62 protein-coding genes (2 of these 62 only partly in view) are annotated in these 57,671 nt (G+C 33.5%); 24 read left to right on the forward strand and 38 right to left on the reverse strand.

What is annotated here, in order from left to right; translation table 11 throughout:
* Together J0383_RS16625 and J0383_RS16630 are read left to right on the forward strand one after the other, a co-directional pair.
* Nucleotides 1–28, forward strand: partial view of an SDR family oxidoreductase gene (locus J0383_RS16625; protein WP_207295099.1) — the 3' end only. It extends 725 nt beyond the left edge of the window; 28 of the gene's 753 nt are visible here — the last part of the coding sequence; its start codon lies off the left edge, out of view; the stop codon is at nt 26–28.
* A 72-nt stretch (nt 29–100) separates the two neighbouring features.
* Nucleotides 101–682, forward strand: coding sequence for a TetR/AcrR family transcriptional regulator (locus J0383_RS16630; protein ID WP_207295100.1), 582 nt, complete (start codon nt 101–103; stop codon nt 680–682).
* A gap of 86 nt (nt 683–768) precedes the next feature.
* On the opposite strand, the gene J0383_RS16635 is transcribed toward J0383_RS16630, so the two are convergent.
* The 9 genes from J0383_RS16635 to J0383_RS16675 all read right to left on the reverse strand — a co-directional run bounded on the left by J0383_RS16635 (nt 769) and on the right by J0383_RS16675 (nt 7,227).
* A complete protein-coding gene (locus J0383_RS16635; protein ID WP_207295101.1) occupies nt 769–1,827 on the reverse strand; it encodes a nucleoid-associated protein in 1,059 nt (352 codons plus the stop codon).
* Between the two features lie 45 nt (nt 1,828–1,872).
* Nucleotides 1,873–2,232, reverse strand: coding sequence for a four helix bundle protein (locus J0383_RS16640; RefSeq protein ID WP_111426596.1), 360 nt, complete (start codon nt 2,230–2,232; stop codon nt 1,873–1,875).
* A 111-nt stretch (nt 2,233–2,343) separates the two neighbouring features.
* Nucleotides 2,344–2,886: an IS1096 element passenger TnpR family protein gene (locus J0383_RS16645; RefSeq protein WP_207295102.1), complete on the reverse strand. Its 543-nt coding sequence runs from the start codon at nt 2,884–2,886 to the stop codon at nt 2,344–2,346.
* Between the two features lie 221 nt (nt 2,887–3,107).
* Complete coding sequence (locus tag J0383_RS16650) at nt 3,108–3,701, reverse strand: HPP family protein (protein ID WP_207295103.1); 594 nt, start codon at nt 3,699–3,701, stop codon at nt 3,108–3,110.
* 2 nt (nt 3,702–3,703) lie between these two features.
* The gene (locus J0383_RS16655) at nt 3,704–4,981 is read right to left on the reverse strand and encodes a chloride channel protein (RefSeq protein WP_207298717.1); all 1,278 of its coding nucleotides are present in this window, start codon (nt 4,979–4,981) and stop codon (nt 3,704–3,706) included.
* 234 nt (nt 4,982–5,215) lie between these two features.
* Entirely contained in the window at nt 5,216–5,605 is a 390-nt protein-coding gene (gene gloA2, locus J0383_RS16660; RefSeq protein ID WP_207295104.1) for an SMU1112c/YaeR family gloxylase I-like metalloprotein, read from the reverse strand.
* On the reverse strand, nt 5,605–6,180 hold the full coding sequence (locus tag J0383_RS16665) for a sugar O-acetyltransferase (RefSeq protein WP_207295105.1): 576 nt from the start codon (nt 6,178–6,180) through the stop codon (nt 5,605–5,607). The genes gloA2 and J0383_RS16665 overlap by 1 nt, the downstream gene beginning before the upstream one ends.
* 8 nt (nt 6,181–6,188) lie before the next feature.
* Nucleotides 6,189–6,647 (reverse strand): YciI family protein, encoded by a 459-nt coding sequence (locus tag J0383_RS16670; protein WP_207295106.1) that lies wholly within the window; start codon nt 6,645–6,647, stop codon nt 6,189–6,191.
* Between the two features lie 121 nt (nt 6,648–6,768).
* Nucleotides 6,769–7,227 carry a DinB family protein gene (locus J0383_RS16675; RefSeq protein WP_207295107.1) on the reverse strand — a complete coding sequence of 153 codons (459 nt, stop codon included), beginning with the start codon at nt 7,225–7,227 and terminating at the stop codon, nt 6,769–6,771.
* A gap of 140 nt (nt 7,228–7,367) precedes the next feature.
* On the opposite strand from J0383_RS16675, the gene J0383_RS16680 reads away from it, so the two are divergent.
* From J0383_RS16680 to J0383_RS16720, 9 genes are all read left to right on the forward strand, one after another.
* Nucleotides 7,368–9,527, forward strand: coding sequence for a TonB-dependent receptor (locus J0383_RS16680; protein WP_207295108.1), 2,160 nt, complete (start codon nt 7,368–7,370; stop codon nt 9,525–9,527).
* Nucleotides 9,528–9,838: 311 nt separating this feature from the next.
* Nucleotides 9,839–10,246 carry a DUF2141 domain-containing protein gene (locus J0383_RS16685; protein WP_207295109.1) on the forward strand — a complete coding sequence of 136 codons (408 nt, stop codon included), beginning with the start codon at nt 9,839–9,841 and terminating at the stop codon, nt 10,244–10,246.
* 46 nt (nt 10,247–10,292) lie between these two features.
* Nucleotides 10,293–10,913 carry a hypothetical protein gene (locus tag J0383_RS16690; protein ID WP_207295110.1) on the forward strand — a complete coding sequence of 207 codons (621 nt, stop codon included), beginning with the start codon at nt 10,293–10,295 and terminating at the stop codon, nt 10,911–10,913.
* Nucleotides 10,914–10,930: 17 nt separating this feature from the next.
* Nucleotides 10,931–12,268, forward strand: coding sequence for a 2TM domain-containing protein (locus J0383_RS16695; protein ID WP_207295111.1), 1,338 nt, complete (start codon nt 10,931–10,933; stop codon nt 12,266–12,268).
* Nucleotides 12,268–12,573, forward strand: a complete 306-nt coding sequence (locus J0383_RS16700) for a 2TM domain-containing protein (RefSeq protein ID WP_207295112.1) — start codon at nt 12,268–12,270, stop codon at nt 12,571–12,573. The genes J0383_RS16695 and J0383_RS16700 overlap by 1 nt, the downstream gene beginning before the upstream one ends.
* 1 nt (nt 12,574) lies before the next feature.
* Nucleotides 12,575–12,904: a 2TM domain-containing protein gene (locus J0383_RS16705; RefSeq protein WP_207295113.1), complete on the forward strand. Its 330-nt coding sequence runs from the start codon at nt 12,575–12,577 to the stop codon at nt 12,902–12,904.
* A gap of 2 nt (nt 12,905–12,906) precedes the next feature.
* Complete coding sequence (locus tag J0383_RS16710; protein ID WP_239023088.1) at nt 12,907–13,212, forward strand: 2TM domain-containing protein; 306 nt, start codon at nt 12,907–12,909, stop codon at nt 13,210–13,212.
* Nucleotides 13,213–13,234: 22 nt separating this feature from the next.
* On the forward strand, nt 13,235–13,603 hold the full coding sequence (locus tag J0383_RS16715; protein WP_207295115.1) for a 2TM domain-containing protein: 369 nt from the start codon (nt 13,235–13,237) through the stop codon (nt 13,601–13,603).
* Between the two features lie 38 nt (nt 13,604–13,641).
* Entirely contained in the window at nt 13,642–14,409 is a 768-nt protein-coding gene (locus J0383_RS16720; RefSeq protein WP_207295116.1) for a LytR/AlgR family response regulator transcription factor, read from the forward strand.
* Between the two features lie 173 nt (nt 14,410–14,582).
* Here the strand turns inward: J0383_RS16720 and J0383_RS16725 are convergent, their stop codons facing one another.
* The 3 genes from J0383_RS16725 to J0383_RS16735 all read right to left on the reverse strand — a co-directional run bounded on the left by J0383_RS16725 (nt 14,583) and on the right by J0383_RS16735 (nt 17,795).
* Nucleotides 14,583–15,608, reverse strand: a complete 1,026-nt coding sequence (locus tag J0383_RS16725; RefSeq protein ID WP_207295117.1) for a COX15/CtaA family protein — start codon at nt 15,606–15,608, stop codon at nt 14,583–14,585.
* Between the two features lie 367 nt (nt 15,609–15,975).
* Nucleotides 15,976–17,406, reverse strand: coding sequence for a CCA tRNA nucleotidyltransferase (locus J0383_RS16730; RefSeq protein ID WP_207295118.1), 1,431 nt, complete (start codon nt 17,404–17,406; stop codon nt 15,976–15,978).
* Nucleotides 17,407–17,420: 14 nt separating this feature from the next.
* Nucleotides 17,421–17,795, reverse strand: coding sequence for a GxxExxY protein (locus J0383_RS16735; RefSeq protein ID WP_207295119.1), 375 nt, complete (start codon nt 17,793–17,795; stop codon nt 17,421–17,423).
* Nucleotides 17,796–18,398: 603 nt separating this feature from the next.
* Between J0383_RS16735 and yaaA the strand changes: the two genes are divergently transcribed.
* The gene (gene yaaA, locus J0383_RS16740; protein WP_207295120.1) at nt 18,399–19,157 is read left to right on the forward strand and encodes a peroxide stress protein YaaA; all 759 of its coding nucleotides are present in this window, start codon (nt 18,399–18,401) and stop codon (nt 19,155–19,157) included.
* 195 nt (nt 19,158–19,352) lie between these two features.
* Here the strand turns inward: yaaA and J0383_RS16745 are convergent, their stop codons facing one another.
* From J0383_RS16745 to J0383_RS16850, 22 genes are all read right to left on the reverse strand, one after another.
* The gene (locus J0383_RS16745; protein ID WP_207295121.1) at nt 19,353–20,939 is read right to left on the reverse strand and encodes a DHA2 family efflux MFS transporter permease subunit; all 1,587 of its coding nucleotides are present in this window, start codon (nt 20,937–20,939) and stop codon (nt 19,353–19,355) included.
* Between the two features lie 5 nt (nt 20,940–20,944).
* Nucleotides 20,945–22,024 carry an HlyD family secretion protein gene (locus J0383_RS16750; RefSeq protein ID WP_207295122.1) on the reverse strand — a complete coding sequence of 360 codons (1,080 nt, stop codon included), beginning with the start codon at nt 22,022–22,024 and terminating at the stop codon, nt 20,945–20,947.
* 12 nt (nt 22,025–22,036) lie between these two features.
* Nucleotides 22,037–23,362 carry a TolC family protein gene (locus J0383_RS16755; RefSeq protein WP_207295123.1) on the reverse strand — a complete coding sequence of 442 codons (1,326 nt, stop codon included), beginning with the start codon at nt 23,360–23,362 and terminating at the stop codon, nt 22,037–22,039.
* Nucleotides 23,352–23,981 carry a TetR/AcrR family transcriptional regulator gene (locus tag J0383_RS16760; protein ID WP_207295124.1) on the reverse strand — a complete coding sequence of 210 codons (630 nt, stop codon included), beginning with the start codon at nt 23,979–23,981 and terminating at the stop codon, nt 23,352–23,354. The genes J0383_RS16755 and J0383_RS16760 overlap by 11 nt, the downstream gene beginning before the upstream one ends.
* Nucleotides 23,982–24,155: 174 nt before the next feature.
* Nucleotides 24,156–24,917 carry a tryptophan synthase subunit alpha gene (trpA, locus tag J0383_RS16765; RefSeq protein ID WP_207295125.1) on the reverse strand — a complete coding sequence of 254 codons (762 nt, stop codon included), beginning with the start codon at nt 24,915–24,917 and terminating at the stop codon, nt 24,156–24,158.
* A gap of 104 nt (nt 24,918–25,021) precedes the next feature.
* Nucleotides 25,022–25,759 carry a carbon-nitrogen hydrolase family protein gene (locus tag J0383_RS16770; protein WP_207295126.1) on the reverse strand — a complete coding sequence of 246 codons (738 nt, stop codon included), beginning with the start codon at nt 25,757–25,759 and terminating at the stop codon, nt 25,022–25,024.
* A 1-nt stretch (nt 25,760) separates the two neighbouring features.
* Nucleotides 25,761–26,081, reverse strand: coding sequence for a gamma-glutamylcyclotransferase family protein (locus J0383_RS16775; protein WP_207295127.1), 321 nt, complete (start codon nt 26,079–26,081; stop codon nt 25,761–25,763).
* Between the two features lie 125 nt (nt 26,082–26,206).
* Entirely contained in the window at nt 26,207–27,388 is a 1,182-nt protein-coding gene (trpB, locus tag J0383_RS16780; RefSeq protein ID WP_207295128.1) for a tryptophan synthase subunit beta, read from the reverse strand.
* Between the two features lie 11 nt (nt 27,389–27,399).
* A complete protein-coding gene (locus J0383_RS16785; RefSeq protein ID WP_207295129.1) occupies nt 27,400–28,032 on the reverse strand; it encodes a phosphoribosylanthranilate isomerase in 633 nt (210 codons plus the stop codon).
* 152 nt (nt 28,033–28,184) lie between these two features.
* On the reverse strand, nt 28,185–28,970 hold the full coding sequence (gene trpC, locus J0383_RS16790) for an indole-3-glycerol phosphate synthase TrpC (protein ID WP_207295130.1): 786 nt from the start codon (nt 28,968–28,970) through the stop codon (nt 28,185–28,187).
* Between the two features lie 85 nt (nt 28,971–29,055).
* The gene (gene trpD, locus J0383_RS16795) at nt 29,056–30,048 is read right to left on the reverse strand and encodes an anthranilate phosphoribosyltransferase (protein ID WP_207295131.1); all 993 of its coding nucleotides are present in this window, start codon (nt 30,046–30,048) and stop codon (nt 29,056–29,058) included.
* 116 nt (nt 30,049–30,164) lie between these two features.
* Nucleotides 30,165–30,731 (reverse strand): anthranilate synthase component II, encoded by a 567-nt coding sequence (locus tag J0383_RS16800; protein ID WP_207295132.1) that lies wholly within the window; start codon nt 30,729–30,731, stop codon nt 30,165–30,167.
* Nucleotides 30,732–30,814: 83 nt separating this feature from the next.
* Nucleotides 30,815–31,258 (reverse strand): hypothetical protein, encoded by a 444-nt coding sequence (locus J0383_RS16805; protein ID WP_207295133.1) that lies wholly within the window; start codon nt 31,256–31,258, stop codon nt 30,815–30,817.
* 75 nt (nt 31,259–31,333) lie between these two features.
* A complete protein-coding gene (locus tag J0383_RS16810; protein WP_207295134.1) occupies nt 31,334–32,734 on the reverse strand; it encodes an anthranilate synthase component I family protein in 1,401 nt (466 codons plus the stop codon).
* A gap of 300 nt (nt 32,735–33,034) precedes the next feature.
* Nucleotides 33,035–34,312, reverse strand: a complete 1,278-nt coding sequence (locus tag J0383_RS16815; RefSeq protein ID WP_207295135.1) for a hypothetical protein — start codon at nt 34,310–34,312, stop codon at nt 33,035–33,037.
* A gap of 203 nt (nt 34,313–34,515) precedes the next feature.
* On the reverse strand, nt 34,516–35,082 hold the full coding sequence (locus tag J0383_RS16820) for a YceI family protein (protein ID WP_207295136.1): 567 nt from the start codon (nt 35,080–35,082) through the stop codon (nt 34,516–34,518).
* Between the two features lie 33 nt (nt 35,083–35,115).
* A complete protein-coding gene (locus tag J0383_RS16825) occupies nt 35,116–35,748 on the reverse strand; it encodes an NAD(P)H-dependent oxidoreductase (protein WP_207295137.1) in 633 nt (210 codons plus the stop codon).
* A 4-nt stretch (nt 35,749–35,752) separates the two neighbouring features.
* Complete coding sequence (locus J0383_RS16830; protein ID WP_207295138.1) at nt 35,753–36,214, reverse strand: MarR family winged helix-turn-helix transcriptional regulator; 462 nt, start codon at nt 36,212–36,214, stop codon at nt 35,753–35,755.
* A gap of 310 nt (nt 36,215–36,524) precedes the next feature.
* Nucleotides 36,525–38,102 carry a glycerol-3-phosphate dehydrogenase/oxidase gene (locus J0383_RS16835; protein WP_207295139.1) on the reverse strand — a complete coding sequence of 526 codons (1,578 nt, stop codon included), beginning with the start codon at nt 38,100–38,102 and terminating at the stop codon, nt 36,525–36,527.
* A 288-nt stretch (nt 38,103–38,390) separates the two neighbouring features.
* Nucleotides 38,391–38,867 carry a DUF6691 family protein gene (locus J0383_RS16840; protein ID WP_207295140.1) on the reverse strand — a complete coding sequence of 159 codons (477 nt, stop codon included), beginning with the start codon at nt 38,865–38,867 and terminating at the stop codon, nt 38,391–38,393.
* 10 nt (nt 38,868–38,877) lie between these two features.
* Nucleotides 38,878–39,441: a YeeE/YedE family protein gene (locus J0383_RS16845; protein ID WP_207295141.1), complete on the reverse strand. Its 564-nt coding sequence runs from the start codon at nt 39,439–39,441 to the stop codon at nt 38,878–38,880.
* An 89-nt stretch (nt 39,442–39,530) separates the two neighbouring features.
* The gene (locus tag J0383_RS16850) at nt 39,531–40,946 is read right to left on the reverse strand and encodes an MBL fold metallo-hydrolase (RefSeq protein WP_207295142.1); all 1,416 of its coding nucleotides are present in this window, start codon (nt 40,944–40,946) and stop codon (nt 39,531–39,533) included.
* A 263-nt stretch (nt 40,947–41,209) separates the two neighbouring features.
* Here J0383_RS16850 and J0383_RS16855 point away from each other — a divergent pair, with 263 nt between their 5' ends.
* The 4 genes from J0383_RS16855 (at nt 41,210) to J0383_RS16870 (ending at nt 45,270) form a co-directional block, all read left to right on the forward strand.
* Nucleotides 41,210–41,800 (forward strand): HD domain-containing protein, encoded by a 591-nt coding sequence (locus J0383_RS16855; RefSeq protein ID WP_207298718.1) that lies wholly within the window; start codon nt 41,210–41,212, stop codon nt 41,798–41,800.
* Nucleotides 41,801–42,055: 255 nt separating this feature from the next.
* Nucleotides 42,056–43,402: a cytochrome ubiquinol oxidase subunit I gene (locus J0383_RS16860; RefSeq protein ID WP_207295143.1), complete on the forward strand. Its 1,347-nt coding sequence runs from the start codon at nt 42,056–42,058 to the stop codon at nt 43,400–43,402.
* A gap of 2 nt (nt 43,403–43,404) precedes the next feature.
* Nucleotides 43,405–44,481 carry a cytochrome d ubiquinol oxidase subunit II gene (cydB, locus tag J0383_RS16865; protein ID WP_207295144.1) on the forward strand — a complete coding sequence of 359 codons (1,077 nt, stop codon included), beginning with the start codon at nt 43,405–43,407 and terminating at the stop codon, nt 44,479–44,481.
* 375 nt (nt 44,482–44,856) lie between these two features.
* On the forward strand, nt 44,857–45,270 hold the full coding sequence (locus tag J0383_RS16870) for a helix-turn-helix transcriptional regulator (RefSeq protein WP_207295145.1): 414 nt from the start codon (nt 44,857–44,859) through the stop codon (nt 45,268–45,270).
* A gap of 284 nt (nt 45,271–45,554) precedes the next feature.
* Here the strand turns inward: J0383_RS16870 and J0383_RS16875 are convergent, their stop codons facing one another.
* The 4 genes from J0383_RS16875 to J0383_RS16890 form a co-directional block, all read right to left on the reverse strand.
* A complete protein-coding gene (locus J0383_RS16875; protein ID WP_207295146.1) occupies nt 45,555–45,899 on the reverse strand; it encodes a hypothetical protein in 345 nt (114 codons plus the stop codon).
* An 8-nt stretch (nt 45,900–45,907) separates the two neighbouring features.
* A complete protein-coding gene (locus J0383_RS16880; protein ID WP_207295147.1) occupies nt 45,908–46,384 on the reverse strand; it encodes a Panacea domain-containing protein in 477 nt (158 codons plus the stop codon).
* Nucleotides 46,385–46,622: 238 nt separating this feature from the next.
* The gene (locus J0383_RS16885) at nt 46,623–47,408 is read right to left on the reverse strand and encodes a sulfite exporter TauE/SafE family protein (protein WP_207295148.1); all 786 of its coding nucleotides are present in this window, start codon (nt 47,406–47,408) and stop codon (nt 46,623–46,625) included.
* 746 nt (nt 47,409–48,154) lie between these two features.
* Complete coding sequence (locus tag J0383_RS16890) at nt 48,155–48,781, reverse strand: Crp/Fnr family transcriptional regulator (protein ID WP_207295149.1); 627 nt, start codon at nt 48,779–48,781, stop codon at nt 48,155–48,157.
* A gap of 348 nt (nt 48,782–49,129) precedes the next feature.
* On the opposite strand from J0383_RS16890, the gene J0383_RS16895 reads away from it, so the two are divergent.
* The 8 genes from J0383_RS16895 to J0383_RS16930 form a co-directional block, all read left to right on the forward strand.
* Complete coding sequence (locus tag J0383_RS16895) at nt 49,130–49,441, forward strand: rhodanese-like domain-containing protein (RefSeq protein ID WP_207295150.1); 312 nt, start codon at nt 49,130–49,132, stop codon at nt 49,439–49,441.
* Between the two features lie 73 nt (nt 49,442–49,514).
* A complete protein-coding gene (locus J0383_RS16900) occupies nt 49,515–51,095 on the forward strand; it encodes an NADP-dependent glyceraldehyde-3-phosphate dehydrogenase (protein WP_207295151.1) in 1,581 nt (526 codons plus the stop codon).
* A 180-nt stretch (nt 51,096–51,275) separates the two neighbouring features.
* Entirely contained in the window at nt 51,276–53,144 is a 1,869-nt protein-coding gene (locus tag J0383_RS16905) for a M1 family metallopeptidase (RefSeq protein ID WP_207295152.1), read from the forward strand.
* 141 nt (nt 53,145–53,285) lie between these two features.
* Nucleotides 53,286–53,903, forward strand: coding sequence for a hypothetical protein (locus tag J0383_RS16910; protein WP_207295153.1), 618 nt, complete (start codon nt 53,286–53,288; stop codon nt 53,901–53,903).
* 61 nt (nt 53,904–53,964) lie between these two features.
* A complete protein-coding gene (locus tag J0383_RS16915; RefSeq protein WP_207295154.1) occupies nt 53,965–54,369 on the forward strand; it encodes a GNAT family N-acetyltransferase in 405 nt (134 codons plus the stop codon).
* A gap of 181 nt (nt 54,370–54,550) precedes the next feature.
* Nucleotides 54,551–54,931 (forward strand): hypothetical protein, encoded by a 381-nt coding sequence (locus tag J0383_RS16920; protein WP_207295155.1) that lies wholly within the window; start codon nt 54,551–54,553, stop codon nt 54,929–54,931.
* A gap of 181 nt (nt 54,932–55,112) precedes the next feature.
* Nucleotides 55,113–56,195: an efflux RND transporter periplasmic adaptor subunit gene (locus tag J0383_RS16925; RefSeq protein WP_207295156.1), complete on the forward strand. Its 1,083-nt coding sequence runs from the start codon at nt 55,113–55,115 to the stop codon at nt 56,193–56,195.
* A 110-nt stretch (nt 56,196–56,305) separates the two neighbouring features.
* A protein-coding gene (locus J0383_RS16930) for an efflux RND transporter permease subunit (RefSeq protein ID WP_207295157.1) crosses the window boundary here: on the forward strand, nt 56,306–57,671 show its beginning. It continues 1,802 nt past the right edge of the window; the window shows 1,366 of its 3,168 coding nt (coding positions 1–1,366); it begins with the start codon at nt 56,306–56,308; the stop codon falls past the right edge of the window.

Raw genomic sequence — 57,671 nt, forward strand, 5'->3', positions numbered from 1 at the left:
TGGACTTACTGTAAATGCTGTTGTATAATTTTTTTGACTAATTCAGGAACGATTGTTCCGTATTTTTGTATCTTTGTGAAAGTAATTTAATTTGAATATCATGGCTAGAACGAAAGAATTTAATGAAGATCAGGCTTTAGATAAAGCAATTGAGATTTTTTGGCACAAAGGTTACAACGGAACTTCGGCTCAGGATTTAGTAAATCATTTAGGATTAAGCCGTTCTAGTTTGTATGATACTTTTGGAGACAAGCAAAAGCTTTTTGTAAAGTCATTGAAACGATATCAGCATCAAAACCATGAGATACTTAAAGAATTTTTGGGAAATGCTGAAAACATAAAAACGGCTTTTACCGAAATTTTCAAGCAAGCTGTTGTAGAAAGTCTTCAAGACCGAATTACAAAAGGTTGTTTTATGGTAAATTCTGCTGTTGAATTAGCGATGCACGATTCTGAAATTGGAAAGATTGTTCTTGACAATCAGAAAACAGTTGAAGATATTTTTTATCAAGCCATAAAAAAAGGACAGGAGTCTGGACAAATTTCCAATAAAATGGAAGCTCGATCTTTAGCTCGTTTTATCTTTAATAATTATTCGGGAATCCGCGTTTTGGCTAGATCAGGCGAGAGAGACAAACAAGTTTACGATGATATTTTAAAATCGATTTTCGCTTTGTTTTAGAAAATCAATTGTAATAAAAAACGGCAGTTACAGTTGTAACTGCCGTTTTCTGTTTTAGTAAGTAAGTAATAGAAAATGAAAACTTCTTAGCTTTTTTCTTCTTTATTGAAATACACTAAGTAGTAATACATTTGTTTTTCTTCATCCCAGCCTTTTTCAACAAATTTTTCTGCACTTTCAGGATTGATGAAATCCATTTTAATCTGAATGTGAGTATCCAGATTAATTACGTTTTTAATCGATTTTCTAGCGTCGGAAACTGCTGCGTTGGCAATAGGGAATGAGGTAACATCTTCGATGCTGTATTTTTCTCCTTTATCAACTTTATAGTTTTTAAATTCAGGGATCAAATCAGGATTGTCTAGTACTTCATTCAAGAAATTCTGCTCTTCAAACTGATCATTTTTAGCGAAATAATTCACAGATCGGTTCATAAACATTACTTCCTCTTTCTTGTCTTCAGCTGGCAAAACCACGTCTTTTGCGAAGTTTTGACAGAATTTTAAATATTTTTTAGTGATGAAATTTTCATCTTCAAAAGCATCAACAGATAAAAAGTGCTCTAACCAGTAACGCGCGTCGTAACGGTTGCTGTCTACAGTTAAGATTTTATATCCTTCTTCTTTTTTATAGTTGAAAATCAAACATCCTTTATCAAGTTTACTCAAGTTGATTCCTTGTTGTAAAATCATTTCAAGGTTGCTTCCGTTTTCTTCAAACTGTAAAAAGTCTGCTTGTAATTCGCTTTTAAAAATTCCAATTGCATCCACAACATTGTTATCAATACTAAGATTGGTCAAATAGGTTACATAAACCTCTCCGTTTTTAATGTGCGGGTGATTTGACTGCTCGTATAAATGCTTCGTAATTTGTTTAGAAACCTCATGAACATTAGTCGGATTCGTGAAAATCTCAGTTGCAAATTTAAACATGTCGTTGTAATCCAAGTCCACTTCGTGTGCAAACTGATAATAGTTTTCTTCTTTTTCTCTAAAAGGCTTAAAAAAGAATTCTTTTATCAAAGGAACAATCTCATCATTTAAGTTAAATGGCTGCTCTGATAAAAAAATAGCTTCATTACGGCTTTTGTTTCCTACGCGGTGTATTGACAGCGTGTCGATGTGGGTGTTGAATAAATTTATCATTTATTTTAAGGTTTAGAGGTGCAGAGGTTCAAAGGAACAAAGGTTTTATTTCCTGTCTTTTATTCTTCTAATAAAAGAACTTAACATTCGTTCTAATTCTCTACTTTCTCCATTTATTTTACTGAATTGGTACTCGGTTATATATTTTAGATTGAATGAAATTTCAAGCTGAGTCTGCATTTCAAATAAGGATGAAATTGAAATATTTAAAAATCTCAAATAATCACTATTTCCATCTCTGCCATATCCTTCAGCAATATTACTTGGTATTGATATAGAGCATCTTCGAATTTGTGAAGATAGTCCATAAATTTCTTCTTTTGGAAATGAATTTGTTAATTGATAAATTTCAGTTACCAGATTCATAGATTTTTGCCAGATCAAAAGGTCGCGAAATGTTTTCATTTTATATTTTAAGAATTAAAATATAAAAATAAAGAAAAATATTACATTTAAAATCGTCAGATTTTAAAGAAACCTCTGAACCTTTGTACCTATGCCTCTTTGAACCTCAAGTTAATTCCAATTCTCCTCAAACCCATAATCTTCGAAGCTGTCGTCGCCTTCAAACATATCAAGATCGTCTTCGTCTAGGTCGTCTTCAAATTCTCCGTAGATATCGTTGTGCATATCATCTGCTTCGAAGTTTTTTTCTGTTGCTTCATCTGGCATTTCACCATGAGAAAATAAAGTTTCTGGATAAGTTGCTCCAACAGCTTCTTCTTCGATCGCGGCTAATTCAACCAAGAATGTCCACATGCTTATGAAATCGTAAACGTAGATAATTTTTGTATTTTCTTTATCTAAAATACTAGATAACGGATAATCGTTCATGGTTCTTATTTCGCCAGGAACATCTCCTGTATCAAAAAGAGGAATTTCATCTTCTTGATTCCAAGTTTCATCACAAGTATAAAATGAAGCCACTTCTGATCCGTCAAAACCAAAAGCATTGAAGATTGCATTGTGTAAATCCTCAAGAGTATCGTCTTCAAGAATTGCAATGTCTCTGAAAATATCTTCTTCGGCGTCTAGAATTACTCTAAATTTATAAACCATAATCTTTGTTTTTATTGAGAGGTCAAAGGTAAAATATAAAAAATGAAATACGAATTACGAATCGTGATTTGTTGAAAAGATTTTAATGTGTTGTTTTTCTGTGTTTTAATTTTATTATGATCCTGCAAGGTTTTTTAAACCTTGTAGGTCTCTGGATAGTTCAATAAAGTAATACCTACGAGGTTTTGGAAACCTTGCAGGAAAGAATTTGAAACTGAAAATTATTTCCTAGCCAATCTTTTTCGAATTTTATGATAATGTTTGTGATAATTGCTTGGATAACTTCTGCTTGAAGTCATATTATTAAAAATCAAAGCGGTTAAAAATAAGATTAAAACGCCAATAAGGACAGGCGAAATCACATACATATAACCTAACGCTTTTATTTGGGCAGAACCTGTAACTGCAATTAGAGCCGTGGCACCTCCGGGCGGATGCAATGTTTTAGTAATCTGCATGAATATAATGGAAAGAGAAACAGCAAGCGGAGCAGAAATATACACAATATCTGGCACTAGTTTGTTTACACTGACTCCTATAAAAGCTGAAATAAGATGACCGCCAATTAAATTTCTGGGTTGTGAAAATGGACTTTGTATAATGCCATAAATCAAAACACTCGAAGCGCCAAAAGAGCCAATTAAATAAACGACATCACTACCTGTAAATTGTGAAGATTCGAGATAGGCTAATATCCCAATTCCGACGAAAGAACCTAAAAACGACCAAAAGTGTTCTTTAGAATCAATTAAAGTTTCCTTGTAAAGGATATAACGTGTTTTGCGGTAGCTTCTTTTTATTTTTTCAGTTGGCATAATTATTTGATTAGACTTGGCGAGTAACTGTATACAGTGTAAGGATAAATGGTTTTTGCGGTGTATTTTGAAATTAAACAAACGGCTAGAATTGGTACAAACAAAGTATAATCGTTTGTTAAGCCACATACTAAAAATATAGCAGTAAAAGGTGCATGAATACTGGCGCTTAATACGGCTGCCATTCCGAGAATCATAAAGTTAACGGGAATTACATTTACATAAAAAAAGCTGTTTAAAACCGAAGCCAGCAATAATCCTAAAAAAGCTCCAATAAATAGACTGGGCGCAAAAACACCCCCATCACCTCCAGAAGCTAATGTAACTGAGGTTACAATGGGTTTTAAAATTAAAATTGCAATAAATGTTAATGCTAAAGTTAGCGTTAATCGTATTTGAGAAGTTTCGAAGATTTCTTTAATCGCATGATATCCTTCGCCATATAACTGTGGGAAGAAGAATAATGAAATACTTAAAACGATAGAACCAATTAGTATTTTATAATAATGTCTTTCAATTTTAGAAAACTGTGATTTGAAAAATAGCACACAACGGGTTAGGTAAACTGAGTTTATTCCAGCTAAAATTCCCAAAAGAATGAAGTACGGAATTGCTTTCAAATGCCATGTTGTGATTGAAACGGCAAATAAAGGTTCTTCTTTTAAAATAGTCAGCAAGCCAAAAGCAATTGCAACTGCTATTACATTAGAAATCATAAAAGCTCGTGTTACTTTTCTTGAAATCACTTCAAAAGCAAACAAAATCCCGGCGATTGGACTGCTGAAAAGTGCGGTAACTCCCGCTGCAACTCCCGCACAAATCAATTCGGTTTTGTATTGGCGGAAAACATTTTCTTTTTCGTGAGCAACCGAACCAATTGTTGCCGTAGCGACAACTGTAGAAACCTCGATTCCTGTTGAACCTCCAAAAATTACGGTTAATAATCCGTTTATAAAGTGAGATGGAATTTTATAAGAAGGAAGATTTTTAGATTTTGATGCCGTACTTTCAAAAACTTCTTTGATGCCTTTGTTTTCTTTTTTCTTAAAAAGATATTGTCTTAAGAAATAAATTACGGATAATCCAAAAACAGGAAAAAGAATATAAAATAATGGATTTACCGATACTTCATGAAAGAAGATTTCTTCGTAATATTCAGTTATTTTTTTTAGTGAAATTCCGAGAAAGGCAGAAAGAAAGCCAATTAAGATAGAAACAATAACTAATTTTCGGAATTTGATTAATTGATGATTTTTTTTGATTTGCGCCGTTTTATTCATCACTATGTATTTCAAAATCGCGTTTTTTGCGGATTACAAAATTAAGTATGAAATTCGGTTTTTTCTAGGAAAAGTTCATTTTAGTGTGTTAAAACTAGTATAAATAGGAAAAATCTTTCGTGTATTTTACTTGGCAAAGTGATGAGAAATTGCTCGCAAAGTCGCGAAGACGCAAAGTTTTTTAAATAAATTCTTTGCGACTCTGCGACTTTGCGAGATTAAAAAATGACTTAATTATCTTTCGTAAAACTCTATTGGAAGCAAATCAGGATCGGCAATAAAAGTGAAACGCTTTTCAGTAGTTTCATCAATTCTAATCGGTTCAGATTCGATATTTTTTGAAGTTAGAAAAGCAACCGTTTCATTTAGATTTATGACTTCAAATGCCAGATGACGCAAACCAACAGCTTCTGGACGTGAAGGCCTTTGAGGAGGATTTGGAAAAGAAAACAACTCGACAACATACGTACCGTTTAAAGCCAGATCTAACTTATACGACTGGCGTTCTTCCCGATAGATTTCGCGGATAATCGTTAAACCTAAAATCTGAGTATAGAAATGTTTCGATTTTTCGTAATCAGAACATAAAATGGCAATATGATGGACTTTATTAAGAGTAAGCATTATTTTTGGTTTTCAGGTTCCTGATTTAATTTTCGAATTACTTTTGCGGGATTTCCAACTGCCAGCGAATTATCTGGAATATCTTTTGTAACAACAGATCCCGCTCCAATAACACAGCCTTTTCCAATAGTTACGCCAGGACAGATAACGGAATTTCCGCCAATCCAGCAATCGTCTCCAATCGTAACAGGATACGCATTTTCCAAAGATTTTCTCAATTCAGCGTCAAGCGGATGTGAAGCGGTGTAAATTTGAACATTTGGAGCAATAAATACATTTGAACCAATATTTACAGGAGCGCAATCTAAAACGACACAGTTTACATTGAAATAAACGTTTTCTCCGCAGAAAATATTATAGCCGTAATCACAATGAAACGGAGGTTCGATGTAAAATCCAGGACCTGTATTTGGGATTAGTTCTTTTAAAATTTCTTTAGCTTTTTTGGTAACTCTGTATTCTTTTACATTAAGGCTGTGAAGAAGATTTTTAGCGTTTCGGCGCCCTTTTACTAATTCCGGATCAAAAGCATTGTAGTATTCTCCGGAAATCATTTTTTCTTTTTCTGTTTTCATATTAGGTATTACATTTTCGTCTTGGCGATCTTATCGTGTATTTTTGTGATTTCCTGCAAAGCTGCAGAAGAATACCAAGGCGTTAATTCGGCTTCGAGTAAATTGGCTTTTATTGCCGGATCAGTGGCAACAAGAGATTTGGCTTCGTCTATAGTTTCGACATTAAAAATATAAATGCCACGGTAGTTTCGGTCATTTTTTATAAATGGTCCAGCCACAACTAGTTTTCCTTCTTTGGCTAATTTATTAATATTCGCCATGTGGCCTTCAAAGAGTTTTTGGGTTTCTTCTTTTGATGCTGTTGTGTTGGTTCCTGATTTTAAAAGGCAGAAAACATATTTTTTCATTCCGTATTCATCCGCATGAAGTGATTTGGCTAAAGTTTCATCATATTTTGTCTCGGTTTCTTGAGAAAAACCGATTGTACTAAAAAGTAAAAATGCTAGAATAAAAATTGAGAGTTTCATAGGAATGTTTTTATTTTAAACACATAGAGACATATTTTTCGAAGCGTACTAAAGGCATTTCATTTGCATACATTCACATAGAGTCATGTCTAAAATCTATATTTCTATGTGTTTCGATTAACTAAAGCAGTTTCTTTAAAATAACAATCTGTCCTAAATGATACACATCATGCTGAATAATTCCATGAATATGCTCATAATAGGTATGACCATTATTGACATAGATTTTTGCTAAATCGGCATCATCAAAATCTTCAAAAAAAGTATTCCACGCCTCTTGTGATTTTGCCAGTGTTTGAAGTGACTGCTCCCAAGCGGCTTCTGATGGATCTAAAACAGGAACAAAATAATTATGATCTGGTGTAATAATCGTTTCACCCTGCATACGCTGTAAAATGTTTCTTCTCCATTGTATAAGGTGGTTTACAATTTCCCATATTGTATTTAATTTTGGATCTATTTTTTTATAGGCCTGTTCTGCGCTTACATTTTGTAAAGTGTCTGCCAGAGTGACCTCCAGCCAAGGATTTCCATTATAAATAGATTGATATAGGTTTGAAATTCTTTTGTTTTCTGACATGAGTTCTGGTTTTTTTTAATTCCTAGCTAAGATACAAATAAAGTAATCTACAACTCATCCTTAAAATTCTACAATTGGGTTATTATATATTTTTTAACAGGAAATGTTAAAATACATTTGCTTCATCAAAAACCAATATCATGAAAACCAGAATTACTTTTATTTTATTATTACTAAGCACTTTTACTTTTTCTCAAAATATTATTTCAGGAAAAGTAGTAGATCAGAAAGGAAAACCAGTTGCCGGTGCCAATATTTATCTCGACGGAACTTACGACGGAGCAACAAGTTCTGAAACAGGAGAGTTTTCTTTTGAAACTACAGAAACAGGAAATAAATTTTTAGTAGTCAGCTTTTTGCTTTTCGAAACTTTTAAACAAGAAATTGATGTTGCCAATTATAAAAACCAAACGGTTAAATTAAGAGAAAATATTAACGCGCTGGATGCAGTGGTTATTACAGCCGGAACTTTAGAATCTGGAGACAAAGCAAGAGTTTCAGTTTTAAAACCTTTAGATATTGTAACAACTGCAGGTTCTGCCGGAAATATAGTGGCGGCTTTACAAACATTGCCAGGAACACAAACTGTTGGTGAAGACGGACGTTTGTTTGTACGTGGAGGTGAAGCGAGCGAAACACAGACTTTTGTGGACGGAATTCGTGTAGCACAGCCTTACGGAGCGACAACTAACAATCTGCCAACGAGAAGCCGTTTTTCTCCTTTCTTATTCAGCGGAATTGCATTTTCCACTGGAGGTTACTCTGCCGAATATGGTGAAGCTTTATCAAGTGTTTTGCTTTTAAATACTCAGGATGAGGCAGATCATGAAAAAACAGATATTGGATTAATGACAGTTGGATTGAGTTTGGGAAATACTCAGAAATTCAAAAAAAGTTCTTTGAGTGTTAATATGATGTATGTGAATCTGGCGCCTTATCAGGCAGTAATTCCTCAAAATGTAAAATGGAATAGTCCTTATCAATCGCTTGGAGGTGAAACCGTTTACCGATATAATTTCACAAACGGAATCTTTAAATTATATGCTTCTTTCGATTCAGAAAGATTCGATTTGAACCAGAAAAATATCAACTTCGAAAATCCAATTAGAACTGATTTAAACAACAATAACTTCTATTTAAACTCTTCTTACAAAGGAACTTTTGGAACAGGCTGGCAGTTAACTTCAGGAATTAGTTATGGTTACAGCAAAAACAAAATCAAATATGATATTAATGATGTTGACAGCAATGAAAATGCGGCTCAGTTAAAATTAAAATTGCAGAAAAAAATCTCAAATCATTTCAAAGTTTCTTTTGGTACTGATTATTTCATTACAAGATTCAATGAAAACTTCAATGATAATACTTCTATTGATGTGGCAAATGGTTACGATTCTAACATTTTCGCCGCTTATACAGAAGCAGATATTTTATTCTCTAAAAATCTGGCGATGAAAGTAGGTTTTAGATATTCGAACAATAGTTTGTTAAACGAAAATAATATTGCACCTAGAGCTTCTATTGCTTACAAAGTTTCGAAAAGCAGTCAGTTCTCATTTGCTTACGGAGATTTTTCTCAAACGCCTGTAGTGGATTATATTAAATTTTCAAAATACCATCAGTTTGAAAGTGAAAAAGCACAGCATTATATTTTAAATTACCAGTTTACACAGCCAGGTCAGACGTTTAGAGCCGAAGCATATTATAAAGATTACAGTAATTTGGTTCAATACAATACAAGAGATATTCAGTACAATTCAGTTTTCAATAACAACGGTTCAGGTTACGCAAAAGGATTGGATATTTTTTGGAGAGACAGCAATTTGTACAAAAACTTAGAATACTGGATTTCATATTCATATATAGATTCACAAAGACAATATAAAAACTTCCCAAATATGGCAACTCCAAGTTTTGTGGCCAATCATAATCTGTCTGTTGTAACGAAATATTTCATTACAGATTGGAAATCACAAATCGGATTCACAAATAGTTTCAGCACAGGACGTCCGTACAACGATCCAAACCAGACACAATTTATGAACGGAAAAACAAAATCATATAATAACTTGAGTTTCAACTGGGCGTATTTACTAACCACACAAAAAATCCTTTATTTCTCAGTTTCAAATGTTTTAGGGACAAAAAATATTTTTGGATACGATTATGCTAAAAATCCAGATCCAAGTGGTGTATATCAAAGACAAGCCGTTGTTCCAACAGCAGATAGATTCTTCTTCATAGGTTTCTTCTGGACAATCAGCCAGAATAAGAGTGAGAATCAGTTGAAGAACTTGTAATTCAGGTACAAAGAGGCAAAGACCCAAAGGGACAAAGCTTTAAAAGTTTAAGAGAGAAAACCTTTGTCACTTTGTAACTCTGAACCTTTGTAACTCAAAAAGAAACAATTCAGTAACCAAAATCAACAACTCAGCAGCATTTAATTTTAAAAGAGTAAAAACCACTATACTTTTGAAGTGTAAAATAAAAGGAACAAAGAAGCAAAGTGAAGGTTCAAAGTTTTAGAATCTTAAAAATTAGAAAAAAGCCTTTGTCACTTTGCAACTCCAAACCTTTGAATCTTAAAAAAAGAACCTTAAAAAAAGAAATCATGACCAAAATTATTACCATAACTATTTTATTTATCTGCAGCTTAATGTCTGCTCAAAATGTGAAATTAACAGTTACTGTTTCAGGTTTGAAAAGTAACACAGGAACGGTTAAAGTTGGATTGTATAATTCAGACGGAACGTTTCTTAAAACAACATATAAAAGTCTTGCTTCCGAAATTAAAAATAACAAAGCAGTGGTGACATTTGATAATCTTCCTGCTGGAGAATACGCCATTTCAACGTATCATGATGAGAACAACAACGGGAAACTAGACAAAAATATGATGGGAATTCCGTCTGAAGATTATGCTGCTTCCAATAATGCAAAAGGATTTATGGGGCCGCCTTCCTATAAAGATGCTAAATTTGATATCAATAAAGATTCAAAAATTGAAATTACATTATAATAAAAATAACTAATCTCTATAAACAAACCATTAAATAACTTGTAAAATGAAAAAAATCATCACTTTAATCGCATTATTTGTAGTAGTAATAGCTTCGGCTCAAACGCAATTTGAACAAGGAATGACAAAGGCTTTCGGACTTTGGAAAGAAGGAAAAAATGCAGAAGCTTCGGCATTATTTGAAAGAATTGCAGCAGCAGAAAAAAACAGTTACTTGCCAAATTACTATGTTGCTCTAATCAATACTACAGCTGTTTTTACAGAAAAAGACAAAACTAAAATCGATCTATTGTTAACTAAAGCACAGGACGCATTAGACATTGAGTTTATTAAAGACCAAAATAATGCCGAATTGTACGTGTTACAAGCTTTAATTTATACAGGATATGTAGTAGCTGACCCAATGACAAACGGAATGAAGTATTCTAGTAAAGTGATGGAAGCTTACGCAAAAGCAAAAGCGATTGATCCAAATAACCCAAGAGCTGTATTTGGAGAAGCTGATTATCAGTTAGGAGGAGCAAAATGGACAGGTGTTGACACAAAACCTTTGTGTGCGCAAGTTGATAAATCTATTGAACTTTTTGCTACTTTTAAACCAGAAACTCCTTTTTCTCCAAAATGGGGATTAGACAGAGCTTTGGAAATCCAAAAAACTTGTAAATAATTTAATTCAAAGAAGTAATGACTTTAAAACCAAATCTACTTAAAGCATTGTTAGTAGGCGGAATCGTTTTTCTATTCTCCTTCCTGATTCGTTTTGCTTCATTTGGAATGGCAATTTTCAATAATAATTTGTACATATTTTTCTTGTACTGTATGCTTTACAGCGTTGTCCTTTATATTGTAAATGCTTCTCTATTTGTATACTTAGATAAGGTTTTTAAAGACAACAGATTTTCTAATAAAAGAATTTTTATAGGTTTTGTAAGCTCCTTTTTTGTTTCGATTTTCTTTGTTTTTCTACTTCGTGTTTTTACGAATGTAGTAATTGAAAGACGTCCGATATTAAGTTTTCTGGCAAATGAAGAAGCTTCAACATACATTGAAAATGCAGTCATTGCTTTTATTATTCTCCTAGTATTTCATGCCTTACATTTTTACAAAGCTTATCAGGAGAATAAAGTTATACAACAAAAGATTATTGCGGGAACGGCAAATGCCAAATTCGAAAGTTTAAAAAATCAGATCGACCCGCATTTTCTTTTTAATAGTTTGAATGTTTTAAGTTCTTTGATCGAAGAAAATCCCGACAATGCGCAGCGATTTACAACATCGTTATCTAAAATCTACAGATATGTTCTGGAACAAAAAGATAAAGAATTAGTTTCTGTAGAAGATGAATTATCGTTTGCTAAAACCTACATGAACCTTCTAAAAATGCGTTTCGAAAATAGTTTGTTTTACGAACTGCCAACAGAAAACATCAATCCAGACGCGAAAGTAGTGCCATTGTCTTTACAGCTTTTGCTCGAAAATACGGTGAAACACAATGTAGTAAGCGAACAAAAACCATTGCACATTCGAATTTTTATAGACAAAGATTATTTAGCAATACAAAATGATCTTCAGAAAAAAGAAGTTCTTCAAGATAGACAAGGTGTTGGACTTCAGAATATTGTAAATCGATACGGAATTATAACTGATAGAAAAGTGAAAATTGAACAAGATGAAAAGAATTTCACAGTTAGGATTCCAATTTTAACTAAACAAATAACTGTCATGGATATAAGTACAGAATACAACGACGAAGCTAAAGCATATTACAGAGCTAAAAAAAGAGTGGAAGAGTTGAAAGGATTTTATGGAAATTTAATTTCATATTGCTGCGTGATTCCGTGTTTGGTTTTTATCAATTTACAATTCTCACCTGGATTTCAGTGGTTTTGGTTTTCAGCTTTAGGCTGGGGATTTGGAGTTGCGATGCATGCATTTAAGGTGTTTGGTTACAGCTCTGACTGGGAAGAAAGAAAAATTAGAGAAATTTTAGAAAAAGAGAATAATCAAAAAACTTGGAAATAATGACTGATAAAAATCATCTTGAGGGAGAACGATATTATCAAGCTCAAAAAAGAGTGAAAGAAATTAGAGAGTTTTATGAACATTTAACGGTTTACATTCTTGTAAATCCTATCGTAATTGTGGTAAACATTATGACTTCACCAGGATATTTATGGTTTGTATGGTGTTTGATGGGCTGGGGAATAGCGATTGTTTTACATGGATTGAAGGTTTTTAGCTTTCCGCCTTTTTTCAATAAAAAATGGGAAGAAAGAAAAATTAGAGAAATTCTGGAAAAAGAAAAAAATCAAAAAACTTGGGAATAATATGGAAACAAATTCTAATAATAACCCGGAAGAATACGAATTACAGCAATTGGCCAGCAAAAAGGTAGTTAAGTTAAAATCGTTTTATAAACATACATTTCTGTACCTGATTGCTTTAACACTTTACCTTTTAAAAGAATATACAGAACTGCCGCTGCATTTCATTCCTATTAATTTTTTAAATGATGTAGTAATCATTATTTGGTCGGCCGTATATGTTGGATCAGCTATAGATATGTTTGTCTCTTTCAGAATCTTTGGACATGAATGGGAAGAACGTAAATTGAGAAGTCTTTTAGAAAAGAAAAATAAAAAACAAAAATGGGAATAATTATGGAAATGAATTTTAATGAAGAAGACAGATACATTCAGGCTCGCAAAAAAGTCGAAAGTATAAAAGGATTTTACGGAAATCTAGTTGCTTATATTTTAGTAAATGCAATTTTGATTTTTATAAATCTGTATACTTCACCCAAATATTTATGGTTTTTCTGGCCATTAATGTGGTGGGGAGTTGGAGTAGTTCTTCATGGATTAAAAGTTTTTGAAGTATTTCCTGTTCTTGGAAAAGGCTGGGAAGAAAGAAAAATCAAAGAATTCATGGAAAAGGAAAAAGAGAACAAAAACAAATGGAAATAATTTAGATAAAAAAAATAAAAATATGGGACGTTTTAGAAGACGCATGTACGAAGAGTATGCACAAGGGTTCAGCTCAGATGAAGGCTATAACAATGCCTACAAAAAAGTAAAACGATTAAAGGGATTTTATTCACATTTAAGAGTTTACATTATAGTAAACTTGATTATTATTGTTGCCAACATAAATAAAGATATTTTTACAGAAGGAATTCACGCCAGCGCATTGTCAGATTGGAGAACGTATTCGACTGCATTTTTCTGGGGAATTGGTTTAGCAGCTCACGCCTTATCGGTTTTTGGAAGAGACCTTTTCTTCAGCTCTGACTGGGAGCAGAAAAAGATCCAAAAATATATGGAGAAAGAAGCTGCAAATACAAATAAATGGGAGTAATTTTGATTTCGTATTTTTCAAATTTTACAATATAGTAAATGATCACATTAATTATAGAAGACGAAAAACCAGCAGCGAGATTGCTGCAAAGAAAGCTTGAAAAGTTAGAGGTAACCGTAGAAACGATGCTTCATTCGGTTGAAGAATCAGTAGAATGGTTTTCAAATAACCAGCATCCGGATTTGATTTTTTTGGACATTCAGCTGTCAGATGGTTTATCGTTTGAGATTTTTGAAAAAATAGATATTAAAAGCGCTATTATCTTTACAACGGCATACGATGAGTATGCCTTAAAAGCTTTTAAACTTAACAGTATAGATTACCTTCTTAAACCAATTGATGAAGATGATCTTGAAGCTGCAGTTTCAAAATTCAAATCCCGACTTCCAAAAGCTCCAGCTGAAACATCAAACCTGCAGTTGGATTTTGAGCAGATTCGCCAGATGTTGTCAAATCCTTTCGAGAAAACGTATAAAAAGCGTTTTACAGTTAAAATTGGACAGCATTTAAAAGTCATCAATACAGAAGAAATCGAATGTTTTTTTAGTGAAAATAAAGGAACTTACATTCATACTTTCGAAAACCGCGATTATTTAATTGATTCAACGCTGGAAATTTTAGAGCAGGAATTAGACAAGAAGGATTTCTTTCGCGTAAGCAGAAAATTTATTGTTCCGTTAAAAGCAATTAAAGAAATTCAGGTGTATACTAATTCTCGTTTAAAAGTGATTTTACCAAGTTATAAAGATGATGAGGTTATTGTAAGCCGAGAAAAAGTGCAGGATTTTAAGAGTTGGTTGGGGTAGTTTTTTTGTGAGATGTGAGAAGAAAGAAGAAAGAAAATGTTGTTTCCGTGGAAAGAGCCATAGGCTCGATACATATTGTAGGGCCGGATTTCAATCCGGGTTCGTTTTATATAAAAGCATAGCAATAAAAAAAGAGCCATTTGGCTCTTTTTTTATGTTTTAATATTTGATTTTTATTTGCTCAAACGGTGTAAAGTATACGTCATCGCACTTAAAAGGAAAAATGCCATAATTTGGTGGATTAACCCTAAAGCCAATGGAACGCTGTACAATAAAGTGAAAACGCCTAGCGCAAACTGAATGAAAACAAAAGCTACAAGAGTTTTAATTCCGTTTGATTGTGTATTGGTAAGTGTGTATTTTTTGCTTTTGAAGAAAAGAAAAAGAATCATCGCAACCACTACATAAGCAAAAGTTCTGTGTACAAATTGAACACCGCTTTTTCCTTCAATTAAATTTTTAATTAAAGAAGACTGCTCAATAAAAACCGATTCGTGAATAAATTCTCCATCGCTCATCAAAGGCCAGTGATTGTGAATTAATCCAGCATTTAAACCTGCGACAAATCCACCGTAAATAATCTGAATTAATAAAGCTGCCAAAGCATATCTTGCTATTGTGCGAAGTGGTAAAATTTTATTGATATTTCTTTCAGGGTAAATTAAATCCAAAGCCACCCAAAGTGTGTAAGCGAAAGTGATAAACGCAAAAGTTAAATGTAATGAAAGTCTAAAGTGGCTTACATCTGGATTGTCAATTAATCCGCTTTTTACCATAAACCATCCTAAGAAACCTTGGAAAGCTCCCATTGCTAGAAGCACAATGCATTTTTTAATGGTTGGAGTATCTAATTTTTTTCTAACTAAAAAGTAAACGAAAGGCACAAAGAAAACCAAACCGATAATACGCCCGATAAAACGGTGAAACCATTCCCAGAAATAAATGAATTTATAATCTGATAATTGAAAATCGTTGTGAATATTGATTTTCTGATATTCAGGGAATTTTTTGTATTCGTCAAAAGCGGCCTGCCATTTGGCTTCTGTTAAAGGAGGGAAGGTGTCGGTTACCAAATGCCAGTCGGTCATTGATAAACCTGAATTGGTTAAACGAGTAATTCCACCCACGACAACCATTAAAAATAATAAAACACAACCCGATAGTAACCAAATGATTACTGATTTATTTTCTTTTTTCATTCTTTTCCGATTAATTCGATTTCGTTGATTTTGTTTTTGGTTTTTCTTTCTCTTCTCTTTATATAAAGCTTTAATGATGTAAAGTTTACTATGATATTGGTAGATAAGATAACTATCATAAAGATTATTCTGTATAGATAGCTTTCTATATCAACTTTTATTTTAAAATAATCAATTAAGACTATATTTTGAAATAGTGCAGCTATAATCATTATAACGGATACGGAAACAATACTGATTAAAAAAAAGAAGATTATATGTTTGTAGTGATTATTATCGGTTCTATTAATTTTTCTAATAAAAACAATATTAGTTACTAAAACTATTACTATTAGAATTATTAAAAAAATAGCACCTAAAATGTCCATTAATTTTTAGGTTTTAAGTTTAATTTCTCAGCTCTTTTAATCACAAAATCATAAGCCGCTTGATATTCATTCGGAATATCGCCTTCTAAAATGGCTTCTTTTACCGCTTCTTTCAAAATACCAATTTCGCGTGAAGGTTTTAAATCAAACATTTGCATAATTTCTTCTCCTGTAATTGGCGGCTGGAAATTACGAACGTGATCGCGTTCTTCAACTTCAACAATTTTTCTGCGGACAACTTCAAAGTTTTTATGGTATTTTTTGAATTTCGCTGGATTTTTGGTTGTGATATCCGCCTCACATAAAGTCATTAAATCTTCTACATCTTCACCCGCATCAAAAACCAAACGACGAACGGCACTGTCTGTCACAATATCTTGTGCTAACACAATCGGACGAGAACTCATGATAACCATTTTCTGAACGAATTTCATTTTATGGTTCAAAGGCATGTGCAAACGTTCAAATATTTTCTTAGCCATTTTTCCCCCAAGAAATTCATGTCCGTGAAAAGTCCATCCTTGTTTTTTGTTGAAACGTTTTGTTGGCGCTTTTCCAATATCATGCAATAAAGCCGACCAGCGCAACCAAACATCATCTGTATTTGGACAAATATTATCTACAACTTCCAGCGTATGATAAAAATTGTTTTTATGGGTATGACCTTCGATTTCTTCCACCTGATTCAAGGCGGTTAATTCAGGTAAAATTAAATCTAAAAGACCCGTTTTGTATAAAAGTAAAAATCCAGTTGAAGGTTTATCGGTTAGAAGTATTTTGTTTAATTCATCAACAATTCTTTCACCAGAAATAATTTTGATACGATCCGCATTTTTTGTGATGGCATTTAGTGAATCTTCTTCAATTTCAAAATTCAGCTGAGTCGCAAAACGAATAGCGCGAAGCATTCTCAATGGATCATCAGAATATGTAATATCTGGATCTAAAGGCGTTTTGATTGTTTTATTCTCTAAATCTGTTAATCCGTTAAAAGGATCTAAAAGATCTCCGAAATTATTTTCGTTTAAGGATAAAGCCAATGCATTAATGGTAAAATCACGACGGTTTTGATCGTCTTGAAGTGTTCCGTTTTCAACAATCGGGTTACGGCTGTCACGATTGTACGATTCTTTTCGCGCGCCTACAAATTCAATATCGGTATCTTCAAAGCGAAGCATCGCTGTTCCGTAAGTTTTAAATACTTGAACTTTTGGTTTGTTTGGAAGCAAATTAGAAACTTTAAGTGCTAATTCAATTCCGCTCCCAACTGCCACAACGTCGATGTCTTTTTTCGAACCTCGGTTTAAAAGTAAATCACGAACAAATCCGCCGATCACATACGAGTCAACGTTTAATTCTTGAGAAGCTTTCGAAATGATATCGAAGATTTTGTTTTGTAAAGCAGATTTATAGTTTGTTTGTATAGCCACGAATTCACTAATTTTTATAAAATAATACGTTTATGTTCAAGTGAGGAAGAATTAAAGTTTGCTAAAATCGCTAACTTATTTTTAGAAACTTTTAGATAATTAAGACATTGTGAAATGTACTTTGGATGTAAAAAATCACTTGATTTTATTTCAAGTATAATTTGATCAAACAAAACAAAATCAGCATAAAACTTGTGATTTAATATAATGTCTTTATAATTTACCAAATATTCTTTTTCTCTTTCAAATGGAATATTGGCTTTTTTGAACTCATATTCTAAAGCATCTTTATATACGATTTCAGAAAACCCTCCACCTAAATTTCTATGAACATCAAATAAAATTCCCATTATCTGATAGCTTTCTTGCTGATACAATATTTTTGTCATGATCTAAATTTTTCCGCCACGAATTCACGAATTTTTCTAATTAATTTAAAAAGTTAATTCGTGAATTTGTGGCTATTATTTAGAATACAACTTTCAATTTTTGTATTGAAAATGTTTTTGGAATTTTATGGTTGCAAATTTACAACATAGAAAATGCCTTTTATAATCTATTGTTCACTTTTTTGAATAAATTCACAATTTTTCATTTGAATTTTATGAAAATAAAAAACAGTGGTGGGTACTATACGAATTAATCTAAATTTTCCGCCACGAATTCACGAATTATTTTAATTAATTAAAAAAAAATGTGATATTGAATTACCCGAATTCATTCGAAACTAAACTCAGAGATTTAAAAAAATAAATTCTTGAATTTTTTCATGATCTAGATTTTCCGCCACGAATTCACAAATTAATTTTAATCATTTCGAATAAATTAGTGCAATGAATTACGGAATTCATTTGAAACTAAACTCATAGATTGTAAAAAATAAATTAGTGAATTCGTGGCGGAAAAAAATATACACATATAAAACAAATCAATTGCGATAATCCATTTTTAGGAATTCAATTTGTATTTTTGAATCATACAAAAACTTACAAATGAAAATTGTTATATCTCCAGCGAAATCATTGAATTTCGAAAAAGAATTACCAACATCTCAATATACAGAACCATCTTTTTTAAAAGAAGCGCGAGTGGTTCATAAAGTGGTTAAACAAAAAAAGCCAGCTGAATTATCAGAATTAATGTCAATCTCAGACAAACTAGCCGATTTAAACTGGAAAAGAAATCAGGATTGGAAAACGCCTTTTACTCCTGAAAATGCCCGTCCGGCGGTTTATACTTTTGATGGGGATGTTTATACAGGATTAGATGCTTATACTATTCCGTTAGAAAAATTAGATGTTCTACAAGATAAACTTAGAATCTTATCTGGTCTTTACGGACTTTTAAAACCACTTGATTTAATGCAGGCGTACCGTTTAGAAATGGGAACTAAAATGCCAGTTGGAGAATCTAAAAATCTTCACGATTTCTGGAAACCAACTGTTACGAAAGCTTTAAATAAAGAATTAAAAAAAGGGGATTTGTTTGTGAACTTGGCAAGTAACGAATATTTTTCTGCGGTTGATGTTAAAGCTTTAAAAGTGCCTGTAATTACTCCAGATTTCAAAGATTACAAAGATGGAAAACTAAAAATGATCAGCTTCTTTGCGAAAAAGGCGAGAGGAATGATGGTTCGTTATATTATCGATACAAATGCTGAAACTATTGATGATTTAAAAGGTTTCAATTATGAAGGATATCAATTTGATGCGAATCTTTCAAAAGGAAATCATTTAGTTTTTACAAGATAGTTTTTTTAAGATGCTGAGGTTCTAAGTTACTGAGGTTCTAAGTTTTTTTAAAGAGTCGGAGACTCGAAATATATTGTAGGCAGGGATTTCTAATCCCTGTGATATATCCAGATAAAATAAAAACGATCATAAAAAACAACGCCGAATTCAATCAAGAATTCGGCGTTTATGCGTATTATAAAATTATTATTATCATTAATGCATTGCGTCGGCTGCACTAATTTTGTTCTTCCCTTTTTTGATAAAGAGAATAATCGGTATGCAACATAAAAACATGATTCCTAGATACATGAAAATATCCATATAAGCCATTACGGTACTTTGCTTCATTACAGAAAGTTCTATAAGCTGATATGCTTTTTTCAAAGCAACATCGGCACTATAACCTTTTGCCATGAAGGCACGCTGCATGCCTGCAATACGTTGCTGTACGTCGAATTTGGCAGGATCTAAATTATTAATTAAATCAACTCGGTGCGACTGGCTGAAACGTGTGATGAAAGTGGTAATAATGGCAATACCAAATGACCCGCCTAGTTGACGCATCATTCCGCTAAAAGCCGCACCTTCACCAATTTGCTTTCCTTTTAAGGTTGAAAGAGTAAGGGTTGTAATAGGTACGAAAAGCAATCCTAAACCAATACCTCTTAAAATTAAAGGCCAATACATATGTTCTACGCCAGTATCTGGAGTCATTCTAGTGTACATCATAAAAGTAAAGAAGAAGAAAATTAAAAATCCTACTCCTACCATATATGCTTGTGGCACACCTTTCTGAATCATATTACCTACAAACGGCATCATAAACGCAGTTGTAATGGATCCTGGAATTAATAATAGACCAGCATCAGTTGCAGTCCATCCTAAAATAGACTGTGTGTAAATTGGGATAATTAATGTTGATCCGTATAAACCAAAACCAAGAATGAAAGACATTAAAGTTCCGATTCTTAAATTTCCGTCTTTTAGAACACTTAGATTTACGATTGGGTGTTTATAAGTAAGCTCTCTCCAGATAAACAACAACAATCCAAAAACAGTAACAACACTTAGGGTTACGATTAAAGAATCGTTAAACCAATCGTCCTGTTGCCCGTGTTCCAAAACGAATTGTAAAGAACCAATAAAGGTGCTCAACAAAATAATTCCCCACCAGTCAACCTGATTTGCTTTTAGTTTCTCACCGTATTTTGGACTTCTAACGAAAGTTAAAGCCAAAACTGTAGCGATAATTCCAAGTGGAATATTAATATAGAAAATATAAGGCCAAGAATAATTGTCTACTAAATATCCTCCCAAAGGCGGACCTAAAGTTGGACCTACAATTACACCCATTCCATAAATTGCCTGTGCCATACCACGTTTTGCAACGGGATAACTTTCTGTAATAATGGTTTGGGCTGTTACTAATAACGCTCCACCACCCATACCTTGTACGAATCGGAAAGCTACCAGCTCCCATATATTTGAGGCATTACCACACAAGAAGGAACAAACGGTGAATATTATGATCGAAGCCACAAAATAATTACGTCGTCCAAATTGCTGTGACAGCCAGCTTGTCATCGGAATTACAATAACATTCGCAATGGCGTATGCTGTAATTACCCATGCCACATCGGTCAAGGTTGCCCCAAGACTTCCGCGCATGTCTGTAAGCGCTACGTTTACAATCGTGGTATCAACAATTTCCAGCAGTGCACAAAGTACTGCCGTAATCGTAATGACAACACGTCTGAAACCGTATTCTACTAAATCGTCGTCTTGTACTGCTGTTGCCATTTATTTTATTTCAAATGTACATCTACATCAACATTCATTCCTGGGCGTAATAATTTTACTTTTTCAGGATCATTTGATTGGTCGATACTAATTTTTACTGGTAATCTTTGAATTGTTTTCACGAAGTTTCCTGTAGCATTGTCAGGAGGTAATAATGAAAAACGAGATCCTGTTGCAGGTGAAAAAGATGTTACGGTACCTTTAAATTCATAGTTTGGATATGCATCAACTTTTAAACTTACTTTTTGTCCCACAACCATTTTGTTCAATTGTGTTTCTTTAAAGTTTGCTACAACCCAAGCTTCGCTATTGTTAATGATATAGAATAAAGATTGTCCTGGCTGAACCAATTGTCCTGGCTGAATATCTACTTTAGAAACTTGACCATCAATTGCAGCAGTAACAACAGTATAAGAAAGGTTTAAGTGAGCAACATCAAGCATTGTTTTTGCTTTTTTAATGTTTGCTGCTGCAACTTCTGTTTGTTTATCAGATACTTTAGATTTTGACTGTATAACTGATTTTTGGTAAGAACTTGCTCTTTGTTGTTGTTCTAAAACACGCACTTGGTTTTCAGCTTCATCTTTTGCAGCCTGAGCTTGCTCAAATTGTTGCTTTGTAATAGTATGTGTTTTATATAAGTTATTGTAACGGTTAAAATCGTTTGTAAGCTGTCTCAATCTGATTTTCGCACTTTCGATAGAACCTGTAGCAGATCTCATTTGAGCATCAGAAACTGAAATACTCGCATTTGCACTTCCAATATCGGCTTTTGCAGCTTCAAATTGACCTTCAGCTCCTAGTAAAGCAGCATTTGCCTCATCGATTTTTAACTGATAATCTCTCTTATCGATTGTAAATAAAGTATCACCTTTTTTTACATAGTCATTATCTTTCACATACACTTTGCTGATATATCCTGACACTCTCGGGATAATAGGGTTCATTCTTTTTTCTATTTGAGCATCATCTGTTTCTTCGTGAGCTTGAGAGTGAAGATATTTAGATATTCCGTAAGTTCCGCCTCCTAAAATCAGAACTGCAAGTATGATGATGAATTTTTTATTTGTTTTTTTCTTTTCCATGAGAGCTGTCGATTATATTTTTGAAAGATTGAATGATTGTGATAATTGTCCTGATACCGAAAGTAATTCGTAATATTTTTGAATGATTGTTGCTTTTGCCACTGCAGTGTTGATTTTTGCACTTAATTGCTCAACGTCTGCTTCCACCAAATCATTGGTATCTGCTAAACCATTGTCAAATTTGTCTTTTACAAGTCTATAATTTTCAGATGCTTGCTGAAGTGCTTCTTCGTAAACAACGCTTTGATTGATCGCTAAGTCATAATCTTCAATAGATTTTTGAACTTCTACTTTAATACGGTCGGTCATAATAGCTTCAGTATTTTTAACTTCCAAAGCTTTGCTTTCTGCTTCTTTTACGTGCGAACTATTTTTTAGAATTCCAGATAAATCATACGATAAACCTATACCGAAATTCATGGCATATTTTACTGTAATAATGTCTTTAAGATCTAAAGCCGTATATCCACCAAGTAATGAAAGAGTAGGATAATAGCCTGATTTTGCAATTTTAACATTAGCTTCTGAAGCTTTTTGTTGTAAACGAATCGCTTCTAAATCTTTTCTGTTTTCAAGTGCTATTGCATCAGACGTTGGTGCATTAGTTGTTTTTAAATTGAAGAAATCTTCTTCATTAACTTGAATTTTTACAGATGGCTCTAATTTAAGTAATGTCGTTAGATAAAAGTTAATGTTATTGATATTATTATTAGCTTCATCAATAGATAATTGTGTTTTTGAAACTAACAATTGCGCTTTCAATAAATCATTTCTCGGAATAATTCCGTTTTTTTCTAATTCAGTAAAATCCGTAACACGTTGTTTCGCACTTTTTTGGTTTTCGTTTAAAACATCTAAAGTTTTCTGTGCTTTATATAAAGCCGTGTAATACGTAATTACTCTTAAAGCGACATCTTCTTTTGTTTTGGCAGCGTTTACACTTTCTGCTTCGTACAAACTTTCAGAAGCATTTATGCTGTTTTGGATTTTAAATCCTGCAAAGATTGGAAGGCTTAAATTTGCCATACCTAACATTGCCTGATCCGGAGATGGCATTGGTTCAGAACTTGACTGACCACCATTGTGCATATCAATAGAAGCCTTTGTTAATCGCTGGTACTGACCTGAAATTTTTAAGTCCGGATATTGGTTGTTTTTAACCGATTGAAGTTCATATTTTTTTGAGTTCACCTTAGTGTTGGCAAGCGTAACCTCGTTACTCTTTTCCCAAGCCATTTTTACGGCTTCATCTAAGGTTAAACTTGTTTTCTCTTGTGCTTCTAGTGAAGATATTCCGATAAAGAAAACTCCAAAGAGCATTAATTGACTAATTTTCATAAACAAGTAGCGCTTTTATAGTTTGTTGAATGTGCTTTGTAAGATTGTTTTTAATGTAATTGTTAAACATTTCTTCGGTTTTTAAATCCAGTAATTCTTCGAAGAATGAGCGATTCATATGAAAGTGAAAAAAGGTTCCAATAATCGTGGGCGTGATCAGCGGAATGTTAAGATCTTTTCTAAAAACTCCCTGATCTTGACCTTGCTTAATAATACTTTCGACTGATTTTAAATTTCCTTTTTTAAGTTCGGTGAAAGCTTGAAGGCTTTTTTCTCTTTTTTTATTGTAAAGTTCAAAATGTAAAACCCTGTAAATCCCTTTGTTGAGACAAATTCTGTTAACGTAAATTTCGATTAATTTATTGACTTTCTCAAGAGGTTCGATGTTTTCCTGTAATAAATTTTCGAGTTGTAATTTTAAATCAGAAGTCTTATGAAGAATTAAAGCTTCCAGTAGTCTTTCTTTTGAACCAAAGTAATAAGACACCATGGCAATATTAATTTTTGCCTCTTTGGATATATCCCGTATCGATGTCCCTTCAAATCCTTTCTCAGAAAATAGTCTTTCTGCAACTTCAAGAATCTGAATTTTTTTATCGTTTAATTCGATGTTTGACATAGCGTGTTTTCTAATCGGGTACAAAATTAAACAGTTGTTTAATTTAAACACTTGTTTAATTTTGTTTTAACAAAATATTAACATAAAACGGTTTCGGTGTTTTGAAACAAAAAAGCTGAAATACTTGGTATTTCAGCTCTTAAGAATTTATTAGTTTAAATTACAAATGATGTATTATCGAATCTCTCCAACAAACTCAGCAATTTTCCCGCTCCCGTTTTCGCTTAAATGTTTGATAAAAGCACTTCCAATAATAGCGCCTTTTGCATATTTTGTTGCCTGACTGAAAGTTTCTTTATTTGAAATTCCAAATCCAACAATTTGTGGGTTTTTCAAATTCAGATTTGATATTCTCTCAAAATATTCTTCTTGAACATTTCCAAAACCGCTTTGAGATCCCGTAACACTTGCAGAACTTACCATATAAATAAACCCGTTTGAAACGCTGTCTATAAAACGAATTCTTTCGTCTGAGGTTTGAGGCGTAATCAAAAACACATTTATTAAACCATATTTTTCAAAAATCGCTTTGTATTCGTCTGCGTAAACATCCACTGGAAGATCTGGAATAATCAAACCGTCGATTCCAATTTCAGCACATTTTTGGCAGAATGCTTCCACGCCGTATTGTAACATTGGATTGAAATATCCCATGATAATCAACGGAATTTTTACGCTTTCGCGGATGTTTTGCAGCTGATCGAATAGGATTTGAGTGGTCATTCCGTTATGAAGTGCCTGTGTAGAACTCGCTTGAATTGTTGGACCGTCTGCCAAAGGATCACTGAAAGGAAGTCCGATTTCAATTAAGTCTACTCCGTTTTTTTCTAAATCTTGAATAATCTGCACTGTATCGTTTAAATTTGGATATCCGGCAGAAAAATAAATAGAAAGTATCTTTTTATCTTCTTGTAATTTCTGAGTTATTCTGTTCATTTTACTATCTTTTTATTCCTGCAAGGTTTTCAAAACCTTGTAGGTCTTTTATTTTACTTGATTTTAATTATGCCTACAAGGTTTTGAAAACCTTGCAGGAATTTTTATGTTGTAATGATTTTACTCGTCCAATCATCACCTTGTTTTTCAACAAGTAATAATCCAGAGTCAGAATCATTCATTTGAGCAATTAATTCTCCTTTATTGTTCCAAAAAGCACTTTGTCCCGCTGAAGGTGAGCCCCAAGATTCTCCACTGAAATTAGACATCAATACACTCATTTTGTGTTTCGCAGCATAATTTTGCAAACCTCTATAAGCACTCGGAATTCCGTTTGGTGAAAAGAAAATACTAGCGATATAAATATCAGTTTCTCTTTTTCGTGCATGTTCTGGATGAAGCGGATTGTCAATGTCGGCACAAATGGCAAAAGAAATATTCTGATCTTCTATACGAATCATTGGATTATAATCGAATGTCGAATCGAAAAATTCATCTTCGCCTTCATGTAAAAACTGCTTTGTATAAATTGAAACCGAATTATCTGGCGATATAATGAACTGCCCGATAAACATTTTTGATTCCATTTGAATTGGCGCTCCAGCAATAATGATGATTTTATTTTTAACAGCTAATTCTTTTAAATGATCTAAACGCGTATCTTCTTTTTGAAAAACTAATGGTGCAGCATTTTTTCTTTCATATCCTGTAATCGACATTTCTGGAAATACAATTAAATCTGCTCCATTTTGTACAGCCAATTCAATAAGACGATAATGATCTAATAAATTAGCTTCGATATTTTCGCGAGTTGGTTTTGTCTGTGCAGCTGCTAAAATCATATTATTTATTTTCTGTATAAACCCAAGCCATTCTTCCAGATTGAAGTTTAACTTGAACTCTTTTGTATGAGTTAGATTCGAACTGATCTACTTTTAACAATTCTGGATTTGAAACTTCAAAAGCAACACCATGTATAATGTCTTCCAGATTTTCACTTGGTACAGCCACAACATAATCTGCCATTCCAAATTCTTCTTCTATTTGTAAACTTTTAAGTTTGAAACCCAGTATTTGATCTGGAGTACCACTTAAAACTTTATTAAAAATCTGCATTTGAATTTGTTTCGATCTTAATGTTCCGTAAGAGAATAATAGTTCCATAATTATGATTTTCTCGTTATTTTTTGCGTTAGGGATGGGCGCGGCATCCTTTTTATTTTTTCTTTAAAAATAAAAAGATATAGCAGACAGCCCGACCGTAGGGAACGCCCAAATTACGATTTTTATTACAATTTAAAATAGTCTATATAATTATCTAAATCTTTATCGCCGCGACCCGAAAGACTGATTACAACAACGTCTGTAGGTTTAAATTTCTTTTGATCTAAAACGGCAAAAGCGTGTGCACTTTCAATAGCAGGAATAATTCCTTCTAATTTTGTTAGTTGTAAACCAGCATTCATCGCATCATCATCGGTAACAGAGAAAAATTCGCCACGTCCGCTCTGAGCTAAATGTGCGTGCAAAGGTCCAACTCCTGGATAATCTAAACCTGCCGAAATAGAGTAAGGTTCTGTAATTTGTCCATCTGAAGTTTGCATTAAAAGCGTTTTACAACCGTGAATAACACCAACTTTACCTAATTTGCTAGTTGCTGCGCTGTGTCCGCTGTCTACACCTTTTCCAGCTGCTTCCACTGCAATGATTCCCACTTCTGGTTCGTGTAAAAAGTGGTAATACGTTCCTGCGGCATTACTTCCTCCGCCAATGCAAGCAACAACATAATCTGGGTTTTCACGTCCTTCTTTTTCTTTTAACTGCCATTTAATTTCCTCAGAAATAATGCTTTGAAAACGTGTTACCATATCTGGATAAGGATGAGGTCCAATTGCAGATCCGATAATATAATGAGTATCGACCGGATTGTTGATCCAGTCACGAATGGCTTCGTTTGTAGCGTCTTTTAAAGTTCTTGAACCTGAAAGTGCCGGACGAACTTCTGCACCTAACATTTTCATACGTGCCACATTTGGTGCTTGGCGTGCAATATCAATTTCGCCCATGTATACAATGCATTCAATTCCCATTAAAGCACAAACAGTTGCTGTTGCCACACCGTGCTGTCCAGCGCCAGTTTCGGCAATAATTCTTTTTTTGCCTAGACGTTTTGCCAACAAGATTTGCCCAATTGTATTGTTTACTTTGTGTGCTCCAGTATGGTTTAAGTCTTCTCTTTTTAAATATACTTTGGTGTTGTATTTCTCCGATAAACGTTTGGCAAAATACAACGGACTAGGGCGTCCAACATAATCTTTCAACAATTGGTTGAACTCTGCTTTAAAATCAGGTTCGTCCATTATGCTTAAATATTTCTGGCGTAATTCTTCTACATTTGGATAAAGCATTTCAGGGATATAAGCTCCTCCAAATTCTCCGTAATATCCTTTTTCGTTGACGTTAAAACTCATTTTTTTAAAGTTTAAATGTTTACAATTTCAAATTTGCGTTTAAAATTGCTTAATAGGTTTTTATTTTTCAGCCCTGGTTCGATTTCAAATTTACTATTTACATCGACAGCATAAATAGGCAAATTGGTTTTTGAAATTTCTTCAATGGCTTTTAATTCTTTCATTCCAATTCCGCCGCTTAAAAAGAAAGGCTTTTTCGAATTGTATTTTTTTAAGATGCTCCAGTCGAAAGTTGTTCCGTTTCCGCCTGGTAATTTTCCTTTTGTGTCGAAAAGAAAATAATCGCAGACATTTTCAAAAGCTTTAATAATTTCAAAATCAAAATTTTCGTCAGCCGAAAATACTTTAATAATTTCGATTTTCATTGGCAGTTTTTCTTTTAATGCTGTACAAAATTCAACCGATTCTTCTCCATGCAGTTGAACAGCTTGCAAGTTGTATTTTTCTACTTTTTCTAGAATTTCTTCCTGACTTTGATTGACAAAAACACCCACTTTTTTGATGGTTTTTATCAGTTCGGGTACATTCCCGTTGCAATATCTAGCGGATTTTTCCCAGAAAATAAATCCCATATAATCGGGTAGGAGCGCGCCTACTTCGAGGATATTTTCTGGATATTTCATGCCGCATATTTTGAGTTTCATTTTCGTTGTGTGTTTTTATCGCAAAGTGCGCTAAGGTTTTTTGTCTTTGAGTGTGCTTAAAAACGCAAAGTTCGCAAAGCTTTGTGTTGATTTTTTTTCGCCACGAATTCACGGATGATATGAAAATTAAATTTATGAATTCGTGGCTAATTTTATTCGCCTAAATTTTTTATAAATTCTGTTGCTGCTACGCCAGCGTTATCGGTTTTCATGAAGTTTTCTCCAATTAAGAAACCTTTGTATCCGTAAGGTTTTAATTCTTGAATAGCTTCAATTGAAGAAATGCCGCTTTCCGAAACTTTTACAAAATCATTCGGAATTTGTGAAGCCAATTCTTTACTGAAATCTAAACTTACTTCGAATGTTTTTAAGTTTCTATTATTTACCCCAATCATGTCTAAAGTCGGCATGATTGATTTTTCTAATTCTTCTTGATTATGAACTTCTAAAAGAACTTCTAAACCTAATTTTTTAGCAAATTCAGATAAAGATTTGATTTCTTCGCGAGTTAAAACGGCTGCGATTAACAAAATCAAATCGGCTCCGTGTGCTTTTGCTTCTAAAATCTGATATTCGTCTACAATAAATTCTTTTCGCAAAAGCGGAATATTTACTGAAGCTCTAGCTAAAAGTAAGTCGTCTAAAGATCCGCCGAAATATTTTCCATCAGTTAAAACGGAAATTCCGCATGCACCAGCATTTTCGTAACCTTTTACCACTTCTTCAACGGTAAAATTATTGTTGATGATTGATTTTGAAGGAGAACGGCGTTTGTGTTCTGCGATAATTCCAGAGTTGCTTTCTTTTAATTTCTGACTAAGTGAAATAGTCTGTTTTCCAAAAAATACAGAAGCTTCCAATTGAGAAACCGGAATAATCGATTTCTTCAAAATCACTTCTTGTTTTTTGTCTATGATTATTTTATCTAAGATGTTCATTGTTGTGTTGTTTCATGTTTCACGTTTCAGATTTCAAGTTAGAACGTTCAAAACAACTTGAAATCTGAAACCTGAAACTAAAAAATTATTTACTTAATTCTTTCAATTTTTTCAATACTTTCAGTCCTTTTCCAGATAATAAACTTTCTTTTGCCAGTTCAAATCCTTCTTGCGGCGTGCATTTGTTTACCGTTGCGATTGCCATTGCAGCATTGGCACAGACTACATTATTTTGAGCTTCGTTTCCTTTTCCCGAAATAATATTCGTGAAAATTTCAGCCGATTCTTCGATGGTTTTTCCGCCTTCAATTTCAGTTTGAGATAAAAGACGAACTCCAAAATCTTCTGGTTTTATCATGCCTTCCATGTGGCTCGTGATAATTTTTGTTGGTCCTGTTAAAGAAATTTCGTCATATCCGTCAAGCGAATGTAAGATTGTGAAATTGGTATCGGTATTTTGGTATAAATACGCATACATTCTCGCTAATTCTAAATTGAAAACTCCAACCAATTGATTTTGCGGAAATGCTGGATTTACCATTGGTCCTAACATATTAAAGAAGGTTTTTACTGCCAATTCTTTTCTTATTGGTCCTACATTTTTCATTGCTGGGTGAAATAAGGGAGCGTGTAAAACACAAATTCCAGCCTGATCGATACATTTTTCTAAAAATGCTGGATCGTTGCTAAATTTAATTCCCATTTTTTCCATTACGTTGCTTGATCCAGAAATAGAAGAAACGCCGTAATTTCCATGTTTTGCGACTTTTATTCCCGCTCCTGCTGATACAAAAGAAGCTAAAGTCGAAATGTTGAAAGTATCTTTTCCGTCACCACCCGTTCCGCATAAATCGATGGTATTGTAAGCTGATAAATCTACTCGGATACAAAGCTCTAATAATGCTTCGCGAAATCCAGAAAGTTCATCAATAGTAATGCTTCGCATCATATATACAGTCAAAAATGCTGAAATCTGACTTGGATTATATTGACCGCTTGAAATATTAATCAATACGTTTTTTGCTTCTTCTTTGGTAAGCACTTCGTGGTTGATTAATTTGTTTAATATAGTTTTCATTTTTTTAAAGATTCTAAGTTGCTAAGGTTCTGAGATGCTAAGTTTTTTGTTTTATTTGTTTCAAGTTTCAGGTTTCACGTTCCAGTAACTTGAAACTTTAAACCTGAAACAAAAAATTAACTCTTAATCCAATTCTCTAAAATCCTTTTTCCATTTGGTGTCAAAACACTTTCCGGGTGAAACTGAACGCCCCTTACATCGTAATTTTTGTGACGTAAAGACATGATTTGTCCATTCTCATCAACTGAAGTTGCTTCTAAATCTTCTGGTAAATTAGCGTCAACAACCCACGAATGGTATCTTCCAACCTCAAACTCGTTTCCTAAACCTTCAAACAAAATTTCATCTGAAACTACTGTTTTTACATTTGTAGAAACGCCGTGATATACTTTGTCAAGGTTTGAAAGTGTTCCGCCGAAAACTTCCCCAATGGCCTGCTGTCCTAAGCAAACTCCTAAAATGCTTTTTGTTGGGCTGTATTTTTCGATTACAGCTTTTAATAATCCTGCTTCATCTGGAATTCCAGGTCCTGGCGAAAGCAATATTTTTTCGAAAGAAGCAATTTCATCAATTTCGAATTCGTCGTTTCTATAAACGGTTACTTCGCAATCTAAATCTTCTAAATAGTGCACTAAATTATAAGTGAAACTATCGTAATTGTCTATAACTAAAATCTTTTTCATTTTTTTAAGGTTCTAAGTTGCTAAGGTTCTGAGAGACTAAGTTTTTCAATAACTGAAAACTGCGACTGGCAACTAATTTTTATCTATTTTTCTCGAACGTACTTTTCAGTAATAATTCGGTTGATTCCTAATTTTTCTACTTTTTCGATTCCTTTTTGAGTTAAGGTGTCGTTTTTGATTTTTACTGTAAACTCAAATTTTCCATTTTCCCATTGACGATTATTGAAGTATTCCAGATTCTCTGTATAAATGCTGTCTTTTAAAGTGTATTTTCCGCCTCCGCCAAAAAATACGGCATTTGTTGAATCTTTACCATTATTCAAATCATGATTAAAAAAAGCAAAATGTGTTTCATTAATAATTTTAATCATTTTTGTTTTTGGATTGAAAGTCGAAAAAGTGGAATCTTTTTCTGTTGTTTCAGCTGATATAAGACGCCAGGTTCCTTCAAGCGGATTATGCTTTTTCTCTGAATTACAGGAAACTATGCTAATGATTAAAACTAAAATTGATATTGCTTTTTTCATGGTTTTTTATGGTTTGTGGTTAATTGTTTAAGGTTAAAAGTTTCAAGTTCTGCGACTGAAAACTGCGACTGACGACTAAATTTTCTCCGCCATTTCCAGCGCTGTATTTAAGGCTCTTAACTTATTATACACTTCCTGCATTTCGCTTTCTTCATCAGAACTTGCTACGATTCCGGCACCGGCCTGACAATGCAATTGGTGGTTTTTTGATAGGAAAGTTCGAATCATAATCGCGTGGTTAAAGTTTCCGTCAAAATCCATAACTCCGATGGCACCTCCGTAAAAATTACGATTTGTTTTTTCGTAATCTTCAATTAACTGCATAGCTCTATGTTTTGGAGCTCCGCTTAAAGTTCCTGCAGGGAAAGTATCGGCAACTACTTGCATCGTTGTCGCTTTATCATGTAAATGTCCTGTAACTTTTGAAACCAAGTGAATTACGTGCGAGAAAAACTGAACTTCTCTGTATTTTTCCACATTTACATCATGTCCGTTGCGGCTTAAATCATTTCTGGCTAAATCCACCAGCATTACGTGTTCGCTGTTTTCTTTTTTATCTTCCGAAAGTTCTTTTGCTAAAAGTGCGTCACGTTCGTCATTTCCAGTTCTTTTAAAAGTTCCAGCAATTGGGTGGATTTCGGCTTTTCTGTTTTTTACGATAATTTGTGCTTCGGGCGAAGAACCGAATATTTTGAAATCTCCATAATCAAAAAAGAACAAATACGGAGATGGATTAATGCTTCTTAAAGCTCTGTAAACGTTGAATTCATCACCTTTAAAACCTTGTGTAAAACGGCGTGAAAGAACTAATTGGAAAACGTCTCCGCGGAAACAATGTTTTTTAGCTAAAGCCACGTTGTGTTTGAATTCTTCATCGGTTAGGTTAGAGAAACCTTCGCCTTCTTTGGTGAATTTGTACAAAGCGATATTTCTAGACTGCAGTAATTGTTCAATTTCAGAAATATTGTTTCTTCCGTCTAGGCTGTGGCAGAAAATGTACGCTTCGTTTTTAAAGTGGTTAATGGCGATGATATTTTGGTAAACCGCATAAAATACATCTGGAATTGAAGTCGCATTGTCTTTTTTGGCAATGGAAACTTTTTCAAAATAACGTACGGCGTCGTAAGAAATGTATCCGAATAAACCGTTATTGATAAATTTAAAATCGTTTTTCTCTGATTTGAATCGGTTTGAGAATTCTTGAATTACTTCTGGAATATTGGTTGAAGCATCGATTTTATTTTGCTCCAAAGTTCCGTCAGGAAAAGTTTTTGTGATTAATTCGTTTTCAATTTTAATTGTCGCAATCGGATTGCAGCAGATGTACGAGAAACTATTGTCATTTCCATGATAATCACTACTTTCTAATAATAAACTATTTGGGAATTTATCTCGAATTTTAAAATAAATGCTTACTGGCGTTATGGTGTCTGCCAGAATTTGTTTGTAATGTGTGTTGAGTATAAACGGTTTCAATGTATGTTGTTTTTTAGTTTTTAATATTTTTCTGCTAGAGTTTTGATCAAAAAAAAAGGGCTTGTCGTGATGACAAGCCCTTTAAATTTATAGTTTTGAAAATACCATAGGAAGCTTCGTTCACGACGTTTGACGTAAATTGTTCCACCACCAAGTATTGTTCATTAATGTTTTCATTTCTTTATTTTGATATGGCAAAGATATAAATGTAATTTGAATTAGAATACATAATATCTCAAAAAAAACTTTTCTAAATTTTGAAATTTGTTAAATTTTAATTTCTGAGTTTAGTTTAAAAGCTTAGTTTCCAATAGCTATTGTATTATTTGTGTTAGCTCTAAAATCAGGATTTCCTTTGATGTTTGGCGTTATAAACAATTCTATATTTTTCATTTTTGTGTATTCAAGACCAGAATTTGGGTTGTAATAATTTTGAATTGCCGCATCTGAACTTGATGATTCGCTTGTAATTCCTCCGTTACAATTGTTAACTATGGTATTTTTAAAACTCATTTTTGATAAGTTTTCTTTTCCGTTTCCAATATTTCCTTCTAATAAAACAAAAGGCGAAAAACCAGCAACAATACTATTGTTTAAGTCGAAAAATGTATTTTCTCTTACATAAATAGATTCTCTAACTAAGCCTTGATTGTTTTCTTCTAGATTTATTAAAGTGATATTTGAAGCATTAATTTTGGTCATTTTTTTGGTCATATCTGTATTTTGAACTTTATCATACGAATCTACTTCAAAACATCTTGATCCTGAGATATCTGATGAAAATGGATGGCGAACCGCAATACTGTTAGTAATGTTGATTTGTGCGCCTTGCGTAAAATCAAAATCATCATCAGTTGTTCGGTATGATATTAAATTACTCATATTTAAGTCACCTCCATAACATTCAAAAGAATCATCGTTTGAAAAACTAATTTGAATGTTGCTTAAAACTGTTTTTCTTCCAACTCCTGCTAGAGAAAGACCATTTAACTCCTTAGAAGCACTTAATTTTCGTCCTGCATATTCAATTCTCACATATTTCATAACTCCTGAATTATCTTCAGCGTCTTGACCTCCATAATGATTTAAAGTTGGTTCTAAATCAAAAGGTAAAGTGTGAACACCTCCTAAAGTATTTATAGGGGCTTTTCCTAAGATGATGATGCCACCCCAGTCACCAGGCTTTCTGTTGTTTTTTTCATTTTCTGATGTAAAAACAATTGGGTCAGTTTCAAGACCTTCAGCCATAATTTTTGCTCCGTTGGTAATTACAAGTGTTCCGCAGGTTTTATCGTCACCTCGTATTACGGTTCCTGGTTCTATGGTTAAAGTTGCATTGTTTGTAACGTACACAACCCCAACTAAATGATAGGTATTGCGTTTTAATAATCGGGTATCTTTATCAATTGTTCCGGCAATTATGTTGGTTGCTTCGTTGTATTCATTTATGGCTGGTTTAAAATTGGTCCAATTGTTCATCCAGTTGTTTGTTCCAAAAATTCCTTTTGTTTGTTGTTGGGCTTGTAGTAAAAAAGTACTTATGAGTGTGATAATTACCGCATGTATTTTTGTTTTCATAACTATATTTTTAATTTCTAGTTTTTGATTTTTATTAGCCTCAAAATTAGAGGGCTAATGTTAATCAATACCAGTAAGGCTGTTATGAAAGCGTTATGTAAATATTAAGAACGTTATGTTTTTGAAAATTTATAAAAATGAAACAGCCCTAATAGCAAGTACTATTAGGGCTGTTTTTTATGTGTGAATTAGTAAGCCTGAAATTAGAATTTTAAAGCTACTGCTAATTCAAATTCGTCGTTGATAGTTTTGTCTCCTAAACCGTCGAAGAAACTTCCTGAACCGTATTTAATATCGTATTTAGTTCTGTCAACTTTGAATGCTGTTGTAGCAGTGTTTCCTTTTACAGTAAGATCAAAAGTTACTGGTTTAGTAATTCCTTTGATAGTTAAGTCTGCAGTTACCGTGTAAACGTCAGCAGATTTAGAACCAATAGTTTTGAAAACTAATTTTGAAGTTGGGAATTTATCAGTTCCGAAGAAATCGTCAGCTTTTAAGTGACCGTTTAATTTTCCTTGGTATTCTCCAGTTAAATCAGTAGAAGTTAATGAAGTCATATCAACTGTAAAGCTTCCACCTGTTAATTTTTTTCCTTTGAAAACTAAAGCACCTTCTTTGAAGTTTACAGTTCCAGAGTGCTCTCCTGTTACTTTTTTACCTACCCATTTAATTGTAGATGCTTTTACGTCGATTTTTTTTGTTTGAGCGTTTACTGTTAAACCAGCAGCTGCTACGAATAATGCTATTGCAATTGTTTTTAAATTTTTCATGTTGTTAAAATTTGATTTTAGATTAATAAATAATTATAGAGTGATAAATAAATCTTCGTGTGATTTTCTAACTTTTTTGTAATGCTGAGCCTCGTCTTCCTCATGTCTGTAACCTACTGTTGCAATAACAGAAGCATTAAGACCTAATTTATCGAAACCTAAGATTTCATTGAATGCAGCAGGATTGAAACCTTCCATTGGTGTTGCATCAATTTTTAATTCAGCAGCTGCAGCTAATAGAGTTCCTAAAGCGATGTAAGTTTGTTTTGCAGTCCAGATATTTTTAGCATCTTGAGATAAATTTGAAATAACTCCATTCATCATGTCAGAAAATCCGCCTAAAGCTTCAGTAGGAACACCTCTTGTTTCGCTGATGTTTTTAATGTAAGCAGCTACAGATTCTGGTCCAGCGTTTAAGTCGTTTGCAAAAATAAACAATTGAGAAGCATCTGTAATTTGTGTCTGTCCGTAAGCAGCGGCTTTCAATTTTTCTCTAATTTCTGGATTTTCTACAATAATAACTTTGTAAGGCTGTAATCCGTATGATGAAGCAGCTAATCTAACGGCTTCTTTTAATGTATTTAAATCTGCGTCTGAGATTTTTTTGGCAGCATCAAATTTTTTGGTTGCGTATCTCCAATTTAGACTCTCTAAAAATGTGCTCATAATTTTAATTTTGTTGGGTTCGGTATTTTTCTAATAATTTATTTAATAACTCTAATTCGTCTGTACTTAGATTTTTTGCAAATGCTTCTTCGTGTGCATCAACTTTAGGATCTAATTCTTTCAATACGTCTAATCCTTTTTGAGTAATCAAAACTTCGATTTTTCGTCGATTACCCGGACAAACGTTTCTTGTTACCAGTTCTTTTAGTAATAATTTGTCAACTAACCGTGTTGTATTACTCGTTTTCGCCAGCATACGCTCTTGTATAACACACATATTAGCAGGATTTCCTTTTTGTCCTCTTAATATACGCAGCACATTGTATTGTTCTCCAGATAAATCATACGGTTTTACTAACTCGTTGAAATGATCCTGAATCACATTTTGTGTGTACATAATGTTCAGAATAACTTTTTTCGCATTATCCATCTTAACTGTACTCTTAATAACCTCTTCAATTGTCATAGTCGTAAGTGTATAATTTGTATATACAAATGTATAACTTTTAATATTTGTATATACAAGTGTTGTGTTAATTTTTTGTTAATACGAAAATATCCGAATACCAATCTAAAAGCAATCAGCTTTTTGATGAGTTAAAATTAATCTATTTTGTCTTTTAAATATCTGGCGTTTTGATATTTAACTAAAAGTTAATCTCAAAGAGCTGTATTTTAATTGTCTTAATTTGAAGTTGCTTTTTTGTAAGATAAATTTTTGAGTGTAAATAGAGATGTTTTACAAATTATATTGTTTTTGAGCTGATTAGAAGTGCTTATCGAAATTCTGAGAGAAAAAATCCTTTCGAAATGTGTTTAAAGTCTTCAATTTCTTTTGTGATCCAATTTTCATCGTGACCCAATTCTTTTGCAATTACTCTAGCAGTTTTTTCAGAAACTTCAATTGCAGCTCTGGCATCCAAAAATAATAAACGTACTCGTCTTGCTAAAACATCATCAATAGTTCTGGCCATTTCATAACGAATTGCCCAAACAACTTCGGCCATTGTAAATTCATGATTAGGATGCAGTTTTTCTTGTAATTCGGGTTCGTTTTCTTGCAGCTGAAGTATTTTCGAAATATCAGTACCATATATGTACAAGTGATTTTCTCTGTCAATAGGAGTAGTTGGTTTATTACCATGAATGGCTAGATGCTGCGTATTGGATAGTTTTTTCGGAAGTTTACCTTTTAATATGGCTTTGTCGATGATATCTTCGGCAATTTTTCGATAAGTAGTCCATTTTCCTCCTGTAATAGTGATTAATCCAGTTTCAGAAACAATAATTTTATGGCTTCTAGAAACTTCTTTAGTGCTTTTTCCTTCTTCTTTCGGCGCTGCTAGCGGACGTAATCCTGCAAAAACGGATAGGACATCGCTTCTTGTGGGCTTTTTTGCTAAGAATCGTTGAGCTGTTTCGAGAACAAACTGAATTTCACTCTCCAAAGCGATAGGTTCTAAACTTTGTTTTTTAATTAAAGTATCTGTTGTTCCTACTACAACACGATTGTGCCATGGAACTGCAAATAAAACCCTTCCGTCTTTTGTCTTCGGAATCATCAAAGCATGTTCGCCTGGAAGAAAAGATTTATCAAAAACCAAATGAATTCCCTGACTCGGAACAATATATTTTTTATAAACCTTATCGTTTAATTTCATTATGGCATTTGTAAAAACTCCTGTTGCATTTATTACTACAGAACCTTTTATCTCGTAACTGGTTCCAGTTTCCTGATCGATAGCTTTAATGCCAATAATTTGATTTTTATCGTCTTTTAATAAATTGACAACTTTTACGTAATTTAAAATGCAGGCGTCTTTTTCAACAGCAGTTTGAGCCAGATTTATGGCTAAACGAGAATCGTCAAATTGTCCGTCATGATAAATAACACCATTTATGAGTCCGTTTTGTTCAACATTCGGAAGCATTTCAATAGTTTTCTTTTTCGAAAGATATTTTGAACTTCCCAAACTCAAAAAGCCCGATAATAAATCGTAAATTTTTAATCCTATAGTGTAAATAAAACTGCTGAACCAATTGTAATTAGGAATAACAAAAGATTGGTTTTTAACTAAATGTCCAGCATTTTGAGCCAATAATCCTCTTTCTCTTAATGCTTCTCTAACCAAGTGTACATTTCCTTGCTCTAAATAACGTACACCGCCGTGAACCAATTTGGTACTTCTGCTAGAAGTTCCTTTGGCAAAATCTACGGCTTCAAATAAAACTGTTTTATACCCGCGGCTTGATGCATCAACAGCAGTTCCGAGTCCGCTCGCACCTCCGCCAATTATGATTACGTCCCATTTTTCGGTATTTTGTAGTTTGGATAATTGTTCAGAGCGATTCATGCTTTATTCTTGGTATTTATTTAGCGGAAATGTTGTTGAAAGCAAACTTAACGAAATGAAATTAAAAATTGATGAAGAAAAGAAACAGTTGTTTTTTTGTTTTAGGTTTCAAGTTTCAGGTTTAAAGTTTATGTACTTTGAACCTATTTAACCGCAAAGTGCGCAAGGTTCTTTTTTAAATAAAGCTTTATATAAAAACACAAAGTTCGCAAAGCTTTGTAAATAAACTTTGCGAACTTTGCGTATACCTTAGCGTGCTTTGCGGTTAAATCAACTTGAAACAAATTATCAATGTGGCAATTTATCTTTAATCAAACCATAAAACCAAGTTCCAGCAATGGCGCTTACTAAAGTAACTACGATTACAGTTGCTCCTGTGCCAATCTGAGCGAAAAGCGGACCTGGACATGCTCCAGTAATTGCCCATCCAAAACCAAACATTAATCCGCCGTAGATTTGTCCTTTGCTGAAAGTTTTTGGCTGGATTTCGATTTTTTCGCCGTCAAGGGTCTTGATATTGAATTTTTTAATCAATTGAACTGAAATTAATCCAACAGCAACTGCGCATCCAATTACACCATACATATGGAATGATTCAAGATGAAACATTTCCTGAATACGAAACCAGCTGATGATTTCTGCTTTTACGAATACAATTCCGAAAAAGATACCTACGATTAAATATTTAAGATTTGCAAATGCGTTTTCTTTTTTGTGGCTGGCGTTGATTCCTTCGCCGTCGATATTTTTATTTTCTAAGCTCATTATTCAAATTTTAAAGTGAAAGTATATAAGGTAAAATCAAAAGTGACATTACAAAACCGCCAATCATAAAACAGATTGTAGCGACTAACGAAGGCCATTGTAAGTTCGATAATCCCATAATCGCGTGTCCGCTGGTGCATCCGCCGGCATAACGAGTTCCGAAACCAACTAAAAATCCACCTACAACCATCATAATAAATCCGCGAAGCGTTAATAAACTTTCCCAAGAAAATAATTGTGATGGAACTAAACCAGTATGATCTGTAATTCCATAAGTTGCTAATTTCTCTGATAATTCAGGAGCAATTTCTACTGGATTTGGATTGGTCAAGAAATAAGCTGCAATAAAACCTCCAATGAAAATTCCGAAAACGAAGAATAAATTCCAGCTTTCTTTTTTCCAATCGTATTTAAAAAATGAAATATTCGAAGGAATACAAGCTGCGCAAATATGACGAAGTGACGAACTTATCCCAAAAGATTTATTCCCGATAATTAATAAAATTGGAACCGTTAATCCAATCAACGGACCTGCAACATACCAAGGCCAAGGTTCTCTTATAATTTCTAACATTTTATTTAGGTTCTAAGGTGCAAAGGCTCAAAGGTTCAGAGGTTGCGACCTTTGTCACTTTGTCTCTCTGAACCTTTGTCTCTTTTAAATTATTTTAATACTTTACTTTGACAAACAAAATCTGATTTTGGAATATTCGTTTTTGAAATCGCTCCAAAACCACCTTCCACTTCAGAGAAGTTTCTGAAACCTCTTGCTTGAAGGATAGAAGCGGCAATCATACTTCTGTAGCCTCCAGCACAATGGATATAAAAATGTTCGTTTGGATTAATATCTTTTACCCAGTCATTAATATAAGCCAAAGGTTTGCTGTAAGCTTCATCAATATGCTCAGCTTCGTATTCTGTCTCTTTACGAATGTCGACTACTTTATCTTTGCCAAATTCAAATTCATTTGCAAATTGCTCAGCTGTTATTCTATTTACAGTATCAATTTCGAAACCTGTATTCTGCCAAGCTTCAAATCCACCATCTAAATGTCCAATAATCGTATCAAAACCAACACGGCTTAAGCGTGTTACGGTTTCTTCCTCCATGCCAAGTGCAGTAACCAAAATAATGGGTTGTTTTACATTGGCAATTAAAGTTCCAACCCACGGAGCAAAATCTCCATTGATTCCGATATTGATAGACTGCGGAATAAATCCTTTACTAAAATCGGCTGCACTTCTAGTATCTAAAATTAAAGCACCAGTTTCTTCAGCAATTGCTTCAAATTCTTTTACATTTATAGCTTTCATTCCGTTGTGCAAAACTGTTTCAAAGCTTTCGTAGCCTTGTTTGTTCATAGCAACGTTCATGCTGAAATAGGCTGGAGGAGGCAATAGTCCGTCTGTTACTTCTTTGATGAATTCAGTTTCGGTCATATCAGCGCGCAAAGCATAGTTGGTAGCTTTTTGATTTCCGATTGTTGAAACCGTTTCCTTGCTCATGTTTTTTCCACAAGCACTTCCCGCACCATGCGCAGGATAAACAATTACGTCATCAGCAAGCGTCATGATTTTGTCTCTTAACGAATGAAATAAAATTCCAGCCAATTGATCTTGTGTCATTCCAGATGCTTTTTGAGCTAAATCTGGACGACCGACATCACCAATAAACAAAGTGTCGCCAGAGAAAATCGCATGATCTTTTCCGTTTTCGTCGATTAATAGAAAAGTTGAGCTTTCCATAGTATGTCCAGGAGTATGCAAAACTTTAATAGTTACTTTTCCGATTTTGAATTCCTGTCCGTCTTTCGCAGAAATGCAATCAAATTCGCAGGCAGCATTTGGTCCGTAAACGATTGGTGCTCCGGTTTCTTTGCTTAAATCAACATGTCCCGAAACGAAATCAGCGTGAAAATGCGTTTCAAAAATATATTTTAATGTAACGCCATCGCGTTCCAAACGATCTAAGTAAGGCTGCGTTTCTCTAAGCGGATCAATAATGGCTGCTTCGCCATTTGATGTGATATAATATGCACCTTGTGCTAGGCATCCGGTGTAAATTTGCTCTATTTTCATGATAGGTATTATAAAATGATGGGATACAAAGGTAACTTTGTTTTTTAAAAAAATAGGTGACTAATGTTACAGAATTTAGGTTTTTTTGAAAAACATTTGGTGGTTTGAACCATATAAGTGATATAAGTCCATTTTAGATTGAGAGCTACTTATATTTACTTTTATTTTAAGCAATATAATAACCTCCAGTTTATAATTACTTTTATTCCTTATATGGTAGAAAAAAATCTTTGTAATTTTACGTTTTTCCTAAGATTAACATGATGAACACACAACACTTATTAGATCAAATTGCTTTTATAAAAGAAATTGATAAAGTAAAATACATTCAGCGCAAAACAAAATTATTCAACAGCGACAGGTGCGAAAATGACGCAGAACACAGCTGGCATCTGGCTTTAATGGCGATTGTTCTGGCAGAACATTCAAATGAGCCAATTGATGTTTTGAAAGTGGTGAAAATGGTCTTAATTCATGATATTGTAGAAATTGATGCTGGTGATGTGTTTATTTATGACACCATAAAAAATCATTCCAATACAGATGAAGAACGTTTGGCGGCTAATAGGATTTTTGGTTTACTTCCTAAAAATCAAGCCGAAGAATTCATTTCTATTTGGGAAGAATTTGAAGCTGGAGAAACCAACGAAGCCAAATTTGCTAAATCAATGGACAGATTAGAACCTCTGTTACAAAATACTTCCAACAACGGCGGAACTTGGAAAGAGTTTGGAGTGAAATATGAAAAAGTGTACGAAAAGAAAAGCGTCATAAAAGAAGGCTCAAAATCGATTTGGAATTACGCTGAAGGTTTGATTAACGAAAGTGTTGAAAAAGGAATTTTGGAGAAATGAATTGAATGAACCATGTTAATTTGTTTACTGCAAGGTTTCTAAAATCTTGCAGGTATTTTTTTAGAACAGCAGATCTACAAGATTTTGGAAACCTTGCAGGAGTTAATACGATATGAATATATTTTAATAGCCGAAAATTTATATTTACTTATATAACTTATATGGTTTAAAATTTTAAAAAGAAACTCTTGTTTTAAGAGGCAGTTCGGGTTCGAATGGTTAAATTTGTGGAACTTCATAAACAAATTACCACTTATGGAAGAAATGCTCTTTTATGACCGAATGCAATTCGCGTTCACCATTACTTTTCATTATCTTTTTCCACAACTTACAATGGGTCTTTCGCTCATCATTGTTTACTTCAAGTGGAAATATCTAAAAACGAAAAACGAACAATACAATCACGCCACCCATTTCTGGATGAAAATCTTCGCTCTCAATTTTGCAATGGGAGTTGTTACTGGAATTCCAATGGAGTTTCAGTTTGGAACCAATTGGGCAAAATTCTCCGAATTAACGGGAGGAATTATTGGGCAAACCCTCGCTATGGAAGGAATGTTTTCCTTCTTTCTCGAATCTTCTTTCTTGGGAATATTTTTATTTGGCGAAAAACTTCTCGGACACAAATGGCATTTTGTAACTGGATTATTAATTATGATCGGTTCCTGGGCCAGCGGATTTTTAATCATTGCCACGCATTCCTGGATGCAGAATCCAGTTGGTTATGAAATCTTAGAAAACGGAAAATTTGTATTGAATAATTTTCAAGCATTATTTTTAAATCCTTGGCTTTGGCCTTCTTATTTGCATAATCAAGCCGCTTCTATGGTAACGAGTTCTTTTGTCGTTGCGGGAATTGGAGCTTTCTATATTCTAAGTAAAAAGAACATTTCTTTTGGCAAATTGTTCTTGAAAACAGGAGTTATTTTCGGATTGATTTCGAGTATTGTTGTCGCTGTTCCAACAGGTGATTTACTGGCTAAAAATGTCGTAAAATACCAGCCTGTAACTTTTGCCGGAATGGAAGGGATTTTTCATACCGAGAAAAAAGGTTCTGAAATTGTCTTAATTGGACAGCCCGATGTAAAAGACAAAAAACTAGATAATAAAATCGCCGTTCCTAATATTTTGAGTTTCCTAACTTACGGAAATTGGGATCAGGAAATTAAAGGTTTAGATCAGTTTGAAGAAGATTTACACCCAACTAATATTTCGGGGTTGTATTATGCCTACCATATTATGGTTGGACTCGGAACTGTTTTTATTGGATTAATGGTGCTTTCACTTTTTCAATTAATCAGAGGAAAATTATTCCAAACCAAATGGCTATTGTGGTCGCTGATGTTCATGATGCCGTTTCCATATATAGCCAACACCACAGGTTGGTACACAGCCGAATTAGGAAGACAGCCTTGGCTGGTTTACAATTTAATGCGAACTGCATCTGGCGCTTCGCCAACCGTTTCTTCTGGAAATACCTTATTTACATTACTTGGTTTTATTGGTTTATACCTTTTACTAGGAATGTTGTTTTTGCTTTTGGTTGGAAAAATTATCAATAAAGGACCGCATCATGTGGAACTTTCAACAGAAAAAATATAAGTATGGAATTTTTTTGGTACGTAGTTTTAATGGGAATTCTGGCTGTTTATCTGGTTTTAGACGGTTATGATTTTGGAGCAGGAATTATTCATTTATTTTTTGCCGATACAGAAAGAGATAAAAAAGTAATCACCAATTCGATTGGTCCGTTTTGGGATGCCAATGAAGTTTGGTTGATTGCAGCTGGAGGCGTTTTGTTTTTTGCATTTCCAACTTTATATGCTTCTTCTTTCAGCGGATTTTATCTGCCTTTGATTATGATTTTATGGCTTTTGATTTTCCGAGCTATCGGATTAGAGATGCGCGGACAAGTACACAATCATATGTGGGAAGCGATTTGGGATAAAGCCTTCGGAATTGCGAGTTTACTTTTGGCGCTTTTCTTCGGAATAGCTTTAGGAAATATTGTTCGTGGTGTAAACCTCGGAATGGTTCAAAACGGAGTTTCGACACAAGAACCGCATTTTTTCTTCCTGCCTTTGTGGAATCCAACTTTTAGTCCGCAGGCAAATGAATTAGGAATTATCGACTGGTTTACGCTTTTCTTAGGAATTGTGAGTGTTGTCGCATTGACGATTCACGGTGCAAACTGGATTATTTATAAAACAAATTCGGCTTTGAATCCTAAATTGAAAAAAGTAGTTTTTGCTTTGAATATTGTTTTACTGGTTTTGGTTTGTATTTCATTACAAGTATGGCATTTTATTGAACCTGAACCTTTTCATAATTTTGTTGAAAATCCAATTCTGTGGTTTTTTCCATTGCTGACATTTATTGGAATTTTAGGTTTATTTAAAGTTCGTTCGTACAAAAAAGATGGTTACGGATTTCTGTTTTCGACTTTGTTTTTATTGGGAGGATTTGCTTCGACAGCGGTTTCGATTTTCCCTAATGTTCTGCCTTCAACAAATAAAATAAATCCGTCTTTAACGATTTATAACACTGCCGCTCACGAATACGGATTAAATGCGGGATTGAGCTGGTTTTTTGTCGCTTTGTTTCTCGTAATTATTTATTTTGTTATTCAATATCGTGTTTTCAGTGGGAAAATGGATGATATTGGATATGGGGAGCATTGATTATTTTTGATAGCCACGAATTGCTTCGCCTATTCGCTGTCGCTCGAGTCACGAATTTTTATTTTGAGTTGAATGAATTCTGAATATTGTGACTTTAAATTGCACGAATTTTAATTATAGATTCAATTGCCTCCAGCTTTAGCTGGAGGTTTTTTATTAGGTTTAAACTTGGCTTTAGCCAAACTTTACAATTTTGATTTAAGAGTAGTTATTTTCGTATTTTTTAATAGTTTTTAAATATATAAAAAGCGTATTTTTGTTTGATAAATGCAAAACTTGCAAGCGAAAAAAACATCAGTAAACTGTAGTGTACCAATCTGGTTTGTAATTTACTAATTGAGTGATTTTTTCGGGAATTTTAAATACCTTTGAATTATGAGCACATTAAACAGACCTAAAAATATTGGCCGAAACATAAGCCGAATTAGAGAACTTCGCGGGATGAAACAAGGAGCACTTGCTGATGCAATTGGTACAAGCCAGCAGACTATTTCAAGTATTGAAACCAGCGAAACTGTCGAATTTGAAAAATTGGTACAAATTGCAAAAGCTCTTGGCGTGACGGTAGAAGCAATTGAAAATTTTACAGAAGAATCTGTTTTTAATTTCTTCAATAATTTTTATGATAATAGTGCAAATAATGGTCAAGCTGCGTCTGGACCTATTTTTACTTTTAATCCTTTAGATAAGATGGTTGAACTTTATGAACGGTTGGTTCAGGCTGAAAAAGAATTAGTTCAGGCAGAAAGGGAAAAGGTAGAATATTTAGAAAAACTGCTTAAAAAATAATATAAAGAACAAAGATAAAATCAATTGCCTCTAGTTTTAACTGGAGGTTTTTTGTTTGAATGCGAATTAGGCTTTAGCCAAAATGATAAAGTTTGGCTAAAGCCTTTTTTATATAGATTTATTTATCTCCAGCTAAATCTGGAGGAAATTGAGATCTTGCAATAATCTTATTCTTTTTTTATGCGTTAGGATAGAAGCGGTATCCTTTTTCTTGCTTATTTAGCAAGGAAAATAATTAGCGAATAGCCTGGTCGAAGGAAATGCCCAAAATTATTTAATTTTCATTAAGTGGATTTTTCAGAATTAAATAAATACTTGGTTACTAGTGTAAAAAAAACTAAAATATTTAATGTTGTCGAACCAATTAGAGTGATGATTATGGTATCAGATAAGGCTAATTTTCCAAGTCCTTTCAGTATCAAAATAGAAAAAATACAAATACACCAAATACAGGTAAAGCTGAAAATATATTCAGCATACTTTTTTCTTTCCAGCATATTTTGATTTGAATTTGCTAAATCAGATAAGTGTTTTTCATAAAACATTCTTTCTTCATTAGAGCTTTGCAAAGGTGGTGTAGAAGCTACCTGATTAATAAGTGCATTTAATGGATTTGGTTCTGTTGCCATAAATAAAATTATTCAGCATTTTGAAGCTCTGGATTAAAAAATTGTTCAAAAAAGATTTTCATATCATTTTCAGAAATGAGGGAGTCTTTTTGAAGTTTTGCTTTTGTCCACGGAGAATTTTCTGCATGAGTCCAATTTGATAATTGAATTGCTGAAAGTTTTTTAGCAACTTCTAAAACAAAAGTAACCGCTTCTTCTGCATCTTCATCTAATTTAACTTTTGATTTGTATTGCTGATATTCCCAAGGTATTTCTTTAATACTTTCGTTGCCATATTTTTTAAACTCGTAGTAAACCTTTTCAACAACAGGACCATACTTCCAAGCTTTTATAGGTTCTTCTATCAATGGTGTTCCATGTTTAACTAAGTATATACCATTAGCAATATAGAGGAGTTTTTGCAATTTCATATTAGATATTCCTTCTCCTTCCTCTTGAGCACGTTCAAGTATTTTTCCAGACATAAATAGAGCTGAATACGGCATTGTTTTTAGATTTTTTAGAAAAATTATGTGTAAAATAGAAAAACTATTTCCATTTTATAAAAGAAATTTCTGTAAAGTTAATCATTTTTTATTTACGTTTAACTTTGCTTTTCATCTCAATATCAACATTAAAAGTAGATAATAATTTAATTTGTGAGAAGTCTTTATTTAGTTTCATCTCTGTCAAAGCGCCAACTTTGACAAAGATTACTCTACAAGTGAAACTAAATTCAAAATTTTAAAATAAAACTTCTTTAGTAATGATGTAAAATCCCATTACGAGTACAAACCAGCCAAAAAGAGGTTTTAATCGGGCTCCGTCTATTTTTTTAGAAAGCTGGCTCCCGATTAACATTCCGAGAAGTGCCATTCCAGATACACCTAACAGAAAAGTATAATCAATAGGAGTTCCGATGTATAAATCGCCTCCAAATCCTATTGATGAATTAATAGTGATGATTAGTAGTGAAGTTCCCACGGCTTGTTTCATGGGTAATTTGGCAAAAAACAACAAGGCAGGAATTATTAAGAATCCGCCTCCAGCTCCCAGAAATCCGGTTACAATTCCAACTAGGAATCCAATAATGCTTAGTTGTATATAATTGGTTTCCGTTCCTTTTATCTCGGTTACATTTTTTTTAATCATCGAAATAGCAGCTGTTATCATTAAGATTGAAAAGACAATCATAATCAGAAAGTCTTTTGAAACAGAATAAGAGGCAATCGAAAAAATGGTTGAAGCAATCTGCGGGAAAATAACTTCACGAATAATCAAAATCGAAATAACAGAAGGAATGGCAAAATACAATGCCGATTTTAATTTCAGATTTCCCATTTTGTAATGACTGTAACTGCCAAACAAAGCGGTCAATCCCACAATAAATAAAGAATAGGAAGTTGCCTGATCTGGATTTACTTTAAATAAATACACCAAAATAGGAATAGTCAAGATAGAACCGCCTCCGCCAATTAATCCCAGCGAAATCCCGATAATAATCGAAGCAAAATAACCTAAATATTCCATTGCATTTATTTTTATGCAAAGTTGCTTCGGAAATTAGAAACCTACAGTAACATTTATCACAGAAGATATTTTTTGTTTTTTTCCGCCACGAATTCACGAATTATTTTTGATAATGATTGAGAAAAGAAAGTAAAATTGGTGGTAGAAAATCATGGAAGTTTTTCCGCCACGAATTCACGAATTATTTTTGATAATGATTGAGAAAAGAAAGTAAAATTGGTGTTAGAAAATCATGGAGGTTTTTTCCGCCACGAATTCACGAATTATTTTGATAATGATTGAGAAAAGAAAGTAAAATTAATGGTAGAAAATCATGGAGGTTTTTTCCGCCACGAATGCACGAATTATTTTTGATAATGATTGAGAAAAGGAAGTAAAATTGGTGGTAGAAAATCATGGAAGTTTTTTCCGCCACGAATTCACGAATTATTTTGTCAAAGAAAATGATTATGGATTTTTCTGTGTAAATAATTCACCACATAGAGACATAGATTTTTTTGTCAAATTAAGATAAGAGAAGAAACTAGTTTCCACACATAGCTATGTGCATTTAAACAAGTGAAATGCCTTTTTTGCGTTTACAAAAACTATGTCTCTATGTGTTAAAATATTTATACGCATTTTGAGAAAATTCTAACAACAAAGAAAATTAGTGCAATTCGCGTAATTGCTTCGCCAGTTTGCTACTGCGTGGGTCTTACAGTAAAAATTACAGTGAAATTCGTGAATTCGTGGCGAAAAAAACTTTATTTTAAAAGTTCAATTTGGTTTCGATTAAGTTTGACAAGACCGCGCTGTTCCATTTTTTTTAGTAATCTTGAAACAACTTCACGAGAAGTATTTAATTCGGTTGCAATTTCCTGATGCGAAAGATTCACTTCAGAACAACCGCAGGCATCAGAATGCCTTTTTAAATAAAATTCCAAACGCTCATCCATAGAACGAAAAGCAATATTATCGACTACTTCCAGAACTTCTTCAAAACGGCTTCGGTAGGTTTCAATGACAAATTCGTACCAAGAACGGTGTTCCATCATCCATTTATCCATCAACTGCAGCGGAATCATCATAACCGTAACATCTTCGACTACTTTTGCCATGATCTGGCTTTTTTCACTTTTGGCTGTGCAGATCATTGAGATGGCACAGGCTTGACCAGGCTGTAAGTAATACATTAAAAATTCGCCGCCATCTTCGCCTTCACGGTAAATTTTAATTTTCCCTTTTGTAATTAAAACTGTGTTTTTAATATATTGTCCAGTACGCATTAAAATAGTTCCGGCTTCAAAATCTTGTAAACTTCCGTTTTCTTCAATTACAGCGATAAGTTCGTTTGAGAAATTAGGAAAGATGGTTTTTAATGAATGATTCATTTGTATAAAAATTTTGTCAATTCTAGGCTCCGCTCGAAATAACAGATGTCATTTTGATGTCTTGGTTTTTATCAAAAAGTTATTAAAAAATAAAATTTTATGCAAAGATACTAGTTTGAATTGGGATTAATTGTGAGAAAACAGGATTTGATATTAATTTTATGTAAATGAAAAAATCCTATTTTCTATCGATTTTACAGACTATAATTTTAAAAATAACAGCTAAATTTGTATTTCACTGATTATAATACTTTCTCTAAAACGTTTTCTGAGAATAATAATCGAAATCGCATTTGGTACGTTTTTTATAAATAGAAACGTCGTAATTTTACAAAAACACATTTTACTATGAATTTATCACAAGAAGATTGGATTGCTCAGTTACAAGCTGACGAAAATGCAGTTATACTTGACGTAAGAACTGAAGACGAATTTAATGATGGCTATATTGAAAATGCTGTAAACATTGATATCAATAAAGGTCAGGCTTTTATTTATGAAATTGAAGAATTAGACAAAAATAAAAACTATTATGTGTACTGTCGTTCTGGTGCCAGAAGTGCTAAAGCATGTCAGATTATGAATGAGTTAGGTATCGAAAATGCCTATAATCTGCTTGGTGGTATACTGGACTGGGAAGGCGAAACCGTACAACCATAAAATAGAAGAAGAGGCGAAAAAAGCCTCTTTTTTCATTAAAGAGCTATTAATAACCAAACTAAATTACCAGATTATGAGTTTAATACCCGAAGAATTTGAAATTAAATCTCTTTTAAATCAAGATACTTATCTTGTAAATGGAGAGTTGAAACAATGGACAGGGCAGACCACACCTGTGTTTTCGACCATTTCATCTACAGAAAAATATGCACCTACTTTATTAGGATCGATTCCTTTTATGGGCGAAAAAGAAGCTGCCGAAGTTGTTGAAGCAGCCAATGAAGCTTATGATAAAGGACAAGGTTTGTGGCCTACAATGAAAGTTGCTGACCGTATTAAATGCATGGAAAAATTCGTTTCTCAAATGAAAGAAACCCGCGAAGAAGTGGTGAAGTATTTAATGTGGGAAATTGGAAAATCATTAGGCGATTCTCAAAAAGAATTTGACAGAACTGTCGAATACATTTATGACACTATTGCCAGTTATAAAGAATTAAACGGACGAAGCGCTCATTTTGAAAAAGTACAAGGAGTAAATGCCATGATTCGCCGTGGCCCTCTTGGAGTGGTTTTGTGTCTTGGACCATACAACTATCCTTTAAATGAAACGTTTTCATTATTGATTCCGGCCTTGATTATGGGAAATACTGTTATCTTCAAGCCTGCCAAACATGGAGTTTTATGTATTTCACCATTATTAGAAGCTTTTAAAACAAGTTTCCCAAAAGGTGTTATCAATATTGTGTATGGAAGAGGACGTGAAGTAGCTTCTCCAATCATGAAATCAGGAAAAATTGATGTTCTGGCATTAATTGGAAACAGTAAATCAGCAATTGCGTTACAAGATCAGCATCCAAACAAAAACAGATTGCGTTTAATTTTAGGTCTTGAAGCGAAAAACCCAGCAATTATTCTTCCAGATGCTGATTTAGATTTGGCTATTCAGGAATGTATCACAGGAACTTTATCGTTTAACGGGCAACGTTGTACAGCTTTAAAGGTATTATACGTTCACGAATCTATTGCGGAGGAATTCAATAAAAGATTCTCTGAAAAAGTAGATTCATTAAAATTTGGAAATCCTTGGGAATCTGGAGTGTCTTTAACACCACTTCCAGAAACTGAAAAACCATCTTATATTCAAGGATTAATTGACGATGCAACAAGTAAAGGTGCTAAAATCCTAAACGAAAAAGGAGGAAAGCATACTGATAATTATATCTTTCCAGCCGTTTTATATCCGGTAAACAGCAAAATGCGTGTGTATCATGAAGAACAATTTGGTCCTGTGGTTCCAGTTATTTCTTTTAAAGATATCAAAGAACCTCTTGAAGATATGGCCGAATCTAATTATGGGCAGCAGGTAAGTTTGTTCGGAAAAGACATTAAAACTCTGGCACCGCTTATAGATGCTTTGGTAAACTTAGTGTGCCGTGTAAACTTAAACAGCTCTTGCCAGAGAGGTCCAGATGCATTCCCATTTACAGGTCGTAAAGATTCTGCTGTAGGAACTCTAAGTATTCCAGATGCTTTGCGTTCATTCTCAATCCGTACGTTTGTCGCTTCAAAAGACATTGCTTATAACAACGAAATTCTGCAGGAATTGTTAAACAGCAAAGAGTCGAATTTCATAAATACCGACTATATTTTGTAAGCATCAAGGTTATATATTAATTGTAGCTGGCCGTCTTTTTTCTTCTCAGAAATCAGACGGTTTTTTCTTTTGTAAGAATTTTTAGTTTTATTGTTCGAAAAATGTAATTTTATAAGAATTTGTAACTTAATTTTAAAAAAGCAGTCTTATAGAGAAACAATTAAATTACCAAAAGCACTTATGAAAAAACTATCACTCTATTTTGCTTTAGCAGGATTTTTATTTTTGGCAGAAACAAGCTTCGCGCAAGAGCTTTATATGCCAAGAAATATTAAAGCCGCTTACGCAAAAGGTACCCGTTCGATGGACGGAAAACCGGGAAAAAATTATTGGCAGAATCATGGTAAATATACTATGGATATTACAGTAGATGCCAAAACCAAAATGGTTTCAGGAACCGAAACTATTATTTATGAAAACAACAGTAACGACAGTTTACGAAATTTTGTAATTCGTTTTGTAAACAATCTGCACAAACCATCTGCACCAAGAAGCGGAACTGTAAGCGAAGATTTCCTAAGCAACGGATTAACGATTACTTCTCTTAAAATAGGTGGCGAAACCTATAAAGAAGATGGAAGAAGCTGGGGAACAGTTGGAAATATAAAAATGAAAAAAGCCATCGCGCCTCATTCTAAAACAACCATTAATATCGACTGGAATTATCCTTTGTCGAAAGAAAGCGGTAGAGAAGGACAAATTGACGAAAGTACTTTCTTTGTAGCGTATAGTTACCCGAGAGTTTCTGTTTTTGATGATTACAATGGTTGGGACAGATTACCACATACAGATCGTCAGGAATTTTACAACGACTTTAATGATTACGTCTATTCTGTAAAAGCACCTAAAAATTTTGTAGTCTATGCAACAGGAGATTTATTAAATCCAGATGAGGTTTTACAGCCAGAGTTCGCAGCGCGTCTTAAAAAATCATACGTAACAGATGAAATTCTGCATATTGCCAACGAACAAGAAATGAAAAGCGGAGTTGTTACCAAACAAAACGATTGGAATACTTGGAAATTTCAAGCTAACAATATTTCAGATGTATGTTTTGGATTGAGCGATCATTATTTATGGGATGCCAGCAGTGTGATAGTCGACAAAAAAGCAAACCGTCGTGCAAGCGTTCAGGCGGCTTATGATATTAAAGGAACTGATTTTGTTAATTCTGTTAAAAACAATCAATATGCTTTAGATTGGTTTTCAAATAACTGGCCTGGAATTCCATATCCATTTTCTAAAATGACGGCTTTTCAAGGTTTTGCAGACATGGAATATCCAATGATGTGTAACGATTCGCAAATGGATGATCCAAAATTTGCACAATTGGTGCAGGATCATGAAGTAGCACATACGTATTTTCCATTTTACATGGGAATCAACGAAACACGTTATGCTTTTATGGACGAAGGCTGGGCAACTACTTTTGAATATTTAATTGGAATTGCAGAGCATGGAAAAGAAGCTGCTGATAAATTTTATAAAGAATTTAGAGTGGAACAATACATTAATGATAAATCAACAGAAGAAGATCAGCCAATTATCTCAATGTCTACACAAGTTTCGGGTCCGGGTTATGGAAACAATTCTTATGGAAAAGCATCACTTTCCTATATAGCTTTAAAAGATTTGCTTGGAGATGATTTGTTCAAAAAATCATTGCATCATTATATGGATACTTGGAACGGAAAACACCCAATTCCTTGGGATTATTTTAATTCGATGAATACTGGTTCGGGAAAAAATCTGAATTGGTTCTTCAATAACTGGTTCTTCACCAATAACTATATTGATCTTTCGGTTAAAGGAGTGGCAAAAAATACTATATCCATACAAAATGATGGAGGTTTTGCTATACCATTTGACGTAATTGTGGTTTACGCAGATAATTCGACAGAAACATTACATCAGACTCCTGCCGTTTGGGAAAAAAATGGAAAGAATATATCTGTAACCGTTAAGGCGAAAAAAGCAATTAAAAAAGTGACCGTTGACGGCGGAATTTTCCTAGACGCTACTCCTGAAAATAATTCACTAAGCATTTAAGAAATAATCTATTTTTTTGTAAGAATATTGTTAAAACCACCAGTAAAATGGTGGTTTTTTTGTTATAGAGAATAAATCATATTTGTAGGAAAAATTATTTTGTTATGTTTGCAAAAAAAAGACAAAAAACATTCGAAACTAATGAAAAATTATTTACTTATTGTTTTAATGCTTTTATCTATAGGCATTAAAGCACAGAATGATTCTAAAGTTATATTTCAGAAGAATAAATATGATTTGGCTGTTTCTTATTTAAAAAAATCTGACTTTGTAAATGCTTTAGATCAATTTTCTATTGCTTCAAGGATTAAACCGGAAAATGAAATTGGGCAGGAATCCCTAAAGAAAGTCGATACTCTTAAAGAAATTTTGAGAAAAGATATACTTGAAAAAGTTAATGGAACTTGGTTATTTACAGGAGACAAGCCAATATGGGCTGTAAATGTTGAGCATGAATTTAAAGAAAAAAAAATCGATAAATTGGTAGAAGTATCAGGAAACCAGATTTCTTTTTATGAGCAAAATCGTAAAACGAAAGAAAAAAAACTGATTAAGACCGAAGACATTGTGTATTATAACAGTGATCCGTCAGATGCTTTATATTCGGCCATTATTTTATCAAACGGAACAATTTGGAATTGCACTTTAGATGAAACGAAAAGTATGCTGCGGGCCATAAACATTGCAAAAAAAAGCGAGAAGGGAGTCAAAAAGATATACGAAAATAATAACGAAGCTTTTTATAAAAAGGCATTGTAAAAGTTGCATCAAAAAGAGAACCTTATGAGGTTCTTTTTTTATTTTTGATAAAAAGTGAAAAATGGAAATCAAAGTTATAGAAGCATCACAAACTTGGCAGATTCGGCATGAAGTTATGTGGCCGAACGAGCCTTTTGAATTTGTACAGCTTGAAGAAGACAATTCTGGATATCATTTTGGCGTATTTGATGGCGAATTATTAGTATCAATTGTTTCTTGTTTTATTGAAGGAAAAGAAATGCAGTTTCGTAAGCTGGCAACTTTAGAAAATCATCAGGGAAAAGGAATTGCTTCACATCTTTTGAAATATATTTTAGATTTTGCTAAGAGTAATAACATAGAAAAAGTTTGGTGTAATGCTAGAACCAATAAAAAGTCATTTTATGAAAAAGCAGGATTTATAGATACTTATAAAACCTTTACCAAAGCTGGACAAGAATTCACGATAATGGAATTAAAAACCTGATATTGAATTGTTTATAGTCTTTTAGGATTTTTAATTATCCTAACTTAAATTTTTTTGTAAGATTTTTTATCGTCTTATTTACAGGGAGTTAATCCTTGAAAACGTTTTCGTTTTCAGCAAGTGTTAAACCTTGTTAAAAAATCTTTTTTTCTTTCGATTCTTTTATTACTTTCGCACCGAAATGAGAAAGTTAATAGTATTTTTAGTATTCATGAATATGCTTCTGTTTGGCGGAGGCCAATATCTGAATGCAAATACTTTTGGTGCTCATAATCACCATCATCTGCAAAAACACAGGGTTAAATTTACTAATCAAGATCGCGGAACTTCAATAATTGAAGATGCTGCAGATGTTGATCTAGAAGAAGATCTTGTAGGAGGAGACGATGTTGATTTACTTACGAACAAATATTTTGCTGCTTCGTATAGTTTGGTAGACACTTTGTATCTGGCACTTTCAGATCAGTCTGCAGCGAATGATTCCAATCGTTTTAAAATTTCTACGCCTGTCTTTGGGCATTCAAATCCTATCTATATTACTCAACGAGTATTAAGAATTTGATTTAAAAATATACATCGGTTACCTGAGTTATGATCTCTGCGTATCTGCTGTTGTATATTATTTTACTACTTCTGCTTATATGAAGATTAAGGTCTGGACTAAGGCTGACTGATGCATTTTAACATCCAAAAGGAATTTTCATTCCAAAAAGCATTCAATCGCTTAATTTCCAAACTAAATCATGAAAAAAATCATTGTGTTCACGGGCTTAATGGCCTTGATGTGTTTAACGAGCTGCACATCTAAAAAAGAAGAAAAAGAAGAAGTTGAAAAATTCACGGTTACTAATCCGGTAAAAATCGACACTTCATTTACTAAAGAATATGTTTCACAAATAAAATCAGTTCGAAATATCGAACTACGCGCCCAAGAAAAAGGGTTTTTACAAAATATATATGTTGATGAAGGACAGTTTGTAAAAGCTGGCCAGCTGTTGTTTAGAATTATGCCAAACATGTATCAGGCAGAATTATTAAAAGCACAAGCAGAACAAAAATCAGCAGAAATCGAATTACAAAATGCTAAATTGCTGGCTGACAAAAATATCGTTTCTAAAAACGAATTAAGTGTTGCTCAAGCAAAATTACAATCAGCAAAAGCTGAAGTATCATTAGCAAAACTTCATTTATCATTTACAGAAATCAGAGCTCCATTTGATGGAACGATTGACCGTATTCCTTTAAAACTAGGAAGTTTAATTGACGAAGGTGAATTATTGACAAGTCTTTCAGACAACAGCCAGATGTTTGCTTATTTCAACGTTTCTGAACCAGAATATCTTCAGTACGAAACCAATATTAAAGACCGTGCAGATAACAAAGTTTCTTTGGTTTTAGCAAACGGAGATATTTTTAAAGATAAAGGAAATGTTGAGGTTATCGAAAGTGAATTCAACAACGAAACCGGAAATATCGCTTTCCGAGCAAGATTCCCTAATTCTGGAAAATTGCTTAGAAATGGTGAAACTGGACAGGTTCAAATGAACGTTCCTCTTAAAAATGCTATCGTAATTCCGCAAAAAGCAACTTACGAGATCCAAGATAAAAAATATGTTTTTATAGTTGATAAAAACAATAAAGTAACTTCAAGAGAAATCACGATTACGGGTGAAATCCCTGATCTATACGTGATTAAAAGCGGTCTTACAGAGAGCGATAGAATCTTACTTGAAGGTGTTCAGAAAGTAAAAGAAAACGACAAAATTAAATTCGATTACGAATCTCCTAAAGAAGTGATCAATCATTTACGCTTAAAAGCAGAATAAATTAAAGTATTCAGTCTCAGTTTTAGTATTCAGTCCTTTGTGGCGAATTATAGAATTGGTGCTGGCTGCGTATTGATTTTCATTTAGTTTAATCATTTAAAAGATATAAAATGTTTAATAAATTTATTCAAAGACCTGTTCTTTCGATAGTAATATCGTTGATTATTGTCTTTTTAGGGGTATTGTCGGTTTTAAATTTACCAATTACCCAATTCCCTACGATTTCACCTCCAATGGTGAATGTTACCGCAGACTATCCTGGGTCTAACGGTGAGTTGATGATTAAGGCGGTTGTTATTCCTTTGGAAAGAGCCTTAAACGGGGTTCCGGGAATGAAATATATGGCTTCTGATGCTGGTAACGATGGAGAAGCTACTATTAAAGTAGTTTTTAACTTGGGTACAGATCCAAATCAAGCGGCGATTAACGTTCAAAACCGTGTGGCTTCGGTTACCAATAAACTTCCTCCTTTGGTAATTAGAGAAGGTATCAAAATTACTCGTGAAGTACCAAGTATGTTGATGTACGTAAACCTTTATAGTACGGATAAAAATACCGACATGAAGTTCTTATACAACTATGCCGATATCAACGTACTTTCTGAATTAAAAAGGGTAAATGGTATTGGTTCTGGGGATATCTTAGGAACACGTGAATATGCCATGCGTATCTGGTTGAAACCAGACCGTATGCTGGCTTATAAAATTTCTGCTGATGAAGTAATGGAAGCATTATCAAGTCAGAGTTTGGAAGCTTCTCCAGGTAAAACAGGAGAGAGCTCTGGTAAACGTTCTCAAGCATTCGAATATGTATTGAAATATTCAGGACGTTTTACCACAAAAGAACAATATGAGAATATCGTAGTAAAATCAAATCCAAACGGAGAGCTTTTACGCTTAAAAGATATTGCAAAAGTTGAATTTGGAAGCTCGATGTACGATATCTATTCTAACTTGAATGGAAGACCATCTGCGGCGATCGTATTAAAACAATCTTTTGGAAGTAACGCGAATCAGGTTATTGAAGAAGTAAAAGCGAAACTGGAAAAAATCAAACAAAAATTCCCAAAAGGAATGGATTATGAGATTTCGTATGATGTTTCTAAATTCCTTGACGCTTCTATCGAAAAAGTAATTCATACTTTGGTTGAAGCCTTTATTCTGGTAGGTTTAGTAGTATTCCTTTTCTTAGGAGACTGGCGTTCTACAGTTATTCCAGCAATTGCGGTTCCAGTATCGCTGGTAGGAACTTTTGTGTTCATGACATTCTTCGATATATCGTTGAACTTAATTACCTTATTTGCTCTAGTATTGGCAATCGGGGTCGTAGTCGATGATGCGATTGTGGTTATCGAAGCCGTTCACGCCAAGATGGAAGAAGAACACTTGTCGCCATTTAAGGCAACTAAAAAGGCAATGCACGAAATTGCGGGGGCGATCATTGCCATTACGTTCTTAATGGCGGCGGTATTTATTC

The organism is Flavobacterium endoglycinae (assembly GCF_017352115.1).
Classification (GTDB): domain Bacteria; phylum Bacteroidota; class Bacteroidia; order Flavobacteriales; family Flavobacteriaceae; genus Flavobacterium; species Flavobacterium endoglycinae.

Excerpts from the sequence above, each read along its gene's own strand:
- trpB (WP_207295128.1), bottom strand. The coding sequence starts at position 27,388 with ATGAGTTTTAACGTCAACGAAAAAGGATATTACGGAGAATTTGGAGGA.
- J0383_RS16900 (WP_207295151.1), top strand. The coding sequence starts at position 49,515 with ATGAGTTTAATACCCGAAGAATTTGAAATTAAATCTCTTTTAAATCAA.
- J0383_RS16785 (WP_207295129.1), bottom strand. The coding sequence starts at position 28,032 with ATGAAACTCAAAATATGCGGCATGAAATATCCAGAAAATATCCTCGAA.
- yaaA (WP_207295120.1), top strand. The coding sequence starts at position 18,399 with ATGAAAATTGTTATATCTCCAGCGAAATCATTGAATTTCGAAAAAGAA.
- J0383_RS16925 (WP_207295156.1), top strand. The coding sequence starts at position 55,113 with ATGAAAAAAATCATTGTGTTCACGGGCTTAATGGCCTTGATGTGTTTA.
- J0383_RS16770 (WP_207295126.1), bottom strand. The coding sequence starts at position 25,759 with ATGATTTTAGCAGCTGCACAGACAAAACCAACTCGCGAAAATATCGAA.
- J0383_RS16880 (WP_207295147.1), bottom strand. The coding sequence starts at position 46,384 with ATGCCGTATTCAGCTCTATTTATGTCTGGAAAAATACTTGAACGTGCT.
- J0383_RS16830 (WP_207295138.1), bottom strand. The coding sequence starts at position 36,214 with ATGACAATTGAAGAGGTTATTAAGAGTACAGTTAAGATGGATAATGCG.
- J0383_RS16735 (WP_207295119.1), bottom strand. The coding sequence starts at position 17,795 with ATGACAAAAATATTGTATCAGCAAGAAAGCTATCAGATAATGGGAATT.
- J0383_RS16825 (WP_207295137.1), bottom strand. The coding sequence starts at position 35,748 with ATGAGCACATTTTTAGAGAGTCTAAATTGGAGATACGCAACCAAAAAA.
- J0383_RS16860 (WP_207295143.1), top strand. The coding sequence starts at position 42,056 with ATGGAAGAAATGCTCTTTTATGACCGAATGCAATTCGCGTTCACCATT.
- J0383_RS16800 (WP_207295132.1), bottom strand. The coding sequence starts at position 30,731 with ATGAAAAAGATTTTAGTTATAGACAATTACGATAGTTTCACTTATAAT.
- J0383_RS16815 (WP_207295135.1), bottom strand. The coding sequence starts at position 34,312 with ATGAAAACAAAAATACATGCGGTAATTATCACACTCATAAGTACTTTT.
- J0383_RS16805 (WP_207295133.1), bottom strand. The coding sequence starts at position 31,258 with ATGAAAAAAGCAATATCAATTTTAGTTTTAATCATTAGCATAGTTTCC.
- J0383_RS16645 (WP_207295102.1), bottom strand. The coding sequence starts at position 2,886 with ATGGTTTATAAATTTAGAGTAATTCTAGACGCCGAAGAAGATATTTTC.
- J0383_RS16720 (WP_207295116.1), top strand. The coding sequence starts at position 13,642 with ATGATCACATTAATTATAGAAGACGAAAAACCAGCAGCGAGATTGCTG.
- J0383_RS16630 (WP_207295100.1), top strand. The coding sequence starts at position 101 with ATGGCTAGAACGAAAGAATTTAATGAAGATCAGGCTTTAGATAAAGCA.
- J0383_RS16745 (WP_207295121.1), bottom strand. The coding sequence starts at position 20,939 with ATGGCAACAGCAGTACAAGACGACGATTTAGTAGAATACGGTTTCAGA.
- trpA (WP_207295125.1), bottom strand. The coding sequence starts at position 24,917 with ATGAACAGAATAACTCAGAAATTACAAGAAGATAAAAAGATACTTTCT.
- J0383_RS16640 (WP_111426596.1), bottom strand. The coding sequence starts at position 2,232 with ATGAAAACATTTCGCGACCTTTTGATCTGGCAAAAATCTATGAATCTG.
- J0383_RS16700 (WP_207295112.1), top strand. The coding sequence starts at position 12,268 with ATGACTGATAAAAATCATCTTGAGGGAGAACGATATTATCAAGCTCAA.
- J0383_RS16835 (WP_207295139.1), bottom strand. The coding sequence starts at position 38,102 with ATGAATCGCTCTGAACAATTATCCAAACTACAAAATACCGAAAAATGG.
- J0383_RS16690 (WP_207295110.1), top strand. The coding sequence starts at position 10,293 with ATGAAAAAAATCATCACTTTAATCGCATTATTTGTAGTAGTAATAGCT.
- J0383_RS16760 (WP_207295124.1), bottom strand. The coding sequence starts at position 23,981 with ATGTCAAACATCGAATTAAACGATAAAAAAATTCAGATTCTTGAAGTT.
- J0383_RS16705 (WP_207295113.1), top strand. The coding sequence starts at position 12,575 with ATGGAAACAAATTCTAATAATAACCCGGAAGAATACGAATTACAGCAA.
- J0383_RS16895 (WP_207295150.1), top strand. The coding sequence starts at position 49,130 with ATGAATTTATCACAAGAAGATTGGATTGCTCAGTTACAAGCTGACGAA.
- J0383_RS16695 (WP_207295111.1), top strand. The coding sequence starts at position 10,931 with ATGACTTTAAAACCAAATCTACTTAAAGCATTGTTAGTAGGCGGAATC.
- J0383_RS16715 (WP_207295115.1), top strand. The coding sequence starts at position 13,235 with ATGGGACGTTTTAGAAGACGCATGTACGAAGAGTATGCACAAGGGTTC.
- J0383_RS16870 (WP_207295145.1), top strand. The coding sequence starts at position 44,857 with ATGAGCACATTAAACAGACCTAAAAATATTGGCCGAAACATAAGCCGA.
- trpC (WP_207295130.1), bottom strand. The coding sequence starts at position 28,970 with ATGAACATCTTAGATAAAATAATCATAGACAAAAAACAAGAAGTGATT.
- J0383_RS16875 (WP_207295146.1), bottom strand. The coding sequence starts at position 45,899 with ATGGCAACAGAACCAAATCCATTAAATGCACTTATTAATCAGGTAGCT.
- J0383_RS16855 (WP_207298718.1), top strand. The coding sequence starts at position 41,210 with ATGAACACACAACACTTATTAGATCAAATTGCTTTTATAAAAGAAATT.
- J0383_RS16655 (WP_207298717.1), bottom strand. The coding sequence starts at position 4,981 with ATGAATAAAACGGCGCAAATCAAAAAAAATCATCAATTAATCAAATTC.
- J0383_RS16915 (WP_207295154.1), top strand. The coding sequence starts at position 53,965 with ATGGAAATCAAAGTTATAGAAGCATCACAAACTTGGCAGATTCGGCAT.
- J0383_RS16775 (WP_207295127.1), bottom strand. The coding sequence starts at position 26,081 with ATGGAACTATTATTCTCTTACGGAACATTAAGATCGAAACAAATTCAA.
- J0383_RS16675 (WP_207295107.1), bottom strand. The coding sequence starts at position 7,227 with ATGTCAGAAAACAAAAGAATTTCAAACCTATATCAATCTATTTATAAT.
- J0383_RS16710 (WP_239023088.1), top strand. The coding sequence starts at position 12,907 with ATGGAAATGAATTTTAATGAAGAAGACAGATACATTCAGGCTCGCAAA.
- J0383_RS16845 (WP_207295141.1), bottom strand. The coding sequence starts at position 39,441 with ATGTTAGAAATTATAAGAGAACCTTGGCCTTGGTATGTTGCAGGTCCG.
- J0383_RS16910 (WP_207295153.1), top strand. The coding sequence starts at position 53,286 with ATGAAAAATTATTTACTTATTGTTTTAATGCTTTTATCTATAGGCATT.
- J0383_RS16650 (WP_207295103.1), bottom strand. The coding sequence starts at position 3,701 with ATGCCAACTGAAAAAATAAAAAGAAGCTACCGCAAAACACGTTATATC.
- J0383_RS16820 (WP_207295136.1), bottom strand. The coding sequence starts at position 35,082 with ATGAAAAATTTAAAAACAATTGCAATAGCATTATTCGTAGCAGCTGCT.
- J0383_RS16840 (WP_207295140.1), bottom strand. The coding sequence starts at position 38,867 with ATGAGCTTAGAAAATAAAAATATCGACGGCGAAGGAATCAACGCCAGC.
- J0383_RS16665 (WP_207295105.1), bottom strand. The coding sequence starts at position 6,180 with ATGAAAACAGAAAAAGAAAAAATGATTTCCGGAGAATACTACAATGCT.
- J0383_RS16905 (WP_207295152.1), top strand. The coding sequence starts at position 51,276 with ATGAAAAAACTATCACTCTATTTTGCTTTAGCAGGATTTTTATTTTTG.
- J0383_RS16750 (WP_207295122.1), bottom strand. The coding sequence starts at position 22,024 with ATGGAAAAGAAAAAAACAAATAAAAAATTCATCATCATACTTGCAGTT.
- trpD (WP_207295131.1), bottom strand. The coding sequence starts at position 30,048 with ATGAAAACTATATTAAACAAATTAATCAACCACGAAGTGCTTACCAAA.
- cydB (WP_207295144.1), top strand. The coding sequence starts at position 43,405 with ATGGAATTTTTTTGGTACGTAGTTTTAATGGGAATTCTGGCTGTTTAT.
- J0383_RS16885 (WP_207295148.1), bottom strand. The coding sequence starts at position 47,408 with ATGGAATATTTAGGTTATTTTGCTTCGATTATTATCGGGATTTCGCTG.
- J0383_RS16850 (WP_207295142.1), bottom strand. The coding sequence starts at position 40,946 with ATGAAAATAGAGCAAATTTACACCGGATGCCTAGCACAAGGTGCATAT.
- J0383_RS16680 (WP_207295108.1), top strand. The coding sequence starts at position 7,368 with ATGAAAACCAGAATTACTTTTATTTTATTATTACTAAGCACTTTTACT.
- J0383_RS16725 (WP_207295117.1), bottom strand. The coding sequence starts at position 15,608 with ATGAAAAAAGAAAATAAATCAGTAATCATTTGGTTACTATCGGGTTGT.
- J0383_RS16685 (WP_207295109.1), top strand. The coding sequence starts at position 9,839 with ATGACCAAAATTATTACCATAACTATTTTATTTATCTGCAGCTTAATG.
- J0383_RS16920 (WP_207295155.1), top strand. The coding sequence starts at position 54,551 with ATGAGAAAGTTAATAGTATTTTTAGTATTCATGAATATGCTTCTGTTT.
- J0383_RS16635 (WP_207295101.1), bottom strand. The coding sequence starts at position 1,827 with ATGATAAATTTATTCAACACCCACATCGACACGCTGTCAATACACCGC.
- J0383_RS16755 (WP_207295123.1), bottom strand. The coding sequence starts at position 23,362 with ATGAAAATTAGTCAATTAATGCTCTTTGGAGTTTTCTTTATCGGAATA.
- J0383_RS16890 (WP_207295149.1), bottom strand. The coding sequence starts at position 48,781 with ATGAATCATTCATTAAAAACCATCTTTCCTAATTTCTCAAACGAACTT.
- J0383_RS16670 (WP_207295106.1), bottom strand. The coding sequence starts at position 6,647 with ATGAAACTCTCAATTTTTATTCTAGCATTTTTACTTTTTAGTACAATC.
- gloA2 (WP_207295104.1), bottom strand. The coding sequence starts at position 5,605 with ATGCTTACTCTTAATAAAGTCCATCATATTGCCATTTTATGTTCTGAT.